We start from the raw sequence: 56,527 nt of genomic DNA, 5'->3' as shown, positions 1-56,527 counted from the left end.
CGCACCTCGGCCAGCACGGACGCCTCGGGCGCGCCTCCGGCTTCGCCCTCCAGCACACCGCACTCGATCTCGCGGCCGACGATCGCGGCCTCGATGATGACCTTCGGGTCGAACTGCCGGGCGGCGGCGACGGCCGCGTCCAGGTGCGCCCAGTCGGTGACCTTGCTGACGCCGAACGACGACCCGGCCCGGGACGGCTTGACGAAGACCGGCAGACCGAGCCGCTCCTTGTCCTGCTCGCTGAGCGTCATCCCGTTGCGCAGCACGGCGTACGAGCCGACCGGGATGCCCTCGACGGCACAGAGCTTCTTGGTGAACTCCTTGTCCATGGCGGCCGCGGAGGCGAACACGTTCGCCCCGACGTAGGGGATGCCGGCCATCTCCAGCATTCCCTGGATGGTGCCGTCCTCGCCGTACGCGCCGTGCAGCACCGGGAAGACCACGTCCACGTCGGCCAACACCCGGGGACCCTCGGTCGGGTCGAGCACCATCAGTCCGTTGCCGGTGGGATCGGCGCGCAGCACGATGTCGTCGCCGGAGTCGGCGGTGATCTCCGGCAGCTGACGGGCGTTGATCGCGAGCTGGGCGGGATCTCCGTTGGTCAGCACCCACTGCCCGGCCCGGGTGATACCCACCGGCACCACCTCGTACTCGTCCGGGTCGAGAGCACCGAACACGCTGCCGGCGCTGACACAGGAGATGCCGTGCTCCGGGCTGCGGCCGCCGAAGACGATCGCCACGCGGGTCTTGCCTGGGGTGGTCACTCCGGTCACCTCTTCGTACGCGACTGCGGCTGGTCGTGCTCGCCGGTGGCGCTCACCCGGTTGACCTTACTGTGCGTGGCGACAGGGCGAGGCGATACCCGGCGAGCCGCAGCGCGACACGGCAATCGGTCAACAGAGGTTATACGGTACGTGATCGGACGGTAGCGGCGTCGCAGACCGCTGACCTGGGCGTTCGCTCAGTCCCGGGAGTGGCGGCGACCGACCGCGATCACCTTCACCCGCTGCCGGCCGGCCCGCACCATGCCCAGCGCCATGAACGCCCCGGCGATGCGGTCCGCGGCCTCCCGGCTGCTGGCGCCGACGACCTGCCGGCGTCGTTCCGGCGCGATGCGCTCGTTGCGGTTGACGCCCTCGGCGGGGCGCACGTCGGTGAGCACCACGAGGAAGCGGGTCATCGCGCGCCGCCCAAGGGTGTGGCGGGGGGCTCCGGACGGGTTCGCACGTCGTCTCCTTCCGGCAGGCCGGGATGGTGGGGCGGCACGCGACGATCGGGTACGGGGGAGAAACCCGATCGCCGCGCGCCCCATCCCCTCCGGTCGCTCACCACCACCGTCGCCACGACAACCGGCGGTGAGGACGCCATGACAGATTGACACGTGTACAGCCGTGAATGCAACTCTCATCGACGTTCTCTCATGCAGACGTTCCCGCAAATGTGTGCGACCATCGATGCATGGCCCCGAAGACCGCCCGTGCCCGCCGGCTCGGCATCGCCCTGCGCACCCACCGGGAAGCCGCGGGGCTGACGCTGGAGACCGCGGCGGATGAGATCAACAGCACCCGCAGCACCCTCTCCCGGTACGAGAACGCCCAGACCCTGATCAGCCCGGCCACCGTGCGCGCCCTGCTCACGTCGTACGGGGTGAGCGCCGAGGAGGTGGCCGCAGCGGTGCTACTCGCCAAGGACGCCCGCAAGCCGGGCTGGTGGGTGTCGTACTCCTACCTGCTGGATCCCCGCACCATCGACTTCATCGCGCTGGAGGCCGAGGCGACCGCCATCGCCAACTTCGAGCCCTCGGTCGTGCCCGGCCTCCTGCAGACCGCGGACTACGTCCGTGGCGTGATGCGCGGCGGGCCGCACACCCTCGGCGACGACCTGGTGGAGCAGCGGGTCAAGGTCCGGCTCGACCGGCAACAGCGGCTCACCGGCGACAACCCGCCCATCTTCGACGCGATCATCGACGAGGGCGCGCTGCTCCGCCCGGTCGGTGAGCAGTCGGTGATGAACGGACAACTGCGGCACCTGGTCAAGATGGCCGAGCTGCCGAACATCAGCGTCCAGGTGATCCCGCTCTCCGCCGGCTACCACCGGGGCACCCGGGGCTCCCTGCACATCCTCGAATTCGCCGACCCGGAGGACCCGATCATCGCCTCGGTGGAGACCGTCGCAGGTCAGATGATCCTCGACCGCGCCGGCGAGACGCGTACCTGCACCAAGATCATGGAACATCTCCGAAGCGTGGCGCTCAGCCCGGCGGACAGCCGCGAGATGCTCCTGTCAGTCCTGAAGGGACGGTAGGACCGATGACACCGACGATCACAAAGGCCCTGGCCGCTGCGCCGTGGCGCAAGAGCAGCCGCAGCGGCGACGAGGGCGCCTGCGTGGAGGTTGCCGCGATCCCACGGCTCGTGGCCGTCCGCGACTCCAAGGACCCGGCCGGCCCGGCCCTGCTGTTCCCCACGGCGGCCTGGGCCGCCTTCGCCCAGGCGCCACCCCGACGCTGACCAGACGTGCCAGGCCGGTGCGGGTCCAGGCTCGCGCCGGCTCAGGCCACCAGCGGAGAGGGCTCCGCAACGGCGCGTAGCGTCTCCAGCGCGGCAATCGCGACACCTCGGGCGCCGGCCATGTCCCGGTCCGGCACCAACGCGAAGGTGGCCACCGCCGCCTGCTCCTCGCGCAGCACGGTGTGCTCCCGCACCGTCGCCAGGAACCAGTCGCGGAACTCCGGTGCCGCCTCCACCACACCGCCGCCCACGAAGTACGCGTGCGGGTCGGTGAAGTTCGCGGCGACGGTGAACAGCCGACCCAACGCCATCGCCTGCTGGGTGAAGAGGTCCCGCGCGAGGGCGTCCGCGCGCTCCCCGTACCCCCGGACCAGCTTCGCCGCCCGGGCGAGCGGTTCGGCGGCGAGCGGGTGGTCGGGGTACCGGGTCAGCCAGTACGGCAGCAGGTTGCGCTCGATGCCGGTCAGCGAGGCGACGCTCTCCACGTCCCCGGTGAAGCCGCAGGCGCAGGTGGGCTCCGGCTGGCCCGGGCCGAGCAGCCCGCTCAGCGGGATGTGCACGTGGCCCAACTCCCCCGCCATGCCGGCCGCACCGGCGATCACCCGGCCGCTCTCGACCACACCGCCGCCGAGGCCGGTGCCGACGATCGCCGACACCGACGAGCGGTTCATCGCGTGGGTGCCGAAGTGCACGTGGTGGGCGTAGAGGGCGGCCGCGTTGCCGTCGTTGTGATAGATCACCGGCAGGCCGAGCCGCCGCTCCAGGGCCCCCCGCACGTCGAAGCCGCGCCAGGCCGGTTGGGCGAAGTTGGTGGACCCCCGCGACGAGATGACCCCCTCGGCGCTGGCCGGCCCGGGAGTGTCCAACCCGACCGCCTGGACCAGGTCACGCGGCACGCCCGTCTGCGCCAGGGCACCGTCCAGCGCCCGGGCCAACGCCTCGATCGCCGCCTCCGGCCCGGCCCCCACCTCGCTGGGGATCTCCAACAGCCCGTCCACCAGGAAGCGGCCGTCCACCGTCAGCACGGTGGCGTTGTTGCTGGTGCCGCCGTTGTCCAACCCGACGACCACCGGCACCCCTGCGCTGCCCACCGAAACCGCCTCCCGCCGTCATGAGTGTGAGCCGAGGCTAGTGCCAAGCCCTCCAACCCGCCATGCCCAGCCGCCCCGAGAGAGCCCCCGCCCACCGTGCACCGAAGCGCCCGACCCGCCCTCCCCCGCGTCGATCAAGGACTTGTGGTGGGGGACAAAAGACGCGCAGTGGCATCAATCAGGCACCACAACTCCTTGATCGACGCGGGTCAGGGGGTCGGGGGCGGGTGGGGGGTGGGGGGTGGGGGGTGGGTTTGGCGGGGTGGCGGGCGGTTATTGCGGTGGCGTCTCGGTTTTTGTCGTGGTGGACGGTTGGTTGCAGGCCGGCCTCGGTGAACGCGGCGCAGAGGGCGTCTACCTGGGTGGTGCCGGCCTCGACCACCAGGTGGCCGCCGGGCGCCAGCCAACCGGCCGCGTCGACGCCCACCCGGCGCAGCACGGAGAGCCCGTCCGGGCCGCCGTCGAGCGCCACCGGCGCCTCGTGCAGTCGCGCCTCTGGCGGCATGAGCGCGACCGCCTCGGTGGGCACGTACGGGGCGTTGGCGACCACCAGGTCAAGGCGGCCCCGCCACTGTTCGGGCAGCGGGGCGAAGAGGTCACCCTCGTACACCTCGACGTTCAGCCCGGCCACGTTGCGGCGCGCGCAGGCCACGGCCGCCGGGTCGAGGTCGGCGGCGGCCATCCAGCGGGGCGCGAGCCGGTGCGCCAACGCGACGGTGGTGGCCCCGGAGCCGCAGCAGAGGTCGACCACCGCCGGTGCCGTGCCGGTCACCTCGGCCGCGACCTCGACCAGCAGGCCGGTCCGGGCTCGCGGCACGAAGACACCCTCGTCGACGGCGATCCGCAGGCCGCAGAACTCGGCCCAGCCGAGCACGTACTCCAACGGTTCGCCGGCCACCCGGCGGTCGGCCAGCTCGACCAGGGCCGCCGGGGTGTCCGCGGCGGCCAGTAGCAGATCGGCCTCGTCCTCGGCGTAGACGCAGCCGGCGCCGCGCAGCCGGCTCACGAGGGCGGCGTGGTCGGTGGGGAACGGTGTTGCCATGGGAAACCTCCGGGAACGCTTGCCGGCGCTCCCGAGGCCGCTATCGCGGCAGGAAAACGGGAGGACGTGCCGGTCCGGTCTGTGGGCGGATCGGACTCACCTCCTCCGGTCGGGGCCGCCGGTGCGACCGGCGTCACCCTAACTCAGGCTGGCCCGGCGGCGTCGAGCGCGGCGGCGATGTCGGCCACCAGGTCGGCGGTGTCCTCGACGCCGCAGGAGAGCCGGACGAAGCCGGGAGCGGTGTCGTCGCCCCACTGCGCCCGCCGGTCCGCCGTGGTGTGCAGGCCGCCGAAGGAGGTCGCCGCGGCCACCAGCCGGGCAGCCGAGATGAACCGGCCCACCCGGTCGGCGTCGCCCAGGTCGAACGAGAGCACCCCCGGAATCCGCTGCATCTGCGCCGAGGCCACCCGGTACGCGGGGTCCTCGGCTCGCCCCGGCCAGCGCAGGCCGGTCACGTCCGACCGGCCGGCGAGCAGGTCGGCGACGGCGGCGGCGTTCGCGCTCTGCCGCGCCAGCCGCAGGTCGAGAGTGGCCAGTGACCGGTGGGCCAGCCAGGCGTCGAACGCACCCGGGACCGCCCCGGTGGTGGTACGCCAGGTCGTCACCGCGTCGATCAGCTCGGCGGACCGGGTGGCCAGGTAGCCCAGCAGCAGATCGGAGTGGCCGGTGAGCGCCTTCGTGCCGGAGGCGACCACCAGGTCGGCGCCGAGGTCCAGCGGGCGCTGACCGAGCGGGGTGGCCGTGGTGTTGTCCACCGCGAGCAGCGCCCCGGCGGCGTGCGCGCGCTCGGCCAGGGCCGCCACGTCGACCACGTCGAGGCCCGGGTTGGCGGGCGTCTCCACCAGCACCAGCCGGACGCCCTCGAACGACGGGTACGGCCCGACGGTCGGCGCGAAGAGCACCCGGACGCCGATGGCCTCCAGCACGTCGGTGGCGAACGCCCGGACCGGGAAGTATCCGTCGGTGGGGAGCACCACGGTGTCCCCCGGCCGCAGCAGGGTGAGCAGCAGGCCGGTGATGGCCGCCTGACCGGTCGCGAAGACCCGGCAGTCGCCGCCCTCCAACTCGCCGACCGCCGTTTCCAGCAGCCGCCGGGTCGGGTTGTCGGGGCGACCGTAGCCGTTCGGCGACCCGCTCGGGCCCTCGTACGGGTCGAGGTGGTACGGCGCGGCGAAGACCGGCCCCGGCAGGAACGGGTCCCCCGGTGCCGGCTCGGGCAGGCCAGCGCGTACGCAGCGGGTGCCGTCTCCCCACTCGCTCATCGGTTTCCTCACTCGTACGACTCGGGTTTGGCGGTGCGGCTCATCAGGGTCTCCACGGCGAGGCGCGGGTCCATCCCCTCGTGGCAGATCCGCTCGACGTGCTCGGTGATCGGCATCTCCACGCCGTGCGCCCGGGACAGGTCGCGGATCGCCAGGCAGCTCTTCACGCCCTCGGCGGTCTGCCGGGTGGCGGCCTGGGCCTGCTCCAGCGTCTCACCCCGACCCAGGTGCTCGCCGAAGGTGCGGTTGCGGGCCAGTGGGGACGAGCAGGAGGCGACCAGGTCACCCATGCCCGCGAGGCCGGCGAAGGTGATCGGGTCCGCGCCGAGCGCCACGCCCAGCCGCGCCGTCTCGGCCAGCCCACGGGTCATCAGCATGGCCCGGGTGTTGTCGCCGAAACCCATCGCGGTGGCGATGCCGTACGACAGGGCGATCACGTTCTTGACCGCCCCGCCCAGCTCACAGCCGATCACGTCGTCGTTGGTGTAGGGGCGCAGGTACGGCGTCCGGATCGACGACTGGACGAGCGTGGCGCGGGCGCTGTTCGTGCCGGCGACAACGGTCGCGGCGGGCTGCTCGGCGGCGATCTCCGGGGCCAGGTTCGGACCGGACACGACGACCACCCGGTCCGCGGCGACCCCGGCGGTCTCCACGATGACCTCGCTCATCCGCTTGGTGGTGCCCAGCTCGATGCCCTTCATCAGCGACACCAGGGTGGAGTCCGGGTGCAGGTACCCGGCCCATTGGGCGAGGTTGCCGCGCAGGGTCTGCGACGGCACGGCCAGCACCACCACCTCGGCGCCGGTGATCGCCTCGGCGGCGTCGGCGGTGGCGGTGACGCGGGCCGGCAGCACCAGGTCGGGCAGGTACTCCGGATTGCGGCGCTCGGTCCGGATGCTCTCGGCGACCGGCGCGCGGCGGGCCCACACCGTCACGTCCCGCCCCGCGTCGGCGAGGATCTTGGCGAACGCGGTGCCCCAGGAACCGGCACCGAGCACCGCGACGTGACCGCTCATGCCACCGCTCCGCTTCGCTTCGCGGCGGCCTGAACGGCACCGCTGCTGAGCCCGACGATTCGCTCGCTCATGCCGCGTCGTTCCGTTGCTCGCGGGCGACGACGGACCGGGCCGGTCGCTCCCACAGTGGCGGCGGGGTACCGCCACGGATCTCGGCGAGCATGTCCCGCAGCCGCAACATGATGGTGTCCGTCATCTCCTCGAGGGTGGCCCGGGTCGGCTGGGCGTTCGCCCACCGGCTCAGGTCGATCGGCTCCCCGGCGGCAACTGTCACCGGGATCCGGGGGCGCAGGCTGACACGGGCCGTCCGCGGGTCGAAGATCCGTTCCGGCCCCCACATCACCACCGGCACGACCGGAGCGCCGGTGGCCAGGGCCAGTCGGGCCGCGCCGGTCTTGGCCTTCATCGGCCAGAGGTCCGGCTGTCGCGTGGTGGTTCCCTCAGGGTAGATCACGACCGCGCCGCCCTCGTTGAGCGCGTTGATCAGTGCGTCCAGCGAGCGGACGGCCTCCACGGTGCCCCGCTCGACCGGGATCTGCCGGCACCGGTGCAGGATCCAGCCGACCACCGGCACCCGGAACACGCTGGCCTTGCCCAGGTACTGCGGCCAGCGTCCGGAGTCGTAGATGAAGTGCGCGGAGACCAGCGGGTCGGCGTGGGAGATGTGGTTCGCCACGATGATCATTCCGCCGTCGCGGCGGAGATGCTCCTGACCGCGCCAGGTACGCCGGGTCCAGACCGACATCACCGGCTTCACCAGCCCCACGGCGAACCGTTGCCAGAACCCCAGCCTCCGCCGTGCCACTGCGCCTCCTCGTCGTGCCCCAAACCCCGCCGCGCCATCCCACCCGCGACACCCGCAGCGGAAATCATGCCTGCTCGCCCCCGGTACGGCCAGCGAGGGGCCCGTCGTCCGGCTGGCAGGATTGCGGGCGTGAGTCAGCCGAGGTGGGCCGTGGTGGTGCCGGTGAAGCAGCTGGCCGTGGCCAAGAGCCGGCTGCGGGGCGCGCTGCCCGGCGTACCGCATGAGGAGTTGGCGCTGGCCCTGGCGGCCGACACGTTCCGCGCGGTGCTGGCCTGCCCGGCGGTCGCCGAGGCCCTGGTGGTGACCGACGACGCCCGGGTGGCGGCGGCGGCGCGGGCCGCCGGCGCCCGGGTGCTGCCGGACGAGCCGAACGCCGGCCTGAACGCCGCGTTCCGGCACGGGGCGGCCGGGGCCGGCGCCGGATGGGTGGCCGGAATCACCGCGGATGTGCCGGCGCTACGCCCGACTGAGTTGACCGAGGCGCTGCTCGCGGCGCAGCACGGCCGGCCCTCGGTACGCCGGTTCCTGCCGGACGCGCCCGGCGCGGGCACGGTGCTGCTCACCACCCCGCCGGGTGTGCCGCTGGATCCTCGTTTCGGGGTGGGCTCGGCGCTCGCGCACGCGGCCAGCGGGGCGCTGCCGCTCGACGGCGACTGGCCCAGCCTGCGCCGGGACGTGGACACCGCCGCGGACCTGGCCACCGCCGTCCGGCTCGGGCTGGGGCCGCGCACGGCCGCCCTGCTCGCCGCCGCTCGCCCCGCCCGCGCCACCGGCTGAGCCGCCCGGCCCGCGCCACGGGCGGAGCCTCCGGGTGTACGGTGCCAGCATGCAGGGCACGGTGGCCAGCTTTGACGCGGCGACGCGCAGCGGCGTCCTGCTGCTCGACGACGGCACCGAGATGCGCTTCCCGGCCCGGGCCTTCGACGCCTCCGGGCTGCGGCTTCTCCGGCTCGGCCAGCGGGTTCGCATCGACACCGATCCCGACGGCGAGGTCGTCCGGGTGACATTGCCGACCATGATCTGACCTGGCGAGCCCAAGTTCATTTTGCGTTTACCGTAATCAGGTGATTATGAGCGGGTGAGCACCCCTCGCGAGCAACCGGCTCGACCGCCCGCCGCCGACCTGCGCAACGGCTCTCCCGCGCGCGGCACCGATGGGCGGTTCCGCCCGTCCCGCGCCGAACGTGCCGGTGCCGCCCGCGCCGACACGCTCGCCGACGATCCCGGTGCCGCCTCCTCCGGGCTGGACGAGGTGCTCGACCCCGCGCCGACGATCGAGGCGGACGGCCCGGCCGCCGGTGATGACGTGCACCCGGCCCTGCCCGGCGACCTGCCGACCAGCGCCATGGAGGACGACGAGCCCCCGGTGGCCCCACCGCTGCCGGAGGACCGGTTCCTCAACCGGGAGCTGTCCTGGCTCGACTTCAACGCCCGGGTGCTCGCCCTGGCCGAGGACCAGCGCACCCCGCTGCTGGAACGGGCCAAGTTCCTGGCCATCTTCGCCAGCAATCTCGACGAGTTCTACATGGTGCGCGTCGCCGGGCTGAAGCGGCGGCTCTCCGCCGGCCTGCCGGTCCGCGGCGGCGACCGGCTGCCCCTGCGTACGCAGTTGGAGATGATCGCCGAGCGGACCGCCGCGTTGGTCGCCCGGCACGCCGCCTGTTTCGTCGACGACGTGCTCCCCAAGCTCGCCGACGAGCGCATCCGCATCCTGCGCTGGGCAGAGTTGGGCGACGGCGAGCGGGAGCGGCTGCGCACCTACTTCCGGGAGTACATCTTCCCGGTGCTGACGCCACTCGCGGTGGACCCGGCGCACCCGTTCCCGTACATCTCGGGGCGGTCGCTGAACCTGGCGGTGGCGGTTCGGGACCCCGACGGCGGTTCGGAACTGTTCGCCCGGGTGAAGGTGCCCAACAACGTTCCCCGTTTCGTCCGGGTGGACCGGGACCAGCCCGGCGTCCGGATGCTGCCGGTGGAGGACCTCATCTCGGTGCACCTGGGGCAGCTGTTCAGTGGCATGCAGGTGGTCGAGTGCCACCTGTTCCGGGTCACCCGCAACGCCGAGGTGGAGGTCGACGAGGACCGCGACGAGGATCTGCTCCAGGCCCTGGAGCGGGAGTTGGCCCGACGGCGGTTCGGTCCCCCGGTCCGCCTGGAGGTCGCCGCGTCGATCTCCGACCACATGTTGGATCTGCTCGTCCGCGAGCTGGACATGGACGACCAGGATGTCCTGCGGGTGCCCGGCCTGCTGGACCTGTCCGCGTTGTGGCAGGTCTACGGTGAGGCGGACCGGCCGGACCTGAAGGACCCGCCGTTCGTGCCGGCCACCCACCCCCGGCTGGCCGAGGGCGAGGTGCCGCGCAGCGTCTTCTCCACCCTGCGCGACGGGGACATCCTGGTGCACCACCCGTACCACTCGTTCGCCACCAGCGTGCAGCGCTTCATCGAGCAGGCCGCCGCCGACCCGAACGTGCTGGCCATCAAGCAGACCCTCTACCGGACCAGCGGCGACTCCCCCATCGTCGACGCGCTCGTCGACGCGGCCGCCGCCGGCAAGCAGGTGGTGGTGCTGGTGGAGGTGAAGGCCCGCTTCGACGAGGTCGCCAACATCGGCTGGGCCCGCACGCTGGAACGCGCCGGCTGCCACGTGGTGTACGGCCTGGTCGGCCTGAAGACGCACTGCAAGACCGCGCTGGTGGTCCGGCAGGAGGGCAACCAGATCCGTCGCTACTGCCACATCGGCACCGGCAACTACCACCCGAAGACCGCCCGACTGTACGAGGACTTCGGCATGCTCACCGCCGACCCGGAGATCGGCGCCGACCTCACCGACCTGTTCAACGTGCTCACCGGGTACAGCCGGCAGACCGCGTACCGGCGGTTGCTGGTCGCCCCGCAGGGCATTCGCAGCGGCCTCATCGAGCGCATCGAGCGGGAGATCTCGCACGTCCGCCTGGGCATGCCCGGCCTGGTCCAGTTCAAGGTCAACTCCCTGGTCGACGAGGGGGTGACCGACGCGCTGTACCGCGCCTCGCAGGCCGGCGTCCACGTCGACCTGCTCATCCGGGGCATGTGCACGCTGCGCCCCGGGGTGCCGGGGCTGTCGGAGAACATCCGGGTCCGCTCGATCCTCGGTCGGTTCCTGGAACACTCCCGGGTCTTCCGGTTCGGCAACAACGGCGAGGCCGAGTTCTGGATGGGCTCGGCCGACCTCATGCACCGCAACCTGGACCGGCGGGTGGAGGCGCTGGTGCAGGTGAGTGACCCGATCGCCCGCGCCGAACTGGACCAGGTGCTCACCGCCGCGATGAGCCCCGAAGTGGACGCGTTCGAGCTGGCCGGCGACGGCACCTGGACCCGGCGTGCCGGCGGTGACGCCACCGTCCAGGCCCATCTACAGGAACTGCTGCTGCGCCGCGTCGGTGGCACGGCCAGCTGACCGCGCAGCGCCTAGGCTGAGCTGATGGTCGAGGAGGAGCAGAAGTACGAGGTGGACGACACCTACGTGCTGCCGGACCTGGCCAGCGCAGCCCCGGCCGGAGGTCGGGTCCGGGCGCTACCACCGGTGACCCTTGTCGCCCGCTACCTCGACACCATCGACCTGCGGCTGGCCCGCGCCGGCGCCTCGCTGCGGCACCGCCGGGGTGACGAGCTGCCCTGGACGGTGAAACTCCCGACCGGGACGCCGGGCGTCCGGCACGAGATCTCCCGGCCCGGGCCGAAGGGGCAGCCGCCACCGGACCTGGTGGAGTTGGTCACCGTCCTGCACCGGGGGGCGCCGCTGGCCCCGGTGACGGTGGTCCGGACGGTGCGGCACGCGTACGAGGTGTGCGACTCAGCCGGCACGGTGCTCGCCGAGGTGGTCGACGACCGGGTGACCGTACGCGACGACGCCGGCACCACCACCGACACGTTCCGCGAGGTGGAGGTGGAGCTGAAGGCCGGCGACCGAACGCTGCTCGACCACATCGGCGGGGTGCTGCGCGAGGCTGGCGCGCGGGGCGGCACGTTCACGCCGAAGCACGTACGGGCGTTGGGCGCGCCAGCCCAGGCCGATCCGGACCTGGTCGCACCGGCCGGGCTGAACGCCGAACCGAGCGCCGGTGACGTGGTGACCGAGGCGGTACGCAAGGAGATCCGGCGGCTGGTGGCGCACGACCCGCTGGTCCGGCTGCGCGCCCCGGCCGCCGGTGACGACACCGCCGTGCATCAGATGCGGGTGGCCTGTCGACGCCTGCGCAGTGATCTGCGCACCTTCAAACCGTTGCTCCGCAAGACCTGGGCCCGCCCGCTGCGCACCGAGCTGGGCTGGCTGGCCGGGGTGCTCGGGGCGGCCCGCGACGTCGAGGTGCTGCGCACGCGGCTGCGCCGCACCGCTGACGCCGATCCGCTGAGCCCGCTCGACCAGGGCGCGGTGGCCCGCCTCGACGAGGTGCTCGCCGAACGGCAGCGGCGGGCGCTCGCCGCCATCGACGAGGCGCTGCGCTCCGCGCGCTACCTGGCCCTGGTGGATTCGCTGGTGCTGGCCGCCCGCGCGCCCCGGCTCACCCGCCGGGCAGCCGCGCCCGCCGCGGAGGCGCTGCCCGCGCTGGTGGCGCGTCCCTGGCGACGGCTGACCGGGCCGGAGGGCGTCGACGGGCTCGACGGGCAGTCACCGGACGACCGCTGGCACGCCGTCCGCAAGGCGGGCAAGCAGGCCCGGTACGCGGTCAACGCGGTGGCCCCGACGGTCGGCAAGGGTGCGCGCCGGCTGTCCCGTGCCCTCGCCCGGGTGCAGGACGTGCTCGGCGAGCACCAGGACGCGGCGGTGGCGGCGGACACCTGGCTCGACATCGCCGCCGAGCGGCCGGACGACCACGAGCTGGCGGTCACCGCCGGGCGGCTGGCCGAGCGGGAACGCGCGTCGGTACGGCGGACGCGGGGTCTCTTCCCGGCCGCCTGGCACCGGGCCACCCGGCGACGGCGGACGAGTTGGCTGCCGTGACGGGCATCCGGGCGGCGGGCGGGGTGGCCTGGCGGCCGACCGGCGACGGCGTACGCGTCTGCGTGGTGCACCGCCCCCGCTACGGCGACTGGACGCTGCCGAAGGGCAAGCTGGAGCCGGGCGAGCACGCGCTCGCCGCCGCCGTGCGTGAGGTGGCTGAGGAGGCCGACGTGCGGGGCGTACCGCAGGTTCGGCTGCCGTCGGTGCGGTACCGCAGCGAGGGCCAGCCGAAGCTGGTCGACTACTGGTCGATGCTCGCGGTGGCCAGCGGCGGTTTCCAACCGGACACCGAGGTGGACGACATCCGCTGGCTCGCTGTCGACGACGCGATCCGGTTGGTCAGCTACCCCCACGACGCCGAGGTGTTGGCGGCGTTCGCCGCGCTGCCGTCGGTGACGGCGACGGTCGCGCTGGTCCGGCACGCGCACGCCGGGAAGCGGGCCACCTGGTCCGGCCCGGACGTCGGCCGCCCCTTGGACGCCGAAGGGTGGGCCCAGGCGCACACGCTGGGCGAGCTGATCGCCCTGATCCGGCCGGCCCGGCTGGTGTCGGCGTCGCCGCGACGCTGCGTACAGACACTGGACCCGGCCGCCGCGTTGCTCGACCTGCCGATCGAGGTCTGCGGCGACCTGGACGAGCCACAGCCCGGCCAGCAGAGCGACGAGCAGATCCTGGCCACCGCCGCCCGGCTGTTGGAGCTGGCCGACGCCGGTGGGCAGGCGGCGGTGTGCAGCCAGGGCAAGGTCCTGCCGGGCGCCCTGCAACGGTTGACCGGCCGCACCGATCAGGAGTTCAGCACACCGAAGGGCGGCGGCTGGCTGCTCGCCTTCGCCGCCGACCGGCTGCTGGCCGCCGACCGGCTGTAGGCCCGGCCCGGCGGTAGGGCACGGCTTCGTCAGCGGGGCGGCAGGGTCAGGGTCACCGCGACCGGCAGATGGTCGCTGGCGGTGCTGCGCGGCGCGACCGGATCGCTCGGGGTGAGGCCGGGCGAGACGAAGACGTGGTCGATCTGCTGGCGCGGGTCGTCCGCCGGGCTGGTGGCCAGCGGTCTGGCGGCAGCCAACGCGTCGAGGAGGCCCGCGTTGGTGAACGCCGCGAACGCCTCGTCGCCCGGCTCGGTGTTCAGGTCACCCGCCACCACCAGGGGCCGTCCGGCCGCGTACCGGGTGGCGAAGTCGGCGACCGCGCGGGCCTGGACCACCGGCCCCCGGCCGGGCGGCGGTTGCAGGTGGGTGCTCACCACCGCGGTCCGGACACCGTCGCCGAGATCCAGCGTGACGGCGAGGGCCTGCGCTCCGGTGGGCGCACCGACGGCGGCCAGCGGCAGGGTCCGCGGATCGCGTACCGGCCAACGGCTGAGCACCGCGTCACCCCAGACGGGGTCGGCGGCCGGCCCGAAGACGTACGGCATACCGAGCCGGTCGGCCAGCAGATCCAGGGTGTCGTGCCCTCCGTTGAGCAGCCACGCCCGGTCCACCTCGCTGAGCAGCACCACGTCGGGCCGTTGCCGGTCGACGACCTCGGCGAGGCCGCGCAGGTCGAACCGGCCGTCCAGCCCGAAACCCATCCGGATGTTGTACGCCACCACGGTCAACCGCTCCGGCGGCCCGTCCCGGTTGCTGGCCACCGGCACCTCGTCGGCGAGCACCGGTGCCAGCAGGGCCAGCGCGGTGACCGCGGCGGCAGCCCGGAGCGGCGGAAACGGCCCGGGAAGCCGGTGCACGACGGGACGGGCGGTGAACGCCACGGCGGCGACCAGCACCGCCACCACCACGGGCACCGCGGCGTTGGGATAGCCGAGATCGTAGGCCGAGTAGTACCCGACAGCCCCCAGCGCGAAGACGAGCATGCCGGCGGCGACCGCGTACCCCCGCCGGGCCGCCCCGGCGCCGGCGTTCGCGGTGTCACCGCCCGGGTGGCTGGCGTTCGTGCCGTCGCCGGCCGGGCGGCTGGCGTTCGTGCCGTCGCCGGCCGGGCGGCTGGCGTCGTCGCTCAGGGCAAGGCAGGCGCCGAGGCCGACCGCGGTCAGCAGGACGGCCGGAACGAGCAGGTCACCCCGGTCGAGGGCGAACAGCACCGCGCCGGCGAGCACCACCACCGGGCCGTACGCGCGGCCCCACCGGCGGGGCGGCCGGGTCAGCGCGGCGCACAGGAACCCGGCGACCGCCACCGGCACCGGCGCCAGGCCGAACAGCGGCGAACGCGCCACACCATCCCCGGCGACCAGGTACGACATCCCGGTGCGGGCCAACGCCGGGGAGAGCGCCACCATGCCGGCCAGCAGCAGCGCCGGCCCGGCCAGCAACCAGGCCCGGGTGCCACCAGGGCCGGCGGGGACGGCGTCACCGCTGCCGGTGCGCCGCCCGGGTTGCGCCGTGCCGACCAGGAACACCACCACCGCGACGGAGCTGAGCAGCCAGCCCACCCAGTCGCCCCGCCAGACCAGGTCGACGGTGTCCAGCACCGCGTGCAGGGCCGCGTTGACCGCGAACCCCAACGCCAGCCCGGGAACGGGTCGGTCGGTGTCGGCGGCGACGCCCACCAGCCAGACCAGCCCGGCGAGCAATCCGGCCGTGGCCAACCAGAGTTGCGTACGCCCACCGGGAGCGGCGGTGAGCGTGAGCCGGGCGACGGCTAGCGCGACAGCGGCGACGACGGTGACCGGGCGGGCTCCGACTCGGCGGACCACGGCGGGTGCACCCAGCGCGAGCAGGAACCAGACGAGGGCGAACGCCCCCATCAGCTCGGCCGGGGTGGACGCCGCCTGGCCGAAGATGGTGATGATGCCGGGCAGCCACACCCGCAGCACGTCGATGAGGAGGAGCACGCCCAGCGCGAGCGTCCCGGTGGCAAGTTGGCGGTAGCGCACCGGCGGCCCACTTCCCGTCGACGGGCCGGCGGAGGGGGGCCGGCACGGCGATTCTGCGTGAGCGAGCCAACCGGGTCAACGGTCCCCGTACGCCAAGCGCCGGTCCCGGTACGCCGAAAGGGCGCCCACCCACGGGTGGACGCCCTTGCGGAGCGGGTCGGTCAGCGCTTGCTGGCCGCCTTCTTGGCCGGAGCCTTCTTCGCCGGCGCCTTCTTGGCCGCCGTGCTCTTGCTCGCCGCCGCGGTGGTCTTCTTCGCCGCGGTCGACCGGGTCGCCGCGGTGGTCTTCTTCGCCGCGGCGGTCTTCTTGCTGGCAGCCGTCTTGGTCGCCGTGGTGCTCTTGCTCGCCTTGGCCGGGGCGGTCTTCTTGCTGGCCGCCGTCTTGGTCGCCGTGGCGGTCTTGCTCGCCTTGGCCGGGGCGGTCTTCTTGCTGGCCGCCTTGGCCGCGGTCGCCTTGGTGCCGGCCGCCTTCGCGGTGGTCGCCTTCGCGCCGGCCGCCTTCGTGCCCGCCGCCTTGGCCGTGGCGGTGGCCTTCTTCGTCGCCACCGTGGCCTTCGGCACCTTGCCGCTGGCCACCATCTCCTTGAAGCCGGCGCCGGGGCGGAAGGTCGGGACTGACGTCTTCTTGACCTTCACCGCCTCGCCGGTACGCGGGTTGCGCGCTGTTCGTGCGCCACGCACACGCTTTTCGAATGCTCCGAATCCGGTGATCGCCACCTTCTCGCCCTTGGTGACCGCCGCCTGGACCTCGGTGAGGACCGCGTCGAGCGCGGCCGTCGCCATCTTCCGGTCCCCCAGGCGAACGGCGAGCGCCTCGATGAGCTCGGCCTTGTTCACGACTTCCTCCCGATTGTGCAACTGACTCGTCGCGAGCCATTCTGCGCGCACGGTATGCCCTGTGCTGCCGGGACACAAACATTCGGTAGAAAAAAGCCCTTGTGTCGTAACGGATTCACCCCCACCGGATGGACCGATGGGGGTGAAATCCGCTGTGCGGGTGGCCTAACGGCTATGCCACGGAGGGCAGGAACGGCAGTCGGCGCGCCTCGTAGGTGTCGATGTCGGCGGCGTGCCGGAGGGTGAGTCCAATGTCGTCGAGGCCTTCCAGGAGGCGCCAACGGCTGAAGTCGTCCAGCGGGAACGACCAGCTCGCACCCCCCGCCTTGAGCTGGCGGGCGGTCAGGTCGACCGTCACCGCAGTGGTCGGATCCGCTTCGACCAGGTCCCACAACTCTTCGACGGCTTTCAATTCCAGCTCGACCGGCAACAGACCTTCCTTGAGGGCGTTGCCGCGGAAGATGTCACCGAAGCGCGGAGCCACCACCGCGCGGAAGCCGAAGTCCCGTAGGGCCCAGACGGCGTGCTCCCGGGAGGAGCCGGTGCCGAACTCCGGGCCGGCGATCAGGATCGACGCGCCCGAATAGTTTTCATCGTTGAGCACGAATGCCGGATCTTCCCGCCAGGCGCTGAACAGCCCGTCAGCGAAACCCGTCCGGGTCACCCGCTTGAGGTACACGGCGGGGATGATCTGATCCGTGTCCACGTTGGACCGGCGCAGCGGCACGGCGGTGCCGGTGTGGGTGGTGAACTTGTCCATCGTCGGTCCCTTCTACAGGTCGGCGGGGGCGGCCAGCCGGCCGACCACGGCGGTGGCGGCGGCCACCGGCGGGGAGACCAGGTGGGTACGCCCACCCCGGCCCTGACGGCCCTCGAAGTTGCGGTTCGAGGTGGAGGCGGAACGCTCGCCCGGCTTCAGCGTGTCGGGGTTCATCCCCAGACACATGGAGCAGCCGGCGAACCGCCACTCGGCCCCCGCGTCGGCGAAGACCTTGTCCAGCCCTTCGGCCTCGGCGGCCTCACGGACGGCGGCGGAGCCGGGCACCACGAGCATCCGGACGCCGTCGGCGACCCGGTGGCCCCGCAACACGTCGGCGGCGGCCCGCAGGTCCTCCAGACGACCGTTGGTGCAGGACCCCACGAAGACCACGTCGATGGGCAGCTCCCGCAGCGGGGTACCGGGGCGCAGGTCCATGTACTCCAGGGCCCGCCGGGCGGCGGTGCGCTCCGAGTCGGTGGCGAACTCCTCCGGGTCCGGCACCGGGGCGCTCAGCGGCGCTCCCTGCCCGGGGTTGGTGCCCCAGGTGACGAACGGGGTGATCTGACTGGCGTCCAGGGTCACCTCGGCGTCGAAGCGCGCGCCCTCGTCGGTGGGCAGCGTCCGCCACCACGCCACCGCGGCGTCCCAGTCCGCGCCCTGCGGCGCGTTCGGTCGACCCTTGAGGTACGCGAAGGTGGTCTCGTCCGGCGCGATCATGCCGGCCTTCGCGCCCCACTCGATGGACATGTTGGCGATGGTCATCCGCCCCTCCATGGAGAGGGCGCGGATCGCCTCGCCGCGGTACTCGACGATGTGCCCGCGACCCCCACCCGTGCCGACCTGCGTGATCAGCGCGAGCACCAGGTCCTTGGCGGTGACGCCGGGCGCCAGGCGACCGGTGACGTTCACCGCCATCGTCTTCGGCCGGCTCTGCGGCAGCGTCTGGGTGGCCAGCACGTGCTCCACCTCGCTGGTGCCGATGCCGAAGGCGAGCGCGCCGAAGGCACCGTGGGTGGCGGTGTGCGAGTCGCCACAGACGATCGTCAGGCCCGGCTGGGTGAGCCCCAACTGCGGGCCGATCACGTGCACGATGCCCTGGTTGTCGTCGCCGAGCGGGTGCAGCCGCACCCCGAACTCGGCGCAGTTGCGGCGCAACGTCTCGATCTGCGTACGCGACGTGGGGTCCGCGATGGTGAGCAGGTCACCACGGCGAAGGCGGAACGCCGGGTCGGCGTACCCGGTCGGTGTGTTGTGGTCCTCGGTCGCGAGGGTCAGGTCGGTACGACGCACCCGGCGCCCGGCGAGCCGCAGCCCGTCGAACGCCTGCGGGCTGGTCACCTCGTGCAGCAGGTGCAGGTCGATGAAGAGCAGGTCCGGCTCACCAGCGGCGGACCGTACGACGTGCGCGTCCCAGACCTTCTCGGCCAGGGTCCTCGGCTCAGGAGTGACTCCCACCATCTGGACATCCTAAATTCTGGGAGGTAAGTTTCGGCTTGTGGGACACAGTATGAGCGGTGTCGGCGTTCTCGACAAGGCGGTGGTCATCCTGGCCGCCTGCGTGGACGGCGCCAGCCTGGCCGAACTCGTTGAACGCACCAAGCTGCCCCGGGCCACCGCACACCGGTTGGCCCAGGCCCTGGAGATCCACCGGATGCTGGTACGCGACACCCAGGGCAGGTGGCGCCCCGGCCCCCGCCTGGGGGAGCTGGCCAACGCCGCACCAGACGTTCTGCTGACCGCCGCCGAGCCGCTGCTGGCGGCGCTGCGCGACGCCACCGGTGAGAGCGCCCAGCTCTACCTGCGCCGCGCCGACGAGCGGATCTGCGTGGCAGCTGCGGAGCGCGCCAGCGGTCTACGGGACACCGTGCCGGTCGGCTCGGTGCTGCCGATGACGGCCGGCTCCGCAGCCCAGATCCTGCTCGCCTGGGAGCCACCGGAGGCGGTGATGCCGCTGCTGCCGCGCAGCAAGTTCACCGGCCGCACCCTCGCCGAGGTACGCCGTCGCGGCTGGGCGCAGAGCGTCGCCGAGCGGGAGGCCGGTGTGGCGAGCGTCTCCGCCCCGATCCGGGACCGCACCGGCCGCGTGATCGCCTCGGTGAGCATCTCCGGCCCGATCGAGCGTCTCGGCCGCCGCCCCGGCGAACGCCACGCCATGGCGGTGGTACGAGCAGGCCAACGCCTGTCCGGCCTCTGACCCGTCACCTTTGGCGTCCCCACCCCCGGGACCGCACGCCGATCATGGAGTTGTGGTGGGTGACAAAGCGCTCGCCAGGGCACTAAACGGGCACCACAACTCCATGATCGACGGGGCGAGGGTGGGGGCGGGGCGGGTGGGGTGGGGCCACGGGCATGAGGAAAGGCTCACCTCGCGTAGCGAGATGAGCCTTTGGTTGTAGCCCCGACCGGATTCGAACCGGCGCTACCGCCTTGAGAGGGCGGCGTCCTGGGCCGCTAGACGACGGGGCCAGAACTTTCCGTTCACCACCCTCGCGGGCGGTGCGAATGTAGTCTAGCGGCACCGCACCCGGGCGCGAGCGCGGGGTGCGGGGTCACCGGCTGGCCCGGCGGCGGGGCCGGACCGAAGGCCGAGGGCAGCCCGCGACCGACCCGGCGGCAGACACGAAACAGCCCGCCTCACCAGGTGAGACGGGCTGTGCACGATGTAGCCCCGACCGGATTCGAACCGGCGCTACCGCCTTGAGAGGGCGGCGTCCTGGGCCGCTAGACGACGGGGCCAGAACAACATTCGCTCCCCCACCTCAGCGGCGGAGGAGCTGCACTCTACCGAAGACCACCCTCCGCCCCCGAAGGGGCGGAGTCGAACTCCGTCAGAATCCAGCGTCTGAAATTCTCACGAATTCCAGCAGCGCTGGGGTACCAGGACTCGAACCTAGACTAACTGAACCAGAATCAGTCGGGCTGCCAATTACCCCATACCCCATTGGCCCCTTGCGGCGCCGGGAGTGAACTTTACCCTCCCGGTGCCGGCAGGCCAAATCCGATCCCCCCGAACCGCCTCTGAGCTGCGGAAACAGGGGCATCAGACGGATCAGGCGACGGGGACCACCGGGTTGGTGAGCTCGCCGATGCCGTCGATCCGCACGGTGACCGTATCCCCCTCGACAAGCGGGCTAACCCCCGCTGGAGTGCCGGTGAGAACGACATCGCCGGGCAGCAGAGTCATCACGTGCGAGATGTACGACACCAGGCCCGGCACGTCGAAGACCATGTCCTTCGTCCGGCCGAGTTGGCGTACCTCCATCTCCTCCGGGTTGCGACCCACCTCACACCGGATCTCCAGGTCGGAGACGTCCAGGCCGGTGGTGATCCACGGGCCGATCGGGCAGAACGAGTCGAAGCCCTTGGCCCGGGTCCACTGCCCGTCCGAACGCTGGAGGTCCCGAGCGGTGACGTCGTTGGCGCAGGTGTAGCCGAAGATGGCGCGTTCGGCGGCGGCCCGGTCGGCGCGGCGCGCGCCCGGGGCCCCGATCACCACCGCCAGCTCCGCCTCGTGCTCGACCTGCTTGGAGAAGATCGGCAGGCGGATGGCGTCCCGGGGCCCGATCACCGAGGTGGAGGGCTTGAGGAAGAGCAGCGGCTCCTTGGGCACGTCGTTGCCCAGCTCGGCGGCGTGGTCGGCGTAGTTACGGCCGACGCAGACAACCTTGCTGGGCAGGATCGGCGACAGCAGCCGGACGTCGGAGAGGGCCCAACGGGCCCCACTGAAGGTGAGATTGCCGAACGGGTGGCCCTCGATCTCGGCGATGGTCAGGGCTTCTGGCCCGGCCCCTGGTTCGCCTTCGACGGCACCGAACGACATTCCCTTGGCATGGGCGAAACGAGCGATACGCACCCGGCCAATCTAGCCCCGTGGGCACCCCAACCGGCCAGGACTGGCGGTCGGGTGTGCTCAACCCGTCAGCGCGCGGCAGCCTACCGGGGCAGGAGGTGACCCGGGCGGGCTTCCCGAATTCGTACCCGCACGGAAGCGGCTCGCCCCTAGCGTCGGCTTCCGGAGGTTCGTTCGTATGCCTGCATCGACACGACACCACAGAGCCCTCGCAGTGTTCGTGCACTGCCTCGGCATCCTCGCCGCCGTGCCGGCCCTGCCCGCGGCGGCTCCGGAGGCGGCGGCCACGTCACGACCACCGGCCGCCACACCATCACCCGCGGCCACGCCGCCACCGACGGTCGCACCACCACCGGCGGCCACGCCACCACCACACGCCACGGCGCAACCACCGGCCACGGCACTGCCGACCCCGTCACCGGTGGCGATGGTCGCGCGGGTGACCGAGCCCACCCCACCCTCGGCCCCGCCGGCGATGGCACCGCCCTCCCGGGCACCGGCGTCGGCACGCCCGCAACCGGTCACGGTGACGGTCGCGACGGAGAACAGCCCGGCACCGAGGTACCGGATCCAGGTGCGCAACGTGAGCAGTTCGCCGCTCGACACCACCGTGCGGCAGGAGTTGCCGCCCGGCGCGTCGACGACCGCGATCAGCGGCGGTGGCCGGTCCACCCCGGCCGGCGGGTCAGCCACCGAGGTGACCTGGCGGTTGCGGCTGCCCGCACACAGCACCACCACGCTCGGCACCGCGCTCGCCGCGACCGCGCCGGGCCGGCCGATGAGCGCGCCGGCCTGCGCGTTCACCAGTGACGGCAGCCGGCCGTACGACTGCGCGACGGCCACCTGGCAGGCGGCGGCGGCACCGCCGGCCGAGGTGACCGAGGCGCCGGCCTGGCGTCGCTACCCGGTGCTGCTGGCCGGGTTGGCGGTCCTGCTGCTGATCAGCGCCGCCCTGGTGTGGGTGTGGCGACGTCGGCGCGGGCGTCGGGTGACGGCCGCCGCACTGTCCACCGGCGGCGGCGAGGGTGGCCCCGGGACGATCTATCCACGACCGGCCGCCCCGAGCCCGCTGCGACGTCGGCGTACCCCACCGGTCTGGATGTTGGTGGGCGCCGCCGCCGTGGTGCTGGCGGGCGTCGTCGGCACCGCGGGTTGGACGGCGACCCGGCAGGTCGCGGCGATCGACACGGAGAAGCAGCCCACCAGCGGCGCGTGGAGGGGCACCGGGGTGACCGGGGCGCTGGGTGTGCCGCTGCGCGAGTCGGCGTTCGAGTTCACCGTGTACCGGATGATCTGCGGGGCGCCCGGTACCGCCGGGAAGACCGACGGCGGCGGTGCCGCGCCGGCCAAGGGTCGACGCTGCGAGGCCACCGTGGGTGTGCGCAACGTCACCAGCGATCACCAGCCCTGGCACAGCGAGCTGCAACGGGCGTACCTGCCGGGCGGGCGTTGGGTGAGCACCGACGAGTCGGCCACCCGCACGGCGAACCTGGGGCGGGACGTCTTCGCCGACCCGATGGCGGCGGGCACCCGGATGGTGCTGCCGCTGGTCTTCACCGTCGACGGGCGGGACCCGCCCCAGCAGTTGGAGCTGCGCAGCGGGGTGTTCTCCGCCGGTGTCCGGGTGCACATGCCCTGACCGGTGCGCGGGCGGCGGTCGTACCCTGGGGTGCGTGACCGCCGCCCTCGCCCCCGCTGTGCTCGACGTGGCGCAGTGGCAGGCCCGCCGGCGGGCCCACGAGGAGCGGGTGGATGTCTGGCTGACGCCGCACCTGGCCCGGCGGCGACGGGGTGAGCGGCATCCGGTGGCGGACTTCCTGTTCACCTACTACTCGCACCGCCCGGCCCAGCTGCGTCGTTGGCATCCGGGGGCCGGGGTCGAGCTGCGCGACGCCGATGCGGCCGAGTTCGGCCGCGACTACCGCGCCAGCACCGCCGGGGTCACCCTCGACACCGATGGGGTACGCGCGCGGCGCGCCGAGTCGATCGCCTGGATCCGTTCGCTGCTGGCGGCGACGCGTGGACGGGCGCCGCACTTCGGCTGCTTCGGGATGCACGAGTGGGCGATGGTCTACCGGCAGACCCGGGAGGAGTTGCGGCACAACGCCTGGCCGTTGCGGCTGAGCGCGGAGCGCACCGCCGAGGTCGTCGAGGAGCGGGGCGTGCGGTGCAGCCACTTCGACGCGTTCCGGTTCTTCACCCCGCCGGCCCGGCCGCTGAACCTGCTCACCCCGACCCGGGAGACGCAGCACGCGCTCGAGCAGCCGGGCTGCCTGCACGCCAACATGGACCTGTACAAGTGGGCGTACAAGCTGTCCCCGTTGGTGCCGTCGGAACTGGTGGCCGACGCGTTCGACCTGGCCCGGGACATCCGCACGTTGGACATGCGGGCCAGCCCGTACGACCTGGCGGCACTGGGCTACCCGCCGGTGCGGGTGGAGACCCCGGACGGCCGGGCGGAGTACGCGGCGGCGCAGCGCGCCTTCGCCGAGCGGGCCGCGGTGCTGCGCGACCGGCTGCTCGCCGCCGTCCCGGCCTGAGCCGGCCCCGCCGCGCCGCGCCGCGGACCAGATGCGTCGGGTCAGCTGGGCACGGCGGTCGACCGTCCGCTCTGCACGCTGTACGCGCCTGCGGAGATCGCACCGAGGGTCGTCGGGGTGAGTGTCAGCGACACGATGCCGCCGGCCAGCACGCGGCTGCCCCCGTCGGGGCTGGTGAGTGTCGCGGGCAGCGATCCGTCCGGGAACAGGCGTTTGCCGGCACCGACGACGACCGGGTACTGGAGCAGCCGGTAGACGTCGACGAGTCCGGCCTGGTGCAGCGCCTGCACGAGCTGCCAGCTGCCGTGCACCTGGAGTTCCCGGCCGGGCAGCTCCTTGAGCTGGCGCACGTCGTCGACGACACCGCCACGGAGGACCGTCGTCGGGTTCCAGTCGGCCTCGTCGTCCGTCAGCGTCTCGCTGACGACGTACTTCGGCAGCGTGTTCAGCTGGGTGGCGATCAGGTCGTCGGTGGCGGTGACCTTCGGCCAGTACCCGCCGAGCAGGCCGTAGCTGGTGCGGCCGAAGAGGAACGCGTCCGCCTCACGGAACCAGCCCTCGACGACCTCACTGGTGGCCGCCGACGCGTGCGGGACAAGCCATCCGCCACGGTCGAAGCCGCCCGAGCGATCCTCGTCGGGGGCTCCCGGTCCTTGCATCACGCCGTCGAGGCTGACGAAGACGTTGACGCTGAGCAGCACTGTGCACCTCCGAATACCCGGTCAGGGACGGCCGCTGGGCAGCGGCCTGCGGAGGTTAGCTGCCCGGCCGTGGGCAGATCTTGTACAGGAACGACATGGCCGCGTCGTCGCCTCCCTGGAGTGCCCGCGCGGTACGCCCGACATAGCGCCGCAGCGCGTGTGCGAGGTGAGCCTGGTCGAAGTACCCGAGCGCCTCGACGACAGCGGGCCAGCCGAGCCCTTCGCGCAGCATCGTGGCCGCGGTGTTCACGCGGTCGATCTGCGTCACGGCGGTGTGCGAGAGGCCGGTGACCGCGCGGTACCGGCGTTGCAGAGTTCGTCGAGAGGGGTGACCCTCGGGGTGCCCGGCGGGTTGCTCGTCGACCCGCAGAGTTGATCGCGCCAGCAGACCGGCGTCGCGCAATCGCCGGACGAACTGCTCGACGTTCTCGTAGGTCGGCGCTTCCCAGTCCTCGCCGCCGATGACCACCCGGCCCGAGTCCGTCACGGGTAACGGCGCGTACCCGTCGACGATCGAGGATGCGGGGTACGGCCGCAGTACGGTGCCGAGGGTGAGCCGGATCCCGAGGAACTCGGCGTCGGGCGGAACCGTGGCGGTGGTGGCCCTGGTCTCCGGCCCGCGCAGGCTGACGAGCAGGCGCCCCTGCCTGCGCGTGAGGATCAATTGGCAGCAGGTGCGCGCCGCGGAGGTCATGGTGTCCTCGGCATCGCTGGAGGTACGCCACACCCGGTCGACGATGCTGGCATCCGTCTCGGTTTCGCGATGCTCGAATCGCACGCGCCCGCCTCCTCCGCCACAGGCTGTCGGGTCAGTCGCCGTCGGCGCGGCGGTCGCGTTTGCGCTGGGACTGACGTTTCTTCTCGGCCAGCCGGCGTTCCTTGGCCCCACGGGACGGCCGGGTCGGTCGGCGGGTCGGCGGCGGAGGTGCGGCGGCCTCCCGCAGCAGGGCGGTCATCCGAGCCCGGGCCGCCTCCCGGTTGGCCAACTGGGCCCGGTGCTCGCTGGCGGCGATGGTCAGCACCCCGTCGACGAGGCGGTTGGCCAGCCGGGCCAGCACCCGCGACCGCAGCCAGTCGGGCACGGCCGGGGAGTTGGCCAGGTCGTAGCTCAGCTCGACCCGGGAGTCGGCGGTGTTGACGCCCTGCCCGCCGGGCCCCGACGAGCGGGAGAAGCGCTCCCGCAACTCCCCGGCGGGGACGACCCACCGGTCGGTCACCCGCAGTCCGTCGTCCACGCCCTGAGGCTAACCCGCGACGACCCGCCGGAGGTCATCGGTGCGGAGGCTCGCTCCGGGTCGGGGACTGGCTGGGCACCGGGCCGGCGGTCTCCTCGTCGGAGCCGACCGCCGCGTACGCCACCGCGCCGAAGAGCAACAGCCCGATGACCGCGGCTTTCACGGCCACGGCACGGATCAACGACCAGGCGCCCCGACGGGCGCCCGGCACCGATTTCTTGACGGTCTGGTAATCGTTCCACCCGCGTCGTGCCCGGGCGTACGCCGACCCCACTGCACATCCGATGACCAGGCCCACCAGCAGGAGGACCGTGAGAAGAGGACGCTCCACCTCCGCCAGTATTCACACCGAGCGTAATATTTCCATGGTCCGATGCTGTCGGGCCGGATATCTGACAGTGGCACCCCCTGTGGGGGCGTTCGGCCAGCTCAGCCGCCCTTGCCGATGATCGTGTCGGCGGTCTGCTGCACCTGGTCGATCGGGATGGCGAACCCGATGCCAATCGATCCGTTCCCATCGATGGTGGCGATGGCGGTGTTCACCCCGACCACCTCGCCGCGCGCGTTGACCAGTGGCCCACCCGAGTTGCCCGGGTTGATGGACGCGTCGGTCTGCACCGCGCTGTGCCGGTTGTTGCCGAGCCGCACCTGGCGGTCCAACGCGCTGACGATGCCGGCGGTGACCGTCCCGGCCAGACCGAGCGGCGAACCCACCGCGAGCACCGGTTCACCGACCCGGGTCGCGCCGGGCTTGGCCAGGGGCAGTGGGGTGAGACCGGCGGACGCGGGCACCTTCAGCACGGCCAGGTCGCTGCGTGGCTCCCGTCCGACCACCTCGGCGGCGAACCGGCGGCCGTCGGGCAGCTCCACGGTCACCGGCCCGCCACCCCCCTTGGCCAGGATGTGGTCGTTGGTGATCAGGTGCTGCTGGTCGTCCACGGCGAAGCCGGAACCGGTCGCCGATCCGCTGGTCGCGCCGCCGGCCAGCACCGACACCACCCCGGGTACGGTCTTCGAGGCCGCGGTCACCAGCTCGGCGGGCACCGGGGCGGCGGACGCCGCGGCCGGGCCCCCAGCCCCGTCCCGGCCGGCCACCACGCCGCCGGCGACGGCACCGGAGATGGTGGAGAGCGCCACCACGGCCAGCGCGGCGAGCAGCCGCCGGGGCCGTCGCCCGCCCGGGTCGCGTTCGGGCGCGTCCCACCACCCGCGCCCGTCCGGGTCGAGTTCCGGCGAGATGAACCAGGGACCGCGCGGTTCGCCCAGTCCGGTCTGCACTGCCATACGTACTCCTCACGGTCGACGTCGGTTGTGCGCGGCGGTCAGGGCAGCCGGGAGAACCAGCGCATCGAGCCGGCGGCGGCACCCATCGCGAACACCAGTCCGAGGCCGATGAACCGGGCCGAGACGTCCTGCCGCTCGGTGCGGTAGCCGACCGAGCTGCCGATGTCGTCGTAGACGGCGCGCAGTTCGTCGGTGGTGCTGGCCTCGTGGAACATCCCGCCGGTCTCCTCGGCGACCGCCCGGAGGGTCTGCCCGTCGACCGGCACCTGGATCGGCCGTCCGCCTCGGTCGACGAACCCGGACGGCGTGCCGAACGAGATCGAGTGCACCGGCACCTCCGCGGTCACCGCCTCCGCCGCCGCCTCCATCGGGTCCATCCCGGAGGTGTTGGCGCCGTCGGAGAGCAGGATGATCCGGGCCGGCGGCGGTGCCTTCGCGGCTTCGCTGTCCAGGCTCTTGACCGCGCCGAGCGAGGTGTTGATGGCCTCGCCGATCGCGGTGCCCTGCACGCCGGTGATGCCCTCGGCGAGCCGACCGATCCCCTCGTCGAGGGCGTCCCGGTCGGTGCCCGGGGGCACCAGCACCGCCGCGCTGCCGGCGAACGCGACGAGACCCACGTTGAACTCGTCGGGCAGGCCCTCGACGAAGCGTCGGGCAGCCTGTTTCGCCGCGGCAAGCCGGTCCGGTTCGACGTCGGTGGCGAGCATCGAGGTGGAGACGTCCACCGCCACCATCACGGTGGCCCGTTCCCGGGGCACCCGGACCTCGGCGCTCGGGCGGGCGAAGCCGACCACGAGCAGCGCGAGCATGGCCAGGAAGAGCCCGGCCGGTACGTGCCGCCGCCAGGCGGGCCGCTCCGGCGCCACCCGGTCCAGCAGCCGCAGGTTGGTGAAGCGGACCGCGTAGCGGCTGCGTCGCCGCTGCATCACCAGGTACGCGACGACCAGGGCGAGCACGCCGAGCAGCAGCCAGAGTCGCAGCGGCGACTGCCAGCTCACGCGGCACCTCCCCGGGGCTGGCCGACCGGCGCGGCGGCCAGCCGACGCTGGGCGTGCACGTGTCGGACGATGTCCGCGCTCCAGTCCCCGTCGGTGCGCAGCGGGAGGTGGGTGGCCCCACTGCGACGCAGGGCCTGGTGGACCTGGTCGCGCTGGGCGGCGGCGGCCTCGGCGTACCGCAACCGCAGGCCACGGTCCGATGTGCACACCTCGCGGTGCCGACCGGTCTCCGGGTCGACCAGCGTGATCAGGCCGACGTCCGGTAGTTCCAGCTCACGCGGGTCGGTCACCTCGATCGCCAACACCTGGTGTCGGACGGCCAGCCGGCGCATGGTCCGCTCCCAGGGCGCGGCCCGGCTCGGGTCGTCGGGCAGCCCGTCGAGGAAGTCGGAGACCACCACGACGAGTCCACGCCGGTTCGCGATCCGGTGCAGCGCGTCGAGCCCGTCCGCCAGATCGGCTGGTCGGGGCGTCGGCCCGCGCCCCGGTTGGTCGGTGGGCGCGGTGGCACGCGGGGCGGCGAGCAGCGCGCGCAGCAGCGCCAGCAGATGGGTACGCCCGCTGCGGGCCGGGAATCGGCGTACCCCGTCGGCGCGGAGCACCTGGGCGCCGAGGCGGTTGCCGACGCCCGCGGTCAGGAAACCGACCGCCGCGACGGCGGCTACCGCCAGTTCCCGTTTGTCCAGCTCGGCGGTGCCGAACTCCATGCTGGCGCTGCCGTCGACGAGCAGCCAGGTGGTGAGTTCCCGGTCGGCGTCGACCTGCCGGACGTGCGGCACGGCGGTGCGGGCCGTGACCGCCCAGTCCATCCGGCGGACCTCGTCCTCGCCCGGCCGGTACTCACGGCTGCCGGCCGGTTCGCTGCCCGGACCGGGCAGCAGACCACGGTACTGACCGTGCAGGAGGCCATTCAGTCGACGCGTGACGGTCAACTCCAGGCGGCGCAGACGCTGGTCCGGGGCCAGCTCGGCCAGACCGGGGTCGGCGGGCGCGGCGGGCGCGCGTCTCATGCCGCCGCCAGATCCGGTGCCGACTGGGGGTGCCCGCTGGCCAGTCGGGGCGGTGGCACCGCCTCGACGAGCCGTCGCACCACGCTCTCGGCCGACACCCCGTCGGCCACCGCGTCGAAGGACAGCACCAGCCGGTGGGCGAGGACGTCGACGGCCAACTCCCGGATGTCCTCGGGCAGCACGTACTCCCGCCCGCGCAGCAGGGCCTGGGCCCGGGCCGCCGCCACCAGGCCGAGGGTGGCCCGTGGGCTGGCCCCGTACGCCAGCAGCGGGGCGATATCCGGCAGCCCGAACCGGCCCGGGTCGCGGGTGGCGAGGATCAGCCGCACCACGTACTCGGCCAGCGCGTGGTGGACGAAGACCCGCTCGGCGTGGGCCTGGAGGTCCCGCAGCCGTTGCGCGTCGAGCACCTGCCGCGGGCTCGGCTTGTCGGTGCTCATCCGGTAGAGGATCGCCAGTTCGTCGGCGTCGCTGGGGTAGTCGACGACCACCTTCATCAGGAACCGGTCCCGTTGCGCCTCCGGGAGTTGGTAGACCCCCTCGGACTCGATCGGGTTCTGGGTGGCCAGCACCAGGAACGGCTCCGGGACCGGCCAGCTGCGCCCGCCGATGGAGACCTGCCGCTCGGCCATCGCCTCCAGCAGCGCCGACTGGACCTTGGCCGGAGCCCGGTTGATCTCGTCGGCCAGCACCAGGTTGGCCATGATCGGGCCCAGTTCGATGTCGAAGGTCTCCTTGGACGCCCGGTAGATCCGGGTGCCCACGATGTCGGAGGGCACCAGGTCCGGAGTGAACTGGATCCGGGAGAAGGTGCCGCCGACCACCGTCGCGAGGGTCTGCGCGGCCAGTGTCTTGGCCACACCGGGTACGCCTTCCAGGAGGCAGTGCCCGTTGGCGACCAGGGCGGTGAGCAGGCGTTCGACGAGGCGATCCTGCCCGACGATCACGCGTTTGACCTCGAAGAGGGTCTGTTCCAGCTCGATGCCGGTCGGCTCCGGATCGACCGGGCTGGGCATGCTGGCCAGGGTGTCCGAGATGTCCGTCACGGTGCTTGCTTCCCGGGCACACGCTCGGCAAACGTGGGATTGTGCGGCCCGGACCGGCCCGGAGCATGCCGAACAGGGATGGGATGCGCGAAAGGGTGACGACCGACGCGAGCCCGCCGAGGAGAGCACAACGGTCCCGGGATGGGCCACGCGGGCCGCGACCGGCACAACCGGGAACGGCCCTCGCGCACGAGGCGCGGGGGCCGTTTCTGCCGGTTCGGTCAGGGAGTGTGGGTGAGCAGTGTGAAGCCCAGGTCGGCCGGGGTTCCGGCCGAGTTGCGGGTCTGGATGAACACCGCGTTGGGCGTGCTCAGCCGTGGAGCGACCGAGATCTCACCGGCGGGCGGGATGCAGCAGGCGTCGGCCCGGGAGATGGTCGCCAGGAAGGCGCCAGCCGAGACGACGTAGCCGAACTGCACCTCGTACTGGCCGGGGCCGTACTTGATCACGGTGCCGGTGCCACGCGCCTTGGTGCCGTTGGAGTTGACGACGGTGAAGACGTTGGTGGCCACCAACGTGGTGGCCGCACCGGCCTTCAGCGCGGCCTTCGCCTTGCGCGCCGACTCGGCGGTGACCGGCGGCTGAGAGTTCGAGGCGCGGGCCGCCGGCTGGACGGCCTCCTGCGGCGCCTTCGCCGACGGCTGGGCGAGGGCGATGCCCCCGCCGGCCAGACTGAGCGCCAGGACGGCGAATGTGACCGCCGCCGCCTTACGTCGGAAGGATGTGCTCATGACAGGTCCCCCTTGTGTGACCGTGTAAATTCGGCCGACCCGCGGGGCGGGACGGATGACTGCCCATAATGAGGCGTACAACGACAGCTGGATCGGGGGAAAGCTGTTTCACCACCACCCCGTCAAGATTGCTTTTCAGCGATCTGCATCCCCTCTGAGCTGGGATTACTACTCAGAGTTGCGTCGTCTAAACCACGAGGAACGTAGCACCGGAAAAAGCTGTCAGTCAATAGTTGATCTCGCTTTTTCGGGGGTGTCATCCACCCGTCAGATAATTGCGAAATGTGAGCGCATCACCGTTCATGAAATGGTGTGACCGGGCCCGACTACGATCATCGTCGTGATCGTCGACGCGCCACCCGCACCGCGAAACGCACGGCTGCGCACAGCGCTCTGCTGGCTTGCCGTCACGCCCACCGCCCTCTGGGCGGCAGCCCGGCTGCTCGGCCTGGACCACGGGCCGTTGGTGCAGGCGCTCGCCTTCACGCCGTACGTCGCGGGCGTCAGCGTGCTCGTCCTGGCCCTCGCGCTCGCCCTGCGGCGCTGGTGGCCGGCGGCGCTCGCGGCGCTGGCGGCGGTCGCACTGCTCGGCACGGTCGCACCCCGTGCGCTGGCCAGCCCGCAACCGGCGGCAGCCGGGCCGACCGTACGGCTGCTCACGGCCAATCTGCTCGCCGGCGCCGGCGACGCGCGGACGCTTGTCGAACTGGTCCGGCAGCACCAGGTGGACGTGCTCACCGTGCAGGAGTTCACTCCGGACGCGCAGGCCGCCCTGGATCGGCTCGGCCTCGACACACTGCTGCCGCACCGGCAACTCAACCCAGAGGTCGGCACCACCGGCTCCGGGCTCTACTCGCGGTGGCCGATCACCGACGTCGGCGTCCGGCGCAACCTCGACGGTTGGGGTTTCACCCAGGCGTACGCCACGGTGTCCGTCCCCGGCGGACCCCCGGTCCGCGTCGAGTCGGCCCACCCGTCCGCGCCGTACGCGGTGGACCAGGTGGGCGCCTGGCGCACCGACCTGACCGCCCAACCACCCGCCACCCCGGACGGCGGTCTGCGGATCCTCGCCGGGGACTTCAACGCGACCCTCGACCACAGTCCACTGCGGGCCCTGCTGCGCACCGGCTACGTCGACGCCGCCGACGCCACCGGGCAGGGCCTGACCGGCACCTGGGGCCCGTACGACGGCGACCTCATCCCACCGGTCACCATCGACCACGTACTGGTCGACCACCGGATAGCGGTCCGCTCGGTGCAGGTGCTCGCCCTACCCGGCAGCGACCACCGCCCCGTCCAAGCCACCCTCACCCTCCCCCAACCCACCCCCTAACCCGCCCCGCACGCCCCGCGTCCCGCAGCCGCGCCCTGCGGCCGCACCCCCGCGCCGATCATGGAGTTGTGGTGGGCGTTTTGGGCACCGAAGCCCGCTACGTGCACCACCACAACTCCATGATCGACCGGGGAGGGGAGGGCGGGGCGACGGGTCGGGTGGGGGTGGGGTTAGACAGTGGTGGGGGCCAGTCCGTAGGTGAGGGCGTCCACCAGGGCGTGCCAGCTGGCCTCGACCACGTTCGGGTGGACGCCGACAGTGGTCCAGTCACGGCCTCGGCCGTCGGAGGTCTCCAGCAGCACCCGGGTGACCGCGCCGGTGCCGTGGCTGCCCTCCAGGATGCGCACCTTGTAGTCGGCCAACTCGAAGTCGCGCAACTGCGGGTAGTGCCGCTCCAGCCCCACCCGCAGCGCCTCGTCGAGTGCGTTGACCGGGCCGTTGCCCTCGGCGGTGGCGATCACCCGCTCACCGCGTACGCGGATCTTGACGGTCGCCTCGGAGACCACCGCGCCGTCCTCACGGTGCTCGACCAACACCCGGTACGACTCCAGTTTGAACGGTCGGGCCGGGCTGCCCTCCGGCAGTTCCGAACGGACCAGCAACTCGAAGGAGGCATCGGCCGCCTCGAAGGACCAGCCACCCGCCTCCAGCTCCTTGACCCGCCTGGTGACCCGGGTCAGGGCGTCGGGGCTGCCGGCCAGGTCCAGGCCGAGCTCGCGACTCTTGAGCTCGACGCTGGCCCGACCGGCCATCTCGGTGACCAGGATCCGCATGTCGTTGCCCACCACCGACGGGTCCACGTGGTTGTAGAGCAACGGGTCGACCTTGATCGCGCTCGCGTGCAACCCCGCCTTGTGGGCGAAGGCAGCGGCCCCGGCGTACGCCTGGTGGGTGTCGGGGGCGATGTTGGCGATCTCGGCGATGGCGTGCGAGACCCGCACCATCTGCGCCAGGCAGCCCTCCGGTAGGACGGGCATGCCCAACTTGAGCTGGAGGTTGGCGACGACCGCGAAGATGTCGGCGTTGCCGGGGCGTTCGCCGTACCCGTTGGCGGTGCCCTGCACGTGGCGGACGCCGGCCTCCACGGCGGCGATCGTGTTGGCCACCGCGCAGGCGGTGTCGTTCTGGGCGTGCATGCCGAGCAGCCCGGCGTCGATCCCCAGCCGGTTGGTGAGGTCGAGGATCGCGGCGGTCACCTGGGACGGGAGCATGCCGCCGTTGGTGTCGCAGAGCACCATCCGTTCGGCGCCGGCGGCGAGCGCGGTCTGCACCACCGCCGCGCCGTACGCGGGGTCGTGCCGGTAGCCGTCGAAGAAGTGTTCGCCGTCGACGAAGACCCGCCGGCCCTCGCTGACGAGGTGGCTGACGGTGTCGTGGATCATCGCCAGGTTCTCCGCGCCGGTGGTGCGCAGCGCCCGCTCGACGTGCCGGATGTCGGCCTTGGCGACCAGGGCCACCGCCGGGGTCTGCGCGTCCAGCAGGCCGCGCACCTGGGGGTCGTCGGCGACCGCCACACCGGCCTTGCGGGTGGCACCGAACGCGACGAGTACGGCGTGCCGCAGGTCCAGTTCGGTGCGGGCGCGTCGGAAGAACTCGGTGTCCTTGGGCACCGCGCCCGGCCAGCCGCCCTCGATGAAGCCGACGCCGAACTCGTCGAGCAGCCGGGCCACGGCCAGCTTGTCGACCACCGAGTAGGTGAGCCCCTCGCGCTGGGCGCCGTCGCGCAAGGTGGTGTCGAACACCTGGAACGTCATCAGGATCCTTTCTCGGAGCAACAAAAAGACCTCCCGCGAATGCGGGAGGTCTGCGCGCTCGGCAGAGGGGAGAGCCGGCGCGCTAGATCGCAATAATCAGGGCGGTGCTGGTCACGGTGGTTACTCTGCCACCCCTCCCCGGGATTTGGGAGGAACAACCCACATATCGGGATAGTGACAGAGGGTGGTTCCTGCTCGATCGCCGTACGGTTCACCGGAAACCGCCACTCGTGATCGGCTTCACAAGTCGCCAGGCCACCGACCGGCGCAAACGGCGGTACGGAAGCATCTGGAACGGATCCAGTTACGGCCACCGTGCCGCCTACAAGGAGGACCTGTGCTCACTGTCGGTGACCGCTTCCCTGAGTACGAACTCACCGCCTGCGTATCGCTGGACGCCAACAAGGCGTTCGAGACGATCAACCACAAGTCCCACGAGGGCAAGTGGCGGGTGGTCTTCTTCTGGCCGAAGGACTTCACCTTCATCTGCCCGACGGAGATCGCCGAGTTCGGTCGGCTCAACGGCGAATTCGCCGACCGGGACGCACAGGTCCTCGGGGCGTCCGTGGACAACGAGTTCGTCCACTACGCGTGGCGCAAGGACCACCCGGACCTGCGGGAGCTGCCGTTCCCGATGCTCAGCGACATCAAGCGCGAGCTCTCGGCCGCCTGCGGGGTGCTGGGCGAGGACGGCGTGGCGCAGCGGGCCACCTTCATCGTCGACCCGAACAACGAGATCCAGTTCGCCATGGTGACCGCCGGCTCGGTCGGCCGCAACGTCTCCGAGGTGCTGCGGGTGCTCGACGCCCTGCAGACCGACGAGCTGTGCCCGTGCAACTGGAACAAGGGCGGCGACACCCTCGACGCCAACGCGCTCCTCGCCGCCGGGGTCTGACCGTGGGTCTGGACGCGATCAAGGCGGCCCTGCCGGAGTACGCCAAGGACATCAAGCTCAACCTGGGCTCCACCGTCGGCACCTCGACGTTGACCCCGGCGCAGGCCTGGGGCACCGCGCTGGCCTGCGCGGTGGCCGCCCGTAACCCGGTGGTGCTGCGCGAGATCGCCGCCGAGGCGCTCGACCACCTCGGGCCGGAGGGTGTCGAGGCGGCCAAGGGCGCCGCGGCGATCATGGCGATGAACAACATCTACTACCGGGCCAAGCACCTCATCGGCGACGAGCAGTACGCCTCGATGCCGGCCCGACTGCGGATGCAGATCATCGCGCGGCCCGGGGTGGACAAGGGTGACTTCGAGCTGTGGTGCCTGGCCGTTTCGGCCATCACCGGCTGCGGGGTGTGCCTAGAGTCGCACGAGAAGACGCTGCGCGGCAGCGGTTTCACCCGGGAGCAGGTGCACGAGTCCCTGCGCATCTCCGCCGTGGTGCACGCCGCGGCGGTCACCCTGGACGCCGAGGCCGCACTGGCCTGAGCACGTACGCCCCGACGGGCCGATGCCGCATCTCGCGGCGTCGGCCCGTCGCCGTTTCCGGCCCCCGACGGCCGGGTAGCTCCTGCGGGGAGATGAGTTGCTCGGTGACAGTCAGGAGTGAACGGCATGGACAGGATTGATCCGCACGCCACCCACGCCGGGCCGGACCCGCTGCGCGGCGGCGGCCAGGGCGCGGTGCCCGGCGGCGCGCCCGCCGGCACCTTCGACCCCTGGCGCTACCGGGACCAGGCCGGTGTGGCCGACGCCGACCTGGTCGGCTACAAGGTCGAGGCCACCGACGGCGGAATCGGCAAGATCGACAGCGCCAGTCACGAGGTGGGCGGCAGCTACCTGGTCGTGGACACCGGCCCCTGGATCTTCGGCAAGAAGGTGATGCTGCCGGCCGGCACGGTCAACCAGGTCGACCACGACCAGCGCACCGTCTCTGTCGACCGGACCCGGGACCAGATCAAGGCGGCCCCGGAGTACGACGAGACCAGCCACAGTGACCCGAGCTACCGGGATCAGCTGGGTGGCTACTACGACGAGACGTACGGCGCGCTCCCGCCCGGCACGGCACGGTGACCGTTCGACCCGACGGCCGGTGGGGCGCTGCCCCACCGGCCGTTACCGTGTGAACGTGGACGCCACCGAGGACAACACCCAGGTCTCGCTCCCCGCCACCTTCAACTTCCGCGACGTCGGTGGCTACGTCGGCCACGACGACCGGCCCATACGCCGAGGCCGGCTCTACCGTTCCGACTCGCTGCACCGCCTCACCGAGCAGGACTCGGACGCGTTCGCCGCGATCGGGATCCGCACCGTCATCGACCTGCGCCGCCCCACCGAGGTGGAGCGGGACGGCCGGGTGCCGGCATACCAGGGGCTCAGCTACCGGCACATCCACCCGGAGCACGACGGCTGGGAGGCGACACCGCACGTGGAGGGCGCGAGCCTGGCCCGATACCTCGCGGACCGGTACGCCGACCTGGCGCAGACCGGCACCGCCGGGCTGGCCGAGGCGGTGGGGCTGATCGCTGACTCCGCCAACGCCCCGGTGGTGGTGCACTGCGTCGCCGGCAAGGACCGCACCGGCATCGTCTGCGCGCTGACCCTCGCCGTGCTCGGCGTCGACGACGCGGACATCACCGCGGACTACGCGCTGAGCAGCGAGGCGTCCGCGCGGTACAGCGCCTGGCTGGCCTCCGTCACCCCGGGCGGCATGGACGTGCCGGCGCCGTTCCTGAGCTCACCCGCCGAGGCGATGCAGATCTTCCTCAACGAGCTGCGTGTGGGCCACGGCTCGGTCGAGGCGTACCTGCGCCACGCCGGGGTGACCGACTCGCAGCTCGCCGCGCTCCGCGACCACCTGCTCGACGAGCCCACCGGGACGAAGCCCACCGACGCGTAGGGCCGACCGCGTCGGCCCGTCCGGGTGGACGGGCCGACGCGGCGACGACGCTCAGAAGACCTGCTGCACCCAGCCGTACGGGTCGGCCGCCTTGCCCCGCTGGATGTCGACCAACTGCTGACGCAGGGCCATGGTGACCCGGCCGGACTCACCCCCACCGACGAGGAACTCGCCGTCCGGGAAGCGCACCCCGCCGATCGGCGTGATCACTGCGGCGGTGCCGCACGCGAAGACCTCGCGCAGTCGGCCGCTGGCCGCGTCGGCCTGCCAGTCGGCGAAGCTGACCGGCCGCTCCTCGACCTGGTGACCGGCCGCGGAGGCCAGCGTCATGATCGCGTCGCGGGTGATGCCGGGCAGGATCGTGCCGGTCAGCGGCGGGGTCACGATCGTGTCGTCGTCGTAGACGAAGAAGACGTTCATGCCGCCCAACTCGTCGACGAAACGGCGCTCCACCGCGTCCAGGAAGACCACCTGGTCGCAGCCGGCGTCGATGGCCTCGGCCTGGGCGGCCAGCGAGGCGGCGTAGTTGCCACCGCACTTGGCCGCGCCGGTGCCACCGGGTGCCGCCCGGGTGTAGTCCGGTGAGACCCAGACCGTGACCGGCTTGATCCCACCGGTGAAGTACGCCCCGACCGGCGAGGCGATCACCATGTAGAGGTATTCGTTGGCCGGGCGGACGCCGAGGAAGGCCTCACTGGCGAACATGAACGGCCGCAGGTAGAGGCTGCCGTCCTCACCGGTGGGGATCCACTCCCGGTCGATCTCGATGAGCTTGTGCAGCGAGTCGACGAACACCTCCGGCGGCAGCACCGGCATCGCCATCCGCTGCGCGGAGGTGGCGAAGCGGGCCGCGTTGGCGTCCGGCCGGAACATCGTCACGCCACCGTCGGCCGTCCGGTACGCCTTGAGCCCCTCGAAGATCTCCTGCGCGTAGTGCAGCACCGCGCTGGCCGGGTCCATCGGGATCGGGCCACGCGCCTCCACCCGGGCGTCGTACCAGCCCTTGCCGTCGGCGTAGCGGACGGTGACCATGTGGTCGGTGAAGACACGGCCGAACCCGGGGTTGGCCAGCAGGGCGGCCCGGTCGGCGGCGGATACCGACGCGGCATTCGGACGGATCTCGAAATCGAGCTTGTCACCACCGCTCATCGCGCTGACCTCCCTGCGGAACAACGGCATGCGGGACCGCACACCGACATGGCTGTGCCAGAAACTTACCCCGAACGGTCGTTCAGCGGGTAGCGCCGGTCGGGCCGGACGGACTGCCCGGGCAGACCGACGCCGGGCCGATCGCAGCCGCGCCGGGACGGTCAGGATACGGCGTGGGCGGCGAGCCGGTCGCCGACCTCTTCGGTACGCAGCGGCACGCCCGGAACCCGGCTGGCCAGCTCGGCGGCGACCGCCGCGTTGACCCGGGCGGCGGACTCGCTGTGCCCGAGCTGCTCCAGCAGCAACGCGGCGGAGAGCACCGCGGCGACCGGGTCGGCGATGCCCTGCCCGGCGATGTCCGGAGCCGAGCCGTGCACCGGCTCGAACATCGAGGGGTACGCGCCCTCGGGGTTGATGCAGCCGCTGGCGGCCAGCCCGATGCCACCGGTGACGGCCGCGGCGATGTCGGTGAGGATGTCGCCGAAGAGGTTGTCGGTGACCACCACGTCGTAGCGCTGCGGCTGGGTGACCAGGAACATGGCCGCCGCGTCGACGTGCTGGTACTCGGTGGCGACGTCCGGGTGCTCGGCGGCGACCGCGTCGAAGGTGCGCGCCCAGAGCGACCCGGCGTGGGTGAGCACGTTGGTCTTGTGTACGAGGGTGACCTTGCGCCGTTCCCGGCGGGCGGCGCGGGCGAACGCGTCGCGGATCACCCGCTCCACGCCGTGCCGGGTGTTCAGGCTCTCCTCGGTGGCGACCTCGGCCGGGGTGTCCCGGTGCAGGGAGCCACCGGCACCGGCGTAGAGACCCTCGGTGCCCTCGCGCACCACCACGAGGTCGACCTCGCCCGGCTTCACGTTGCCCAGCGGGCCGGCGACCCCGGACCAGAGCCGGGACGGGCGCAGGTTGACGTACTGGTCGAAGGCGAAGCGGAGCTTGAGCAGCAGCCCTCGCTCCAGCACACCCGGCGGGACCGTCGGGTCACCGACCGCGCCGAGCAGGATCGCGTCGTGCCCGGCCAGCTCGGTCAGCACCGAGTCGGGCAGCACCTCTTTGGTGCGGTGCCAGCGGGCCGCGCCGAGGTCGTACTCGGTGGCCTGCACGCCGGGCAGCACCGCGTCGAGGACCTTGCGGGCCTGCGCGACCACCTCGGGCCCGATACCGTCACCGGCCACCACCGCGATCCGCGCCACGACCGCACTCCTCTGCTCAATGGTTCTGTCCCGGCAACGGTACGTCGCCGTCCCGCCTCCCGGTACGGCACGTCCACTATTCGGGATCGGGAATCCACAGCACCCTCTCAGCTGGGACTCATAGGGCGGTCATCTCCGCTGCCTACCGTAGTGATCAGTGGGTCGCGGGGGCCCGCTGACCAACGGGGTCGCGATGACGCGACGCCACGCGCGAGGGGGCAGATGCGATGCGCATCGACGAGCAGCCACGGACCCGCTGGCCGGACCCGTCCGCATTCCGCAGCCGCCGACCGGACCTTCGTCTCGGCAGCCGCCGGCACCGGATCGACCCGGCCGCCGCCACCGAGGGCCGGATCGCGGTGCAGCACACCGTACGCACCGCGACCGCCGAATACACCCTGCTGCTCAACGCGCCCGAGTGGCTCGGCCGCCGGGGCGTGGGCGAGGCGCTGCGGGACAGCGTCGCCGAGCTGCGCGCCATCGACCTCACCTACGGCCCCAACCGACCGGACAGCCTGGTCTCCCGGCTGCGCCGGGGTGAGATCAGCCCGGACTCGTACCCTCCGCTCGCCGATCTGGTGGACCGCTGCGCGGCGATGCGCGCGGCCACCGACGGGTGGTTCGACGCCTGGGCGGTGCCCGGTGGCTTCGACCCGGGCGGGTTGCTCGGCGGTTGGGCCGTGGAACGCGCCGCGGAGCGGCTGCGCGCCGCCGGCATCCACGACTACGCCGTACTCGTCGGGGCTGACCTCGTGGTCCGGGGCCGCGCGCCGCACGGTGGGCCCTGGCGGGTCGCGGTGCACCACCCGACCGCACCCGAACGCGCGCCGCTGGTGCTGGAGATGACCGCCGGCGCGGTCGGCACGTCCGGGGTGACCGGGCGGCACGGGCACGTGGTGGACCCGCACACCGGCGAGCCGGCCGATCACCTCGTCGCCGCCACCGTCGTGGGCCCCGACCTGACGGTCGCCGACGCCTACGCCACCGCGCTCTACGCGGCCGGGCCCACCGGCCTGGCGTGGTTCCGGGGTAGCTCCGACTATCGCGCGCTCTTCGCCCACCGACGCTGAGCGGAACGTCACCGCACCGAACCGTCGGGTTGCGATCGGCCCCCACGGTCTCGGCAACGACCATGGGGGCCGGTCAGCGACGAGTGCGCGTGGCTCGCACAACCGAGGGGTGCGGACCGGTCGGGCCGGACGTCGACCGCGCCACCCGAAGACGGGCCGGCGCCTCGAACTCGGCCAGTGACCGCAGTGCGTACGCTAGCGAATCGACTCAACTCGACGCAAGAGTCTCCACACCGGACCGTCGTGACCGGAGACTGCGGTAATCAGTCGTTAACCGGCGGCGAGGCAGTTTCGACATGGTGAACGGCGGATGGCACGCTATCCGCCGTGAGTTTCGATCTGAGCGTGTGGGCCCTGGAGGACGGGGCGACGCCCGAGGACGTGCGGACAGCGGTCGACGGTTGCCGGCAGGGGAGGCACATCGACCGCTACCCCGACCCCCGGGTGGTCAGCTTCTACCGGGCGATCACCGCCTCCTACCCGGACCGTCACCCCGGCCCGAACAGCCCGTGGGCGGTGGCACCGCTGCACGCCGCCCACGACCACGTCGAGCTGAACCTGCACCCGACCTGCGCGGACCAGGTGCTCCTGGACATCGAGCGGCTGGCCGGCGAGCACGGGCTGATGCTGTTCGACCCGCAGGACGGCTCGGTGTACCCGCCCCCGGCGCGACTGCCCGGCTGACCCCACCGGCGGCGCGGACGGGAAATGACGAGGGGCCCGGCAGATCGCCAGGCCCCCCACAGTGCTTGCCGTCTACTACTCGTCGCGCAGGTCCGCGGCGCTGGCCGCGGTGGCGCCGATCGACTCGGCGGCCGACGTGAGCAGGTCGGCGCCGAGCGCCTGGTCGACGGTGAGCGTCATCAGCGTCTCGCCGCCCGCCTCGCGACGCGCCACCTGCATGGCAGCGATGTTGATGCCCGACTCGCCGAGCAGGGTACCGACCGTGCCGACCACACCGGGGCGGTCGACGTAGCGCAGGAAGAGCAGGATGCCCTCCGCGCCGATCTCCACGTCGAAGCCGTCCACCTCGGTCAGCTTCAGCACGTCCCGAGCGCCGGAGTGGGTGACCGTCCCGGAGACGCTGACCGTCCGGCCGTCCGGCAGCGCGCCGCGCACCGTGACCAGGGTCGGCTGCTCGGCCGTGTCGGCCAGGGTGGCCAGGGTGACCTCGACGCCGCGCTCGGCGGCCAGGTGCGGGGCGTTGACGTAGGTGACCTGCTCCTCGACCACGGAGCTGAACAGGCCCTTGGTGGCGGCGAGCTTGAGCACCGACACGTCGTGGCTGACGATCTCACCACGGACCTCGACCGTGACGCTGGCGGCGACCCCACCGGCGACCGCGGTGAACGCCCGGCCGAGCTTCTCCGCCAGCGGCAGCAGCGGCCGAACGTCCTCGGCGACCACACCGCCGGCCTGCACGTTGACCGCGTCCGGGACGAACTCGCCCTGCAACGCCAGCTTGACGCTCTTGGCCACGGCGAGACCGGCCTTGTCCTGCGCCTCGTGGGTGGAGGCGCCCAGGTGCGGGGTGGCCACCACGTTGTCGAAGGCGAACAGCGGCGACGAGGTGCACGGCTCCTTGCTGTACACGTCGACACCGGCGCCGGCGACCCGACCCTCGGCGATCGCGTCCGCGAGCGCCTGCTCGTCGACCAGCCCGCCACGGGCGGCGTTGACGATGCGAACGCCGGGCTTGACGATCGCCAGCTCCTTCTCACCGATCAGACCCACCGTCTCCGGCGTCTTCGGCAGGTGGATGGAGATGAAGTCGCTCTCCCGCAGCAGCTCCTCCAACCCCACCAGGCGGACGCCGAGCTGCGCCGCACGGGCCGGCTGGATGTACGGGTCGTACGCGATCAGCCGGGTGCCGAAGGCGGCGATGCGGGAGGCGAAGAGCACCCCGATGCGGCCGAGCCCGACCACGCCGACCGTCTTGCCCTGCACCTCGACGCCGGTGTACTTCGACCGCTTCCACTCCCCCGCCTTGAGCGCGGCGCTGGCGCTCGCGGTGTTGCGGGCAACGGCGAGCAGCAGCGCGACAGCCTGCTCGGCGGCGGAGACGATGTTGGAGGTGGGCGCGTTGACGACCATGACGCCCCGCGCGGTGGCGGCCGGCACCTCGACGTTGTCCAGCCCGACGCCCGCCCGGGCGACCACCTTGAGGCGCGGCGCGGCGGCGATCGCCTCGGCGTCGATCTGGGTCGCGCTGCGCACGATGACGGCGTCGGCCTCGGAGAGCGCCGAGAGCAGGGCCGGACGGTCGGTGCCGTCGACGTGACGGACGTCGAAGTCGTGGGCGAGCACCTCGATGGCGGCGGGGGCGAGTTCTTCGGCGATCAGTACGACAGGATTCATCGGTCCTCGTAGAGGTCGTGTTTGCGATCGGCGCGGGTGGCCGGGCGCTGCACTGCGCCCTGCGCTGATCCGTGCCGTGGCCGTCAGGTGCCGGCTGCGCACCTACAGGCGATCGTAGGGGCCGCGCTGGTCGGCGTGTCCCGGTCTTCGGGGTGAGTGCCCTCACACGCGCGGTCGCGCGGCGGACATCGGCCGTTCACCACGGCGAAACCGCTGGCGCGCGCCCGTGCACACGGGTCGGGCGTAGTTGACGGCCCCGGGTCGCGCTGGGGAGAGCGCGGCCCGGGGCCGTCGGAAACATCGTCCGGAGCGGCCGGACGATCAGGCGGTCTCGGTGATCGGGCGATCGACCCAGCTCATCATGCCGCGCAGCTTCTTGCCGGTCTCCTCGATCGGGTGCGCCGCACCCTCGGCCTGCCACTTGGTGAAGTTGGGCCGGCCGGCCTCGTCCTCGGCGACCCACTCGCGGGCGAACTCGCCCGACTGGATCTCGCCCAGGATCTTGCGCATCTCATCCTTGACCCGGGAGTCGATGATGCGCGAGCCACGGGAGAGGTCGCCGTACTCGGCGGTGTCGGAGATGCTGTAACGCATCTTCGCGATGCCGCCCTCGTACATGAGGTCGACGATCAGCTTCAGCTCGTGCAGGCACTCGAAGTAGGCGACCTCCGGGGCGTAGCCGGCCTCGGTGAGCACCTCGAAACCGGTCTGCACCAGCGCGGAGGCACCGCCACAGAGCACCGCCTGCTCGCCGAAGAGGTCGGTCTCGGTCTCCTCGGTGAAGGTGGTCTTGATCGCGCCGGCCCGGGTGCCGCCGATGCCCTTGGCGTACGCGAGGGCGAGGGCGAGCGCGTTGCCGCTGGCGTCCTGCTCGACGGCGACCAGGCAGGGCACGCCCTTGCCGTCGCTGTACTGGCGGCGGACCAGGTGGCCGGGGCCCTTGGGCGCGACCATCGCCACGTCCACCTCGGCCGGCGGCTTGATCAGGCCGTACCGGATGTTGAAGCCGTGGCCGAAGAAGATCGCCTTGCCGGCGGCGAGGTGCGGCTCGATCGACTCCGTGTAGAGCTTGCGCTGGGCGGTGTCCGGCGCGAGCACCATGATCACATCGGCCTCGGCGGCGGCCTGCGCCGGCGTGACCACCCGCAGGCCCTGCTCCTCGGCCTTGGGGCGGCTCTTCGAGCCGTCCGGCAGACCGATCACCACGTCGACGCCGGAGTCACGCAGCGACAGCGCGTGGGCGTGGCCCTGGCTGCCGTAACCGATCACCGCGACCTTCTTGGCCTGGATCAGGCCGAGGTCGGCATCGTCGTCGTAGTACACCTCAACGCTCATGAGAACTTCCCTTTCGTACGACGGGCCGGGACGGCCCGTCGTGGTCTGTGCGGATGGATTCGCCGACGGCCCGCCGGGGCCGACCGGTGGCGGGTCAGGCGGCCCGGAGCGCGGGACCGGCGGTGATCGAACGCGAGCCGCGCCCGATCGCCACCAGCCCGGACTGGACCATTTCCTTGATGCCGAAGGCTTCGAGGTCGCGCAGGAGCGCGTCGAGCTTGTCCGGGGTGCCGGTGGCCTCGATGGTCAGCGTGTCGGGTGCGACGTCGACCACCCGGGCGCGGAACAGGTTGACCGTCTCCAGCACCTGTGACCGCGCGGACCGGTCGGCGCGCACCTTCACCAACAGCAACTCCCGGGCGACCGAGACCTGCGGGTCCAGCTCAACGATCTTGAGCACGTTGACCAGCTTGTTCAGCTGCTTGGTGACCTGCTCCAGCGGGGACGACTCAGCGTTGACCACGATGGTGATGCGGGAGACGTCCGGGTTCTCGGTCTCGCCCACGGCGAGGCTGTCGATGTTGAACCCGCGCCGGGAGAACAGGCCGGAGACCCGGGCGAGCACGCCGGGCTTGTTCTCCACGAGCACGGACAGGGTGTGCATGGTCACTGCGTCTCCTTTGTCAGGCCCTCGCTGCGCTCGGTGCATTCGGTCATGACTAGATGTCGTCCTCGTCGAAGACCGGACGGACGCCACGGGCGAACATGATCTCGTCGTTGCTGGTGCCGGCCGCGACCATCGGCCAGACCATCGCGTCCTTGCCGACCACGAAGTCGATCACCACGGGCGCGTCGTTGATCTCCATGGCCGCGGCGATGGTCTTGTCCACGTCAGCCGCGTTCTCGCAGCGCAGCCCGACGCAGCCGAGGGCCTCGGCGAGCTTGACGAAGTCCGGGATGCGGTGCTTGTGGGTGCCCAGCTCGGTGTTGGAGTAGCGCTCGTTGTAGAAGAGCGTCTGCCACTGCCGGACCATCCCGAGATTGCCGTTGTTGATCACGGCGATCTTGACCGGGATGCCCTCCAGCGCGCAGGTGGCCAACTCCTGGTTGGTCATCTGGAAGCAGCCGTCACCGTCCACCGCCCAGACCACCGTGTCCGGCTTGCCGACCTTGGCGCCCATCGCCGCCGGCACCGCGTAACCCATGGTGCCGAGACCGCCGGAGTTCAACCAGGTGTACGGCTTCTCGTAGGAGATGAACTGCGACGCCCACATCTGGTGCTGGCCCACCCCGGCGACGAAGATCGCGTCGGGGCCGACGATCTCGCCCAGCCGCTTGATCACGTACTGCGGGGACAGGGTCCCGTCGGACGGCTCGTCGTAGCCCAGCGGGTAACGGTCGCGCAGGTCGTTGAGCTGCGTCCACCAGTCACCGAGATCGGCGGTACGCCCCGCCGACCGTTCGGCGGTGACCGCGACGATCAGCTCGTCGATGACGTGCTTGGCGTCGCCGACGATCGGCACGTCGACGTGCCGGTTCTTGCCGATCTCGGCCGGGTCGATGTCCGCGTGGACCACCGCAGCGTCCGGTGCGAACGAGTCGAGTTTGCCGGTGACCCGGTCGTCGAAACGCGCGCCCAGCGCGACGATCAGATCCGCCTTCTGCAGGCCGTAGACCGCGGCGACCGTGCCGTGCATGCCGGGCATCCCCAGGTGCTGTTCATGCGAGTCGGGGAACGCCCCGAGCGCCATCAGCGTGGTGACGACCGGGATGCCGGTCAGCTCGGCCAGCCGGCGCAGCCCGTCGGTGGCGCCGGCCTTGAGCACCCCGCCGCCGACGTAGAGCACCGGCCGCCGGGCAGCGGCCATCAGCCGTGCCGCCTCCCGGATCTGCTTGCCGTGCGGGTGCAGGGTGGGCCGGTAGCCGGGCAGGTCCAGTGTGGGCGGCCAGGAGAAGGTGGTCGACGCCTGGAGCACGTCCTTGGGGATGTCGACCAGCACCGGGCCGGGTCGCCCGCTGCTGGCCAGGTGGAACGCCTCGGCCAGCACCCGGGGGATCTCCTCGGCGTTCTGGACGAGGAAGTTGTGCTTGGTGATCGGCAGGGTGATGCCCTGGATGTCCGCCTCCTGGAAGGCGTCGGTGCCGATCGACGGGCGGGCCACCTGCCCGGTGATCGCCACCATCGCCACCGAGTCCATGTACGCGTCGGCGATCGGGGTGACCAGGTTCGTCGCGCCCGGCCCGGAGGTGGCGATGCAGACGCCGACCTTGCCGGTGGCCTGCGCGTAGCCGGTCGCCGCGTGCCCCGCGCCCTGCTCGTGCCGCACCAGGATGTGCCGGACCGTCGAGTCGTAGAGCGGGTCGTACGCCGGCAGGATCGCGCCACCCGGAATGCCGAAGACGACGTCGACGTCGAGCGCCTCAAGGGACCGCACGAGCGAGCCGGCCCCGGAGACCTGGGTCGGGGCGGAGGGCCGTACCGCCGGGGTGGCCGGCCGGGTGGCGGCCTGGTCGACGTCGAGGGTCGGGTCGGCGGCCGCGCGGGCCCGGCGGGCAGTGTGGGCGAGGGTCTCGGGCGTGGGTCTCGTCATGGCGGTTCTGGCCTTCGGCTGGAGTGGCTGGTGGCTAGTCAAGCGATGCGACGCGGGCCGAGCCCGCTTCGCCGGGTTCCGATGGCAATAAAAACGGCCCTCGTGCAGATGCACGGGGCCAGCGCACTCTCGGTGAGGGAGAGTGCGCTCAGGTAAGTACTCGCAGCGACCGGTACGACGACATGTGGCTAAGCCTGACGCATCTCACGCGATGAGTCAACTGATCCCACATGTTGGTTAACGGACTGCGGCGCGTCGGCCGACGACGCGCCCTCGGCAGCCGGGTTGAGCTGCCCGGACCCGCCCGGAGCGCGACGTGGCGAGGGCACCGGAGTGGGACGCGCGCCCGGGGATGTGGCTGCCTCCAACATCGCCTCCAGGTGCTCGGCCGGCACCCCCCAGCCGAAGAGCGCGCCCTGCCCGAAGCGGCAGCCGGCGGCCACCACCGCGGCCAACTCGGTGGGGTTGGTCACCCCCTCGGCGATGACCTCAAGCCCCAACTGGTGGCCCAGTCGCATGACGATGTCCACCATCGGGGCGAAGGCCGGGCCGTCCTGGTCGACCGGGCGGACCGGCTCGTGCTCCGCGACCAGACTGTGGTCGATCTTGAGGATGTCGATCGGCAGCCGGCGCAGCTGCCCCAACGACGAGTAGCCGGCCCCGAAGTCGTCCAGCGCGATCCGCACACCGGTCAACCGCAGCGCGGTGAGCCGCCGGATCAGCTCGTCCAGGTCGGTGGCGACCGCGTGCTCGGTGACCTCCAGCACCAGCCGCTGCGGCGGCACGTGGTGGGCGCGCAGCGCCTCGGCGACCTGGACCACGTACTGCGGGGCGTGCAGCTCGCGCGGGGAGACATTCACCGACACCCAGACGTCGTGCCCGTCCGCCAGCCAGCGGGAGAGCTGGTAGCAGGCCTGGTGCAGCACCCAGGCGCCGAGCGGAGCGATCATCCCGCACTCCTCGGCCAACGGGATGAACTCGTCCGGGCCGACGTTGCCCAGCTCGGGATGGTGCCAGCGCAGCAGCGCCTCGGCGCCGACCGGCCGCACCGACGGCAGCGACGCCACCGGCTGGAAGGCCAACCGCAGCTCGTCGCGGTCGATGGCCCCGCGCAGCTCATGCTCCACCCTGGTACGCCGACGCAGCAGCTGGTCGTACTCGGCGTCGTACCGTTCGATCCGGTTCTTGCCGCGCTGCTTGGCGTAGCGCAGCGCCAGGTCGGCGTGGCGCAGCAGCAACTCCACGTCCGGCTCGTCGGCCCAGTCGGCCACCCCGATGCTCACGGACAGGAAGACCGGCCCTTCCGGCTGGTCGTACGGCCGGTTGAGCACCCCGAGGAGCCGCTCGGCGACCCGGTCCGCCTCGACCGACCGGCCCTGCATGAGGACGGCGAACTCGTCGCCACCGAGTCGGGCGGCCACGTCACCGGGGCGCAGGTTGCCGCGCAGCCGCCGGCCCACCTCGGCCAGCACGGCATCGCCCACATCGTGGCCGCGCATGTCGTTGACGTTCTTGAAGCCGTCCAGGTCGAGGCCGAGCAGCACGCACGGGTTGCGGTCCGCGGCGTTGCGGTGCAGCGCCCGGAGCAGCCCACGCCGGTTGGCCAACGACGTCAGTGGATCGGTGTGCGCCAGCTCACGGAAGTGCGCCTCCCGCTCGGCCAGGCGACCCGCGTACCCCCGGACGTCGCGGAGGGTGAGGTACTGCCGCGCCACCAGGGCGAAGCCCTCCGCGCTGCCGGCCACGACGCCCGCCGCGGTGAACCGGCCGTCCTGGGCGAGGTGGTACATCGCCGAGGCGGCCATCGCCACCATCGGGGCGATGGCGTACTCGCTGTCGCGACCCACCACGTCCAGGTCGACCTGCCCCGGCCGGTCGGCCCGGTGGATCGCCAGCGCGACTGTCAACAGGCCGGCGCCGAGCACCGCCGCGCCGGTCAGCGCCATCGTCGGCCCGGCCTGGCAGAGCCCGGCGCTGAGACCCAGCCCGCCGCAACTCACCGCGCTGATGCCGGTGCCCAACGCGGCGAGCCGTCGACGTGGCGCGGCGGCCCGGAAGACGATGATCACGGCGAGCCCGGCGCCGAGCGCGGCGCTCACCGTGGCCACCAGAATCGCCGGGCAGGCCATCGGGGTGGCGGCACCGAGCAACCGGGTGGGCTCGGAGAAGAGCACCCACCCGACGAACCACAGCGCCGCCGCCATGACCACGCCGTCCAGGGCGAGCCGGGCCGTTCCCGCCGCGGTGGCGGCCACCCCGGGCAGCCGGAGCAGACCAGCCGCGAAGGCCAGCCCGCTCACCGCCGTGCCGATCGCCACCATGGTCGCCCAACCGGTGCGCTGCCCCTGCTCGTGGACCCAGTGGTCGTTCGCGCTGAGGACGGCGACCACCCCGGCCAGCAGGCTGAGCAGGGCACCCCCGGCGGCCGCCGCGAGCAGCACGTGTGCCGGTCGGCGGGGCCCCGTGCGCCGCCGGGCGACGACGGTCAGAAGCGCGCAGGCCACCGCGGCGACGAGCCCGCTGAGCGCCGCGACAGCGACCATGCCCGGTGGAAGATGCACGCTCCCAAGAGTGCCGGATGGGCGCACCTCATGGGGGGTCGAGTGTGCATCTGTTGGGACACGGGAGACCACCCGGCTGGGCCTGCGCGTCGGCGGTGTCATGCTGGTATGCATGCCTGAGCTGCGGTCGAGGACTTCCACACACGGTCGGACGATGGCCGGCGCCCGGGCCCTCTGGCGGGCCACCGGGATGACCGACGACGATTTCGGCAAGCCGATCGTCGCCATCGCCAACAGTTTCACCCAGTTCGTGCCTGGTCACGTACACCTCAAGGACATGGGTGGCCTGGTCGCCGACGCGGTCGCCGAGGCCGGTGGGGTGGGCCGGGAGTTCAACACCATCGCCGTCGACGACGGCATCGCGATGGGCCACGGCGGGATGCTCTACTCGCTGCCCAGCCGCGAGCTGATCGCCGACGCCGTCGAATACATGGTCAACGCGCACTGCGCGGACGCCCTGGTCTGCATCTCCAACTGCGACAAGATCACCCCCGGGATGCTGCTGGCCGCGTTGCGGCTCAACATCCCGACCGTCTTCGTCTCCGGCGGCCCGATGGAGGCCGGCAAGACGATGGCGATCGAGGGCATCGTGCACAGCAAGATCGACCTGATCGACGCGATGATCGCCTCCTCGAACGAATCGGTCACCGACGAGCAGCTCGGTGAGATCGAACGCTCCGCCTGCCCGACCTGCGGGTCCTGCTCCGGCATGTTCACCGCCAACTCGATGAACTGCCTCACCGAGGCGATCGGGCTCGCGCTGCCCGGCAACGGTTCGACGCTGGCCACCCACGCCGCCCGCCGGTCGCTCTTCGTCGAGGCCGGCCGCACCGTCGTGGACATCGCCAAGCGGTGGTACGAGGGCGACGACGACTCGGTGCTGCCCCGCACGGTCGCCTCCAAGGCCGCCTTCGAGAACGCGGTCGCCCTGGACGTGGCGATGGGCGGCTCCACCAACACGGTGCTGCACCTGCTCGCCGCCGCCCGCGAGGCGGAGATGGACTTCGGCGTCGCCGACATCGACGCGATCTCCCGGCGGGTGCCGTGCCTGGCCAAGGTCGCACCGAACTCGCCGAAGTACCACATGGAAGACGTGCACCGGGCCGGCGGCATCCCGGCGATCCTCGGCGAACTGGACCGGGCCGGGCAGCTCAACCGGGACGTGCACGCCGTGCACTCCCCCTCCCTCGCACAGTGGCTGACCGACTGGGACGTGCGCGGGGGCTCCCCCACCCCGACGGCGGTCGAGCTGTTCCACGCCGCCCCCGGTGGAGTGCGCACCACCGAGCCGTTCTCCACCACCAACCGGTGGTCGTCGCTGGACACCGACGCCGCCGAAGGCTGCATCCGTGACCGCGAGCACGCCTACTCCGCCGACGGTGGGCTGGCCATCCTGCACGGCAACCTGGCACCCGAGGGCAGCGTGGTGAAGACCGCCGGCGTGCCCGACGACTGCCTGACCTTCCGGGGCCCGGCGAAGGTCTACGAGTCGCAGGACGACGCGGTGACCGCGATCCTCGCCAAGCAGGTGGTCGCCGGAGACGTCGTGGTGATCCGGTACGAGGGGCCCAAGGGTGGCCCCGGCATGCAGGAGATGCTCTACCCCACCTCGTTCCTCAAGGGACGCGGGCTGGGCCGCTCCTGCGCGCTGCTCACCGACGGCCGTTTCTCCGGTGGCACCTCCGGGCTGTCCATCGGGCACGTCTCCCCCGAGGCGGCCTCCGGCGGGATGATCGCCCTGGTCCGCGACGGCGACGAGATCGTCATCGACATCCCGAGCCGGTCGATCGAGTTGAACGTGCCCGCCGAGGAGTTGGCGGCGCGACGGGTGGCCGAGGAGAAGCGCGACAAGCCGTACACCCCGACCGACCGGCAACGCCCGGTGTCGGCGGCGCTGCGCGCGTACGCCTCGATGGCCACCTCAGCCAGCGACGGCGCCTACCGCCGCGTCCCGGAGTAACACCAGCGCCCGCCCGTACCGGGCACCATGGTTGCTGGCGCACGAGATCTTGGACAGTTTCCGTTACGTGGGCCCGCCGACCTTCAGGTCAACCGAAGGTCGCGCAGGTCGGGAGCTTCGGCGAGGAGGCGTACGCCATCGTCGTCGTGCCGGTGCACGGTGCAGCCGGCGCGGGTGAAGCGAACGGTGACTACCTGCCCGGCGTGCCGGGCCGCCAAGCGCAACAGGTCCGGCTCGGGATCGGCGACGAGTTCGCGCGGCCTCGACCACGGCACCGGAATCGGCGCTGTCGGGTCGGTCGGGGCGGCCTGGGCGACGGCGTCGGTCAGACACTCGACGCACCAGGCGAGCGCGGCGGCCAGGCTCGGCCGGTAGGGCAGATCGTCGGGGCTCACGGCTGCGTCCCGCGGCTTCACCTCGACCGACCAGCTCACGCCATCGGCGAGCAGCGGGTCGGCGGCGTTGTACCGCAGGTCGCACACGCCCACCACGAGAGCCAGGTCAAGGCCGAGGGCGAGCCGCAGCACCTCGGTCAGCGGCGGCGCGTCGGGGCATGCGGCCACCACGATCAGCCGACCGGCGGCCGTGCCCCGGCCGGCGTGGCGTACGTACTCCCCAACCGGGTCAGCCCCGGCCCACGGCAGCGTGACGTACCCGTCGCGGAGGTCCTTGCCGATCGGGTGCCCACCGTCGGCGTCGGCGAGGTCGTCGGGCCGAGCGCCGAGGACGGTCGACCAGGAGCCGAGCCGGTACCGCTCGGGTAGCCGCAGGACGGGCCGACCGTTGGGCTGGGTGGCGGCCAGCGGGGCGACCTCCGGTGTACCGGCCTGCCAGGTCAGGTGCACGACCCGGTGCCGCAGGTCGGTGACGGTCACTGCCACCGTCCGCAGCAGACGGTGGGTGTCGCCGCAGGTGAAGCAGTGCAGCGCGGACGGGCGCAGGCCGGCCCCGCAGCAGTGCGGGCAGTCGGGGTCGGCGGGGCGACCGCCGAGCCGACAGTCGCAGGTACGCAGCCGGCTGGGTGGCCGGCAGTCCGGGCAGGGCCGCCAGTCCACCGGTTCGCCCAGCCAGGGCGGGTCGGGTGGCTGGTAGCCGCGGCTCACCGGCACCCGCAGCCGACGAACCACCTGACCGGTGGGCTGCTCGGTGAGGACCTCCACCGGCGCGCCGGCCCGCAGGGTCGTGTGCCACCAGCGGCCGTCGCGCCACACGGCCTGCGCACCGGGCAGCTCGTCGGCGTCGGACGCGTCGACACAGTCGGCGAGGATGCGCCGTTCGAGCTGGTCGACATCCACGGCCGGTGTGACGGGTGGGCGCGGCGAGTCGGGGCGCAACAGCCGGGCCGGGGCGTTGCGGCCGCGCTCGGCGAGGCCGTTGAGAGCGGCGCTCGCGTCGGTGCGGCCAACCGCCTCCAGCAGGTCCCCACACCAACTGGACACGCCGGACGGCACCGGGGAGCCGGCCACCTCGTACCGGATGGCCCAGCCGAACCCCGCACCCTGCCGACGGGCCTCGACGACCAGGTCGAGCAGCAGCAGGTCGGCCAGCGCGCACAGCCGGGCCAGGCGGGCGGCCGCCCCGACGGCCGTCGGGGCGGTGGATCGGCCCAGCACCAGCCGCCAGGGGGTGTGGTCGGCGCGCACGATGGCGTGGGCCTCCAACTCGTGCCGCAGCGTCGCGGGCAGGTCGGGTCGCCACTGCCGGTCCAGCCACAGCGACGGCACGTCGGCCTCGTCCACTACCGCGCCGACGGTGGCGGCGAGTTCGCGTACCCGGGGAGAAAGGTCGACCGCCCACGCACCCGCCGGGTCCCGGTGGGGGTCGAGGCCGCCGGGCACGACCTGGTGGGACGCGACCGCGCCGGTGTCCAGGTTCGCGACGGCGACCACGAGCTGCGCCCGCCGCCGGCCCCGCCGACCGCAGCGGTGACACGGGTACGCGACGGTGCCCGCGCCGCGACACTGCTCGCAACTCCGGTACGCCTCCCGGCGCGCCCCGAGCCCGTCGTCGTCGGCGAGGAACCGGTCGCCGTAGCTGGTGCACCGGCACGGTTGCAGGGTGAAGGTCGCCCCGTCGCAGTCCGGGCAGACGACGACGGGCACGGCCGTCACCGACACCTCCGTGGTGTGCAGTCACCGCCGTGGTCCACCCGCCGCACACACCGCCGGCCGCCGTCGAGCGGCAGGTCGCAGAACACCCGATGGCGTACGCCCTGGGCGTCCTCAGCGGACACCGTGATCTCGCCCGCGTCCACCTCGGGCAGGAAGCCCAGCGAACGGGCCAACATGCCGGCGAACTGCTGGGCGGCCGGCAGATCAGCGGCGGTGAACGGCAGGTGCGCCACCCAACGGGCGCTCACCGGCGAACCGCCAGATCCTCGCGGGCCCGCCGGGACTGCCAGCACTTCAGCGCGTCCTTGATCCGCTCGGTCTCCCGGCGGCTGCTGCCCAGCGCCGCGTACACCTCGGCCAGATCGTGGGCGACGCGGTCAAGGAACTCGGCGACCTCCACGGCGTCCACGCCACGCCGGCCCCGGCGGGTGAACCGGCGTCCGCGGACCTGCCAGGGCTTCAGGGGTACGTAGTTGGCGGCCCGGTAGAACGCCGGCCGGGGTGGCTCGGCCCGGAGATGACGGAGAAACGTGCGCATGACAATGCCCTCCTTGGCAGGTGACGACCCTGGAGACGACGTCGCCCGAGCACCATCGCTCAGACGGCGCCGCCCACCCCGTCGCCGTAGCTTGTTCTGCGGCAGAGCGGCGGAGTGCTGCCAAAAGCAGACCGGGTGCCATCGGTCTGCGATAGACAACAGGGGTTAACCCGGTGCTGTTAGCCCCTGTCACTTGGAATAGGAACAGGACTACGGCAGGCTGAATCCGCCGTCACCGATCGGCAGGGGGCTATGGCGAACTACCTGCGGCGCGCTCGTCTTGCCAGGGGCTGGTCCCAGGCAAGGCTGGTCCATGAGATCGAGCAATACGGCCGCCGTCGCATGGTGACGATCGCTTCCACCAACAGCCTTGCGGTCTACGTCTCTGAATGGGAAAACGATCGGCGCAAGATCTCTAGCAGTTACGCGGCCATCCTGCGGAGCCTCCTCGGCACGACCAATGACGAACTTTTTTCCGATACCGTGCCCGTTGACGACGACAGGGACAGTTATGCGCGACTGGTCGAACAGCTCGACGCCTCGCACTCGGTCGGTCAATCGACGGTGCACACCCTTCGGCATCAGACCGAACTCCTTCGCACCATGGACCGTCAGCTCGGGGCGGCGCAGTTTGTCGACCAGATGCAGAGCCATCTGTCCCGTCTTCAGGAGAGCCTGGCCTTCACCGTGCTGCCCTCTGCCAGGCGACCGCTCGCCCGCGCTCTGGCAGAAGCCGCATCGCTCGCGGCATGGCAGGCCCTCGATGTCGGAGCGGCGGACCGCGCCTGGCGCCACTACGAACTCGCGAAGAGCGCCGCACGGGAGGCTGACGATCCGCTTCACCTCGCCCACGCGATGGGCGAACAGGCATACGTCCTGGCCGATGCCGGTCGACCGGAGCTGGGAGCGCAACTCGTGCAGGAAGCTCAGTCTTGTGGAGGAAGTTGGCTGTCGCCTCGGCTGTTGTCCTGGTTGGCCGCCGCCGAAGCAGAGCTGTGGGCGCTCAGCCGACGCCCCGACGATTGCCGCCGCTCTCTCGACCGCGCGAGCGGGCATCTCTCAGGCATCACGGGAGTTCGCGACCCCAACCTGCCAGGGATATTCCTCGACGAAACTCACCTCCGCCGATGGCGGGGACATTCTCTGGCCCTACTCGGCGACCATCGGTCTATCGACGAGTTGTCGGTGGCTTTGGTCGCGATGGACGACACCTTCGTGCGAGCCGCGGCGGGCATCCGCTGCGATCTCGCACAGGCTCATTTGATTCGGGGGGAAAGTGAGGAGGCACGCTCCCACCTACGAGAAGCCGGCTCGCTGGTGAACCTGACCGGTTCTGTGCGATACCGACGCCGCATAGATCGGATCAAGGGCTTGACGGATTCGGTGTTAGGCCAGCAATGACATGCAGGATGGCGATCAAGGTTCCCGACCCCGCCAACTCGCCGCGCGCCATCAGGTCCGGCATCTCACTCAGCGGCACCCACTCGACGCGACCGGTCTCCTCCGCGTCCGTGGGCGGGCCGATATAAGTGGCACCACGCCCGACGAAGATTTCATGTGGCGAGTCGACCATGCCGATCATCGGCTGGTAGGTGACCACACGGGTCAGGGAAGAAGTGCGCCAGCCGGTTTCCTCCTCCACTTCTCGGCTCGCCGCCGCTACCGCCTCCTCGCCCGGTTCGACGATGCCGCCAGGCAGTTCCCACCTTGTTGCACCAGGAATGAATCGGTAGCGCCGCAACATCAGAACCCGATCGTGCTCATCGAGCACGGCGACGACGGCGACACGATCTAGCCGAACGACATGGTGGGCGAAGGGCTCGAGTCCTGGCGGCTCCACGTCGACCAGATCTAGTCGCAGCCAACGATCCTCATACACCGTCCGCTCGCCCAGAATCCGCCACGGCCCCGGCTCGCCCATCTTGTTCTCGTGCACCCCGTGACGCTATCGTCGCCCGCCACACCGGACATCCCATCTGTAGCGGCATTACCGGATCTTGATTCGTGGATGCAGGGCTGCGTGCCAGCTTGCTGTCGGATAGTGTCCGTCCGACCACGCAAACGTGAACCGTTGGCGAGATCGGCAGACGGAGGCGGCATGGCCAGCATCGAGGAAGTCAAGGCGGCACTGATGCAGGCCGCCGAGCAGGGCAGCGTCACGATCAATCAGATCCGGGCCGCCGTCGAGAATACCGAGCAGATGCTGACCCGGCTGCGCGCCATCTCCGCTGGCACCGGCCACCCGACGATCGCCGAAGCCATCGCCCGAGGCGAGGAAAGCAGACAGCGCCTCGCCGAGGCCATGACCCTGATACAGGGCAGTGCAGAGGCGGCACGCCGCTACATCGGCGTGCTCGGCTGACCACCGAGGCTCCACAATGAGCGTCGGCGAGGTCAAGATAGCCCTGCGTGCCGCCATCGAAGCGGCCCGCCAGGGGAAGGAAGTCTTCGATCGTGCCTCCACCGTGGCTACGGCAGCGACCGCAGCGGCAGAAGCCATCCTGAACGACAGCCGAGACGAGGACGTGAGAGCCGTCCAGCAGGCACTCGCCGCCGCGAGTGCCGAGGTAGAGCCGACCCGCCGCCGGTTCGTCAACACTGCGAAACACACAACCCGCTACCTCAATCAACTCGGATGAGCGGCAGCATCGGCGAACTCGTCGCGCAGCTTCTCGTCGTACGCGAACAGCTCGATGCAGCGGCCGTCACGGCCTTGCGCGCCCGCACGGATGCGGAGCAGGCCCTGACCCTCTTGAACGATGTCCGGCGGGGTAGCAACGACCACCAGTTGCGGGAGGCCGCCACCGACGCCGAAGTGGCCCGTGACAAATCCGGGCGCTACGCCCGCCTCCTGGCCACCGCCGCCCGGCACATCACCCAGTACCTCAACACCATCGCCCCCGGTGCCGCGTCATCCGGGCCAGACGATGCCGCATCACCATCGGGGGAACGGCTGGTGGAGGAGGCCGAAGGTCGCAGCAGCAAAGCAGAGGCGTTCCTCCGCCGCCACGTCAAGAAGGCGGACGACTCCGAGGACACCCTCAAGCAGACCGAGCAATCGATCACCACTGGCCTTCGGGAGCTACAGAAGAGCCTGAAAGGCTCGGGGTCGACTGGTAGCACGACGTCGGCCCCCGCCAACCCCGGTGCGCCGGCTGAAGGTCCCCCGTTGGAGCACCCGGTCACATCAGTCATCATGGCTGCTGGCGCGGTCGTCGTAGGACT

Annotated in this window: 55 protein-coding genes and 3 tRNA genes (2 of these 58 only partly in view); 22 read left to right on the top strand and 36 right to left on the bottom strand. The window is 71.9% G+C overall.

What is annotated here, in order from left to right:
* Positions 1 to 764, bottom strand: the 5' portion of a protein-coding gene (locus EV382_RS32000) for a D-alanine--D-alanine ligase family protein (protein WP_130408094.1). Its footprint begins 337 nt before the window's first position; 764 of the gene's 1,101 nt are visible here — the first part of the coding sequence; it begins with the start codon at positions 762 to 764; the stop codon falls past the left edge of the window.
* 197 nt (positions 765 to 961) lie between these two features.
* The gene (locus tag EV382_RS31995) at positions 962 to 1,180 is read right to left on the bottom strand and encodes a hypothetical protein (RefSeq protein ID WP_130408092.1); all 219 of its coding nucleotides are present in this window, start codon (positions 1,178 to 1,180) and stop codon (positions 962 to 964) included.
* Positions 1,181 to 1,458: 278 nt separating this feature from the next.
* Between EV382_RS31995 and EV382_RS31990 the strand changes: the two genes are divergently transcribed.
* Positions 1,459 to 2,304 (top strand): helix-turn-helix domain-containing protein, encoded by an 846-nt coding sequence (locus tag EV382_RS31990; protein WP_130408090.1) that lies wholly within the window; start codon positions 1,459 to 1,461, stop codon positions 2,302 to 2,304.
* Between the two features lie 5 nt (positions 2,305 to 2,309).
* The gene (locus EV382_RS31985) at positions 2,310 to 2,510 is read left to right on the top strand and encodes a DUF397 domain-containing protein (protein WP_130408088.1); all 201 of its coding nucleotides are present in this window, start codon (positions 2,310 to 2,312) and stop codon (positions 2,508 to 2,510) included.
* A 41-nt stretch (positions 2,511 to 2,551) separates the two neighbouring features.
* Here EV382_RS31985 and EV382_RS31980 read toward each other — a convergent pair whose 3' ends face one another.
* The 5 genes from EV382_RS31980 to EV382_RS31960 all read right to left on the bottom strand — a co-directional run bounded on the left by EV382_RS31980 (position 2,552) and on the right by EV382_RS31960 (position 7,726).
* The gene (locus EV382_RS31980) at positions 2,552 to 3,601 is read right to left on the bottom strand and encodes an ROK family protein (RefSeq protein WP_130408086.1); all 1,050 of its coding nucleotides are present in this window, start codon (positions 3,599 to 3,601) and stop codon (positions 2,552 to 2,554) included.
* A 178-nt stretch (positions 3,602 to 3,779) separates the two neighbouring features.
* Entirely contained in the window at positions 3,780 to 4,643 is an 864-nt protein-coding gene (locus EV382_RS31975; RefSeq protein ID WP_130408084.1) for a putative protein N(5)-glutamine methyltransferase, read from the bottom strand.
* 143 nt (positions 4,644 to 4,786) lie between these two features.
* Complete coding sequence (locus EV382_RS31970; RefSeq protein ID WP_130408082.1) at positions 4,787 to 5,905, bottom strand: cystathionine gamma-lyase; 1,119 nt, start codon at positions 5,903 to 5,905, stop codon at positions 4,787 to 4,789.
* An 8-nt stretch (positions 5,906 to 5,913) separates the two neighbouring features.
* Positions 5,914 to 6,921: an NAD(P)H-dependent glycerol-3-phosphate dehydrogenase gene (locus EV382_RS31965; RefSeq protein ID WP_130408080.1), complete on the bottom strand. Its 1,008-nt coding sequence runs from the start codon at positions 6,919 to 6,921 to the stop codon at positions 5,914 to 5,916.
* A 67-nt stretch (positions 6,922 to 6,988) separates the two neighbouring features.
* Positions 6,989 to 7,726, bottom strand: coding sequence for a lysophospholipid acyltransferase family protein (locus tag EV382_RS31960; RefSeq protein ID WP_130408078.1), 738 nt, complete (start codon positions 7,724 to 7,726; stop codon positions 6,989 to 6,991).
* A 129-nt stretch (positions 7,727 to 7,855) separates the two neighbouring features.
* On the opposite strand from EV382_RS31960, the gene cofC reads away from it, so the two are divergent.
* From cofC to EV382_RS31935, 5 genes are read left to right on the top strand one after another with little or no spacing between them, the layout of a single operon-like run.
* Complete coding sequence (gene cofC, locus EV382_RS31955; RefSeq protein WP_130408076.1) at positions 7,856 to 8,503, top strand: 2-phospho-L-lactate guanylyltransferase; 648 nt, start codon at positions 7,856 to 7,858, stop codon at positions 8,501 to 8,503.
* Between the two features lie 49 nt (positions 8,504 to 8,552).
* Positions 8,553 to 8,750, top strand: coding sequence for a cold-shock protein (locus EV382_RS31950; protein WP_130408074.1), 198 nt, complete (start codon positions 8,553 to 8,555; stop codon positions 8,748 to 8,750).
* A gap of 54 nt (positions 8,751 to 8,804) precedes the next feature.
* Complete coding sequence (locus EV382_RS31945; protein ID WP_130408072.1) at positions 8,805 to 11,165, top strand: RNA degradosome polyphosphate kinase; 2,361 nt, start codon at positions 8,805 to 8,807, stop codon at positions 11,163 to 11,165.
* A 24-nt stretch (positions 11,166 to 11,189) separates the two neighbouring features.
* Entirely contained in the window at positions 11,190 to 12,710 is a 1,521-nt protein-coding gene (locus EV382_RS31940) for a CYTH and CHAD domain-containing protein (protein ID WP_130408070.1), read from the top strand.
* The gene (locus EV382_RS31935) at positions 12,698 to 13,576 is read left to right on the top strand and encodes an NUDIX hydrolase (protein WP_130408068.1); all 879 of its coding nucleotides are present in this window, start codon (positions 12,698 to 12,700) and stop codon (positions 13,574 to 13,576) included. Before EV382_RS31940 ends, EV382_RS31935 begins: the two co-directional genes overlap by 13 nt.
* Before the next feature lie 29 nt (positions 13,577 to 13,605).
* Here EV382_RS31935 and EV382_RS31930 read toward each other — a convergent pair whose 3' ends face one another.
* The 4 genes from EV382_RS31930 to leuC all read right to left on the bottom strand — a co-directional run bounded on the left by EV382_RS31930 (position 13,606) and on the right by leuC (position 18,633).
* A complete protein-coding gene (locus EV382_RS31930) occupies positions 13,606 to 15,579 on the bottom strand; it encodes an endonuclease/exonuclease/phosphatase family protein (RefSeq protein WP_130408066.1) in 1,974 nt (657 codons plus the stop codon).
* Positions 15,580 to 15,740: 161 nt separating this feature from the next.
* Entirely contained in the window at positions 15,741 to 16,415 is a 675-nt protein-coding gene (locus EV382_RS31925) for an HU family DNA-binding protein (protein ID WP_208758533.1), read from the bottom strand.
* A gap of 172 nt (positions 16,416 to 16,587) precedes the next feature.
* Positions 16,588 to 17,175, bottom strand: coding sequence for a 3-isopropylmalate dehydratase small subunit (gene leuD, locus EV382_RS31920; RefSeq protein WP_130408062.1), 588 nt, complete (start codon positions 17,173 to 17,175; stop codon positions 16,588 to 16,590).
* 12 nt (positions 17,176 to 17,187) lie between these two features.
* Positions 17,188 to 18,633 carry a 3-isopropylmalate dehydratase large subunit gene (gene leuC / locus EV382_RS31915; RefSeq protein ID WP_130408060.1) on the bottom strand — a complete coding sequence of 482 codons (1,446 nt, stop codon included), beginning with the start codon at positions 18,631 to 18,633 and terminating at the stop codon, positions 17,188 to 17,190.
* A 49-nt stretch (positions 18,634 to 18,682) separates the two neighbouring features.
* On the opposite strand from leuC, the gene EV382_RS31910 reads away from it, so the two are divergent.
* The gene (locus EV382_RS31910; protein ID WP_007456408.1) at positions 18,683 to 19,369 is read left to right on the top strand and encodes an IclR family transcriptional regulator; all 687 of its coding nucleotides are present in this window, start codon (positions 18,683 to 18,685) and stop codon (positions 19,367 to 19,369) included.
* 199 nt (positions 19,370 to 19,568) lie between these two features.
* On the opposite strand, the gene EV382_RS31905 is transcribed toward EV382_RS31910, so the two are convergent.
* From EV382_RS31905 to EV382_RS31890, 4 genes are all read right to left on the bottom strand, one after another.
* A tRNA-Glu gene (locus tag EV382_RS31905) sits at positions 19,569 to 19,641 on the bottom strand.
* Between the two features lie 197 nt (positions 19,642 to 19,838).
* A tRNA-Glu gene (locus tag EV382_RS31900) sits at positions 19,839 to 19,911 on the bottom strand.
* Between the two features lie 133 nt (positions 19,912 to 20,044).
* Positions 20,045 to 20,116: transfer RNA gene (locus tag EV382_RS31895), tRNA-Gln, on the bottom strand.
* A gap of 108 nt (positions 20,117 to 20,224) precedes the next feature.
* Positions 20,225 to 21,028, bottom strand: coding sequence for a fumarylacetoacetate hydrolase family protein (locus EV382_RS31890; RefSeq protein ID WP_130408058.1), 804 nt, complete (start codon positions 21,026 to 21,028; stop codon positions 20,225 to 20,227).
* Positions 21,029 to 21,203: 175 nt separating this feature from the next.
* On the opposite strand from EV382_RS31890, the gene EV382_RS31885 reads away from it, so the two are divergent.
* Together EV382_RS31885 and EV382_RS31880 are read left to right on the top strand one after the other, a co-directional pair.
* On the top strand, positions 21,204 to 22,664 hold the full coding sequence (locus EV382_RS31885) for a hypothetical protein (RefSeq protein ID WP_130408056.1): 1,461 nt from the start codon (positions 21,204 to 21,206) through the stop codon (positions 22,662 to 22,664).
* Positions 22,665 to 22,698: 34 nt separating this feature from the next.
* Positions 22,699 to 23,565, top strand: coding sequence for a 3-methyladenine DNA glycosylase (locus EV382_RS31880; RefSeq protein ID WP_130408054.1), 867 nt, complete (start codon positions 22,699 to 22,701; stop codon positions 23,563 to 23,565).
* A gap of 41 nt (positions 23,566 to 23,606) precedes the next feature.
* On the opposite strand, the gene EV382_RS31875 is transcribed toward EV382_RS31880, so the two are convergent.
* From EV382_RS31875 to EV382_RS31835, 9 genes are all read right to left on the bottom strand, one after another.
* Entirely contained in the window at positions 23,607 to 24,266 is a 660-nt protein-coding gene (locus EV382_RS31875; protein ID WP_130408052.1) for a dihydrofolate reductase family protein, read from the bottom strand.
* A gap of 55 nt (positions 24,267 to 24,321) precedes the next feature.
* Entirely contained in the window at positions 24,322 to 25,044 is a 723-nt protein-coding gene (locus EV382_RS31870) for a helix-turn-helix domain-containing protein (RefSeq protein ID WP_244236881.1), read from the bottom strand.
* Between the two features lie 31 nt (positions 25,045 to 25,075).
* On the bottom strand, positions 25,076 to 25,501 hold the full coding sequence (gene arfB, locus EV382_RS31865) for an alternative ribosome rescue aminoacyl-tRNA hydrolase ArfB (RefSeq protein ID WP_130408050.1): 426 nt from the start codon (positions 25,499 to 25,501) through the stop codon (positions 25,076 to 25,078).
* A 34-nt stretch (positions 25,502 to 25,535) separates the two neighbouring features.
* Positions 25,536 to 25,832, bottom strand: a complete 297-nt coding sequence (locus EV382_RS31860; protein ID WP_130408048.1) for a hypothetical protein — start codon at positions 25,830 to 25,832, stop codon at positions 25,536 to 25,538.
* A gap of 98 nt (positions 25,833 to 25,930) precedes the next feature.
* Complete coding sequence (locus EV382_RS31855) at positions 25,931 to 26,785, bottom strand: S1C family serine protease (protein WP_130408046.1); 855 nt, start codon at positions 26,783 to 26,785, stop codon at positions 25,931 to 25,933.
* Between the two features lie 38 nt (positions 26,786 to 26,823).
* Positions 26,824 to 27,783 carry a VWA domain-containing protein gene (locus EV382_RS31850; RefSeq protein WP_130408044.1) on the bottom strand — a complete coding sequence of 320 codons (960 nt, stop codon included), beginning with the start codon at positions 27,781 to 27,783 and terminating at the stop codon, positions 26,824 to 26,826.
* Positions 27,780 to 28,793 (bottom strand): DUF58 domain-containing protein, encoded by a 1,014-nt coding sequence (locus tag EV382_RS31845; protein ID WP_130408042.1) that lies wholly within the window; start codon positions 28,791 to 28,793, stop codon positions 27,780 to 27,782. Before EV382_RS31845 ends, EV382_RS31850 begins: the two co-directional genes overlap by 4 nt.
* Positions 28,790 to 29,839, bottom strand: coding sequence for an AAA family ATPase (locus tag EV382_RS31840; protein ID WP_130408040.1), 1,050 nt, complete (start codon positions 29,837 to 29,839; stop codon positions 28,790 to 28,792). The genes EV382_RS31845 and EV382_RS31840 overlap by 4 nt, the downstream gene beginning before the upstream one ends.
* A 221-nt stretch (positions 29,840 to 30,060) precedes the next feature.
* Positions 30,061 to 30,570: a hypothetical protein gene (locus EV382_RS31835; RefSeq protein WP_130408038.1), complete on the bottom strand. Its 510-nt coding sequence runs from the start codon at positions 30,568 to 30,570 to the stop codon at positions 30,061 to 30,063.
* 343 nt (positions 30,571 to 30,913) lie between these two features.
* Between EV382_RS31835 and EV382_RS31830 the strand changes: the two genes are divergently transcribed.
* Positions 30,914 to 31,903: an endonuclease/exonuclease/phosphatase family protein gene (locus tag EV382_RS31830; RefSeq protein ID WP_130409389.1), complete on the top strand. Its 990-nt coding sequence runs from the start codon at positions 30,914 to 30,916 to the stop codon at positions 31,901 to 31,903.
* Positions 31,904 to 32,073: 170 nt separating this feature from the next.
* On the opposite strand, the gene cimA is transcribed toward EV382_RS31830, so the two are convergent.
* Complete coding sequence (gene cimA, locus EV382_RS31825; protein WP_130408036.1) at positions 32,074 to 33,657, bottom strand: citramalate synthase; 1,584 nt, start codon at positions 33,655 to 33,657, stop codon at positions 32,074 to 32,076.
* A gap of 337 nt (positions 33,658 to 33,994) precedes the next feature.
* Here cimA and EV382_RS31820 point away from each other — a divergent pair, with 337 nt between their 5' ends.
* The 4 genes from EV382_RS31820 to EV382_RS31805 all read left to right on the top strand — a co-directional run bounded on the left by EV382_RS31820 (position 33,995) and on the right by EV382_RS31805 (position 36,496).
* Positions 33,995 to 34,552: a peroxiredoxin gene (locus EV382_RS31820; RefSeq protein WP_130408034.1), complete on the top strand. Its 558-nt coding sequence runs from the start codon at positions 33,995 to 33,997 to the stop codon at positions 34,550 to 34,552.
* A 2-nt stretch (positions 34,553 to 34,554) separates the two neighbouring features.
* On the top strand, positions 34,555 to 35,085 hold the full coding sequence (ahpD, locus tag EV382_RS31815) for an alkylhydroperoxidase, AhpD family (RefSeq protein ID WP_130408032.1): 531 nt from the start codon (positions 34,555 to 34,557) through the stop codon (positions 35,083 to 35,085).
* Positions 35,086 to 35,211: 126 nt separating this feature from the next.
* Positions 35,212 to 35,670: a PRC-barrel domain containing protein gene (locus EV382_RS31810; RefSeq protein WP_130408030.1), complete on the top strand. Its 459-nt coding sequence runs from the start codon at positions 35,212 to 35,214 to the stop codon at positions 35,668 to 35,670.
* Positions 35,671 to 35,725: 55 nt separating this feature from the next.
* A complete protein-coding gene (locus tag EV382_RS31805; RefSeq protein WP_244236880.1) occupies positions 35,726 to 36,496 on the top strand; it encodes a tyrosine-protein phosphatase in 771 nt (256 codons plus the stop codon).
* Positions 36,497 to 36,547: 51 nt separating this feature from the next.
* On the opposite strand, the gene EV382_RS31800 is transcribed toward EV382_RS31805, so the two are convergent.
* Together EV382_RS31800 and EV382_RS31795 are read right to left on the bottom strand one after the other, a co-directional pair.
* A complete protein-coding gene (locus EV382_RS31800; protein ID WP_130408026.1) occupies positions 36,548 to 37,645 on the bottom strand; it encodes a branched-chain amino acid aminotransferase in 1,098 nt (365 codons plus the stop codon).
* A 161-nt stretch (positions 37,646 to 37,806) separates the two neighbouring features.
* Positions 37,807 to 38,838, bottom strand: coding sequence for a 3-isopropylmalate dehydrogenase (locus EV382_RS31795; protein ID WP_130408024.1), 1,032 nt, complete (start codon positions 38,836 to 38,838; stop codon positions 37,807 to 37,809).
* Positions 38,839 to 39,065: 227 nt separating this feature from the next.
* Here EV382_RS31795 and EV382_RS31790 point away from each other — a divergent pair, with 227 nt between their 5' ends.
* Positions 39,066 to 39,908 (top strand): FAD:protein FMN transferase, encoded by an 843-nt coding sequence (locus EV382_RS31790; RefSeq protein ID WP_130408022.1) that lies wholly within the window; start codon positions 39,066 to 39,068, stop codon positions 39,906 to 39,908.
* Between the two features lie 327 nt (positions 39,909 to 40,235).
* The gene (locus tag EV382_RS31785; RefSeq protein ID WP_130408020.1) at positions 40,236 to 40,592 is read left to right on the top strand and encodes a hypothetical protein; all 357 of its coding nucleotides are present in this window, start codon (positions 40,236 to 40,238) and stop codon (positions 40,590 to 40,592) included.
* A 75-nt stretch (positions 40,593 to 40,667) separates the two neighbouring features.
* Here EV382_RS31785 and serA read toward each other — a convergent pair whose 3' ends face one another.
* From serA to EV382_RS31760, 5 genes are all read right to left on the bottom strand, one after another.
* Positions 40,668 to 42,266 (bottom strand): phosphoglycerate dehydrogenase, encoded by a 1,599-nt coding sequence (gene serA, locus EV382_RS31780; RefSeq protein WP_130408013.1) that lies wholly within the window; start codon positions 42,264 to 42,266, stop codon positions 40,668 to 40,670.
* 321 nt (positions 42,267 to 42,587) lie between these two features.
* Positions 42,588 to 43,601, bottom strand: a complete 1,014-nt coding sequence (gene ilvC, locus EV382_RS31775) for a ketol-acid reductoisomerase (RefSeq protein WP_130408011.1) — start codon at positions 43,599 to 43,601, stop codon at positions 42,588 to 42,590.
* Between the two features lie 94 nt (positions 43,602 to 43,695).
* On the bottom strand, positions 43,696 to 44,211 hold the full coding sequence (gene ilvN / locus EV382_RS31770; RefSeq protein WP_088946549.1) for an acetolactate synthase small subunit: 516 nt from the start codon (positions 44,209 to 44,211) through the stop codon (positions 43,696 to 43,698).
* A gap of 49 nt (positions 44,212 to 44,260) precedes the next feature.
* Positions 44,261 to 46,132, bottom strand: coding sequence for an acetolactate synthase large subunit (locus EV382_RS31765; protein ID WP_130408009.1), 1,872 nt, complete (start codon positions 46,130 to 46,132; stop codon positions 44,261 to 44,263).
* A gap of 188 nt (positions 46,133 to 46,320) precedes the next feature.
* Entirely contained in the window at positions 46,321 to 48,675 is a 2,355-nt protein-coding gene (locus EV382_RS31760) for a putative bifunctional diguanylate cyclase/phosphodiesterase (protein WP_425272016.1), read from the bottom strand.
* Between the two features lie 130 nt (positions 48,676 to 48,805).
* On the opposite strand from EV382_RS31760, the gene ilvD reads away from it, so the two are divergent.
* Complete coding sequence (gene ilvD / locus EV382_RS31755) at positions 48,806 to 50,653, top strand: dihydroxy-acid dehydratase (protein WP_130408005.1); 1,848 nt, start codon at positions 48,806 to 48,808, stop codon at positions 50,651 to 50,653.
* 83 nt (positions 50,654 to 50,736) lie between these two features.
* On the opposite strand, the gene EV382_RS31750 is transcribed toward ilvD, so the two are convergent.
* From EV382_RS31750 to EV382_RS31740, 3 genes are read right to left on the bottom strand one after another with little or no spacing between them, the layout of a single operon-like run.
* Positions 50,737 to 52,764, bottom strand: a complete 2,028-nt coding sequence (locus EV382_RS31750; protein ID WP_130408003.1) for a hypothetical protein — start codon at positions 52,762 to 52,764, stop codon at positions 50,737 to 50,739.
* Complete coding sequence (locus tag EV382_RS31745) at positions 52,761 to 53,012, bottom strand: hypothetical protein (RefSeq protein WP_130408001.1); 252 nt, start codon at positions 53,010 to 53,012, stop codon at positions 52,761 to 52,763. Before EV382_RS31745 ends, EV382_RS31750 begins: the two co-directional genes overlap by 4 nt.
* Positions 53,009 to 53,302, bottom strand: a complete 294-nt coding sequence (locus tag EV382_RS31740) for a DivIVA domain-containing protein (RefSeq protein WP_130407999.1) — start codon at positions 53,300 to 53,302, stop codon at positions 53,009 to 53,011. The genes EV382_RS31745 and EV382_RS31740 overlap by 4 nt, the downstream gene beginning before the upstream one ends.
* Positions 53,303 to 53,554: 252 nt before the next feature.
* Between EV382_RS31740 and EV382_RS31735 the strand changes: the two genes are divergently transcribed.
* Positions 53,555 to 54,703: a helix-turn-helix transcriptional regulator gene (locus EV382_RS31735; RefSeq protein WP_130407997.1), complete on the top strand. Its 1,149-nt coding sequence runs from the start codon at positions 53,555 to 53,557 to the stop codon at positions 54,701 to 54,703.
* Here EV382_RS31735 and EV382_RS31730 read toward each other — a convergent pair.
* The gene (locus EV382_RS31730) at positions 54,666 to 55,238 is read right to left on the bottom strand and encodes an NUDIX hydrolase (RefSeq protein ID WP_244236879.1); all 573 of its coding nucleotides are present in this window, start codon (positions 55,236 to 55,238) and stop codon (positions 54,666 to 54,668) included. The genes EV382_RS31735 and EV382_RS31730 overlap by 38 nt on opposite strands.
* 162 nt (positions 55,239 to 55,400) lie before the next feature.
* Between EV382_RS31730 and EV382_RS31725 the strand changes: the two genes are divergently transcribed.
* The 3 genes in view from EV382_RS31725 to EV382_RS31715 are tightly spaced (at most 16 nt apart) and all read left to right on the top strand, a layout consistent with a single transcriptional unit that may run on beyond the window.
* Complete coding sequence (locus tag EV382_RS31725) at positions 55,401 to 55,664, top strand: hypothetical protein (protein ID WP_130407995.1); 264 nt, start codon at positions 55,401 to 55,403, stop codon at positions 55,662 to 55,664.
* A gap of 16 nt (positions 55,665 to 55,680) precedes the next feature.
* A complete protein-coding gene (locus EV382_RS31720; protein WP_130407993.1) occupies positions 55,681 to 55,941 on the top strand; it encodes a hypothetical protein in 261 nt (86 codons plus the stop codon).
* Positions 55,938 to 56,527: the 5' portion of a hypothetical protein gene (locus EV382_RS31715; protein WP_130407991.1), read on the top strand. It continues 64 nt past the right edge of the window; the window shows 590 of its 654 coding nt (coding positions 1-590); its start codon is at positions 55,938 to 55,940; its stop codon lies off the right edge, out of view. Before EV382_RS31720 ends, EV382_RS31715 begins: the two co-directional genes overlap by 4 nt.

Source organism: Micromonospora violae (assembly GCF_004217135.1).
Taxonomy (GTDB): Bacteria; Actinomycetota; Actinomycetes; order Mycobacteriales; family Micromonosporaceae; genus Micromonospora; species Micromonospora violae.
Note: the sequence above shows the minus strand (reverse complement) of the source record. Positions and strands in the feature narration are given on the sequence as shown.

What these genes read in the sequence shown, in the direction of transcription:
- EV382_RS31765 (WP_130408009.1), bottom strand. Translation starts at nt 46,132, where the DNA reads ATGACGAGACCCACGCCCGAGACCCTCGCCCACACTGCCCGCCGGGCC.
- EV382_RS31975 (WP_130408084.1), bottom strand. Translation starts at nt 4,643, where the DNA reads ATGGCAACACCGTTCCCCACCGACCACGCCGCCCTCGTGAGCCGGCTG.
- EV382_RS31790 (WP_130408022.1), top strand. Translation starts at nt 39,066, where the DNA reads ATGCGCATCGACGAGCAGCCACGGACCCGCTGGCCGGACCCGTCCGCA.
- cimA (WP_130408036.1), bottom strand. Translation starts at nt 33,657, where the DNA reads ATGACGTTCCAGGTGTTCGACACCACCTTGCGCGACGGCGCCCAGCGC.
- EV382_RS31910 (WP_007456408.1), top strand. Translation starts at nt 18,683, where the DNA reads ATGAGCGGTGTCGGCGTTCTCGACAAGGCGGTGGTCATCCTGGCCGCC.
- EV382_RS31740 (WP_130407999.1), bottom strand. Translation starts at nt 53,302, where the DNA reads ATGCGCACGTTTCTCCGTCATCTCCGGGCCGAGCCACCCCGGCCGGCG.
- EV382_RS31995 (WP_130408092.1), bottom strand. Translation starts at nt 1,180, where the DNA reads ATGACCCGCTTCCTCGTGGTGCTCACCGACGTGCGCCCCGCCGAGGGC.
- EV382_RS31855 (WP_130408046.1), bottom strand. Translation starts at nt 26,785, where the DNA reads ATGGCAGTGCAGACCGGACTGGGCGAACCGCGCGGTCCCTGGTTCATC.
- EV382_RS31810 (WP_130408030.1), top strand. Translation starts at nt 35,212, where the DNA reads ATGGACAGGATTGATCCGCACGCCACCCACGCCGGGCCGGACCCGCTG.
- ilvD (WP_130408005.1), top strand. Translation starts at nt 48,806, where the DNA reads ATGCCTGAGCTGCGGTCGAGGACTTCCACACACGGTCGGACGATGGCC.
- EV382_RS31885 (WP_130408056.1), top strand. Translation starts at nt 21,204, where the DNA reads ATGCCTGCATCGACACGACACCACAGAGCCCTCGCAGTGTTCGTGCAC.
- EV382_RS31985 (WP_130408088.1), top strand. Translation starts at nt 2,310, where the DNA reads ATGACACCGACGATCACAAAGGCCCTGGCCGCTGCGCCGTGGCGCAAG.
- EV382_RS31845 (WP_130408042.1), bottom strand. Translation starts at nt 28,793, where the DNA reads ATGAGACGCGCGCCCGCCGCGCCCGCCGACCCCGGTCTGGCCGAGCTG.
- EV382_RS31800 (WP_130408026.1), bottom strand. Translation starts at nt 37,645, where the DNA reads ATGAGCGGTGGTGACAAGCTCGATTTCGAGATCCGTCCGAATGCCGCG.
- serA (WP_130408013.1), bottom strand. Translation starts at nt 42,266, where the DNA reads ATGAATCCTGTCGTACTGATCGCCGAAGAACTCGCCCCCGCCGCCATC.
- EV382_RS31940 (WP_130408070.1), top strand. Translation starts at nt 11,190, where the DNA reads ATGGTCGAGGAGGAGCAGAAGTACGAGGTGGACGACACCTACGTGCTG.
- ilvC (WP_130408011.1), bottom strand. Translation starts at nt 43,601, where the DNA reads ATGAGCGTTGAGGTGTACTACGACGACGATGCCGACCTCGGCCTGATC.
- EV382_RS31970 (WP_130408082.1), bottom strand. Translation starts at nt 5,905, where the DNA reads ATGAGCGAGTGGGGAGACGGCACCCGCTGCGTACGCGCTGGCCTGCCC.
- EV382_RS31720 (WP_130407993.1), top strand. Translation starts at nt 55,681, where the DNA reads ATGAGCGTCGGCGAGGTCAAGATAGCCCTGCGTGCCGCCATCGAAGCG.
- EV382_RS31735 (WP_130407997.1), top strand. Translation starts at nt 53,555, where the DNA reads ATGGCGAACTACCTGCGGCGCGCTCGTCTTGCCAGGGGCTGGTCCCAG.
- EV382_RS31760 (WP_425272016.1), bottom strand. Translation starts at nt 48,675, where the DNA reads ATGGTCGCTGTCGCGGCGCTCAGCGGGCTCGTCGCCGCGGTGGCCTGC.
- EV382_RS31950 (WP_130408074.1), top strand. Translation starts at nt 8,553, where the DNA reads ATGCAGGGCACGGTGGCCAGCTTTGACGCGGCGACGCGCAGCGGCGTC.
- leuD (WP_130408062.1), bottom strand. Translation starts at nt 17,175, where the DNA reads ATGGACAAGTTCACCACCCACACCGGCACCGCCGTGCCGCTGCGCCGG.
- EV382_RS31835 (WP_130408038.1), bottom strand. Translation starts at nt 30,570, where the DNA reads ATGAGCACATCCTTCCGACGTAAGGCGGCGGCGGTCACATTCGCCGTC.
- EV382_RS31725 (WP_130407995.1), top strand. Translation starts at nt 55,401, where the DNA reads ATGGCCAGCATCGAGGAAGTCAAGGCGGCACTGATGCAGGCCGCCGAG.
- leuC (WP_130408060.1), bottom strand. Translation starts at nt 18,633, where the DNA reads ATGGTGGGAGTCACTCCTGAGCCGAGGACCCTGGCCGAGAAGGTCTGG.
- EV382_RS31990 (WP_130408090.1), top strand. Translation starts at nt 1,459, where the DNA reads ATGGCCCCGAAGACCGCCCGTGCCCGCCGGCTCGGCATCGCCCTGCGC.
- EV382_RS31965 (WP_130408080.1), bottom strand. Translation starts at nt 6,921, where the DNA reads ATGAGCGGTCACGTCGCGGTGCTCGGTGCCGGTTCCTGGGGCACCGCG.